The sequence below is a fragment of the Novipirellula artificiosorum genome, assembly GCF_007860135.1.
In the GTDB taxonomy this organism is placed as follows: Bacteria; Planctomycetota; Planctomycetia; order Pirellulales; family Pirellulaceae; genus Novipirellula_A; species Novipirellula_A artificiosorum.
On record NZ_SJPV01000012.1, the window covers coordinates 238,035 to 287,128 of the forward strand.

The 49,094-nt window shown below is 53.1% G+C and carries 38 protein-coding genes and 1 pseudogene; 15 read left to right on the top strand and 24 right to left on the bottom strand.

Annotation, left to right across the window (positions count from 1 at the left end):
- The coding region (locus Poly41_RS34400; RefSeq protein WP_197231652.1) for a hypothetical protein at nt 1-293 on the bottom strand (293 nt) is incomplete at its 3' end.
- Nucleotides 294-377: 84 nt separating this feature from the next.
- On the opposite strand from Poly41_RS34400, the gene Poly41_RS26425 reads away from it, so the two are divergent.
- Entirely contained in the window at nt 378-944 is a 567-nt protein-coding gene (locus Poly41_RS26425) for a hypothetical protein (protein WP_146530362.1), read from the top strand.
- A gap of 175 nt (nt 945-1,119) precedes the next feature.
- On the opposite strand, the gene Poly41_RS26430 is transcribed toward Poly41_RS26425, so the two are convergent.
- Both Poly41_RS26430 and Poly41_RS26435 read right to left on the bottom strand, forming a co-directional pair.
- On the bottom strand, nt 1,120-2,442 hold the full coding sequence (locus tag Poly41_RS26430; RefSeq protein WP_146530363.1) for a hypothetical protein: 1,323 nt from the start codon (nt 2,440-2,442) through the stop codon (nt 1,120-1,122).
- A 405-nt stretch (nt 2,443-2,847) separates the two neighbouring features.
- A complete protein-coding gene (locus Poly41_RS26435) occupies nt 2,848-3,024 on the bottom strand; it encodes a hypothetical protein (RefSeq protein WP_456237826.1) in 177 nt (58 codons plus the stop codon).
- Between the two features lie 442 nt (nt 3,025-3,466).
- Here Poly41_RS26435 and Poly41_RS26440 point away from each other — a divergent pair, with 442 nt between their 5' ends.
- On the top strand, nt 3,467-4,888 hold the full coding sequence (locus Poly41_RS26440) for a hypothetical protein (RefSeq protein ID WP_197231653.1): 1,422 nt from the start codon (nt 3,467-3,469) through the stop codon (nt 4,886-4,888).
- A 147-nt stretch (nt 4,889-5,035) separates the two neighbouring features.
- Here Poly41_RS26440 and Poly41_RS26445 read toward each other — a convergent pair whose 3' ends face one another.
- The 5 genes from Poly41_RS26445 to Poly41_RS26465 all read right to left on the bottom strand — a co-directional run bounded on the left by Poly41_RS26445 (nt 5,036) and on the right by Poly41_RS26465 (nt 10,394).
- Nucleotides 5,036-7,204 (bottom strand): polysaccharide lyase family 8 super-sandwich domain-containing protein, encoded by a 2,169-nt coding sequence (locus Poly41_RS26445; RefSeq protein WP_146530418.1) that lies wholly within the window; start codon nt 7,202-7,204, stop codon nt 5,036-5,038.
- Between the two features lie 624 nt (nt 7,205-7,828).
- Nucleotides 7,829-8,275 (bottom strand): calcium-binding protein, encoded by a 447-nt coding sequence (locus Poly41_RS26450; RefSeq protein WP_146530366.1) that lies wholly within the window; start codon nt 8,273-8,275, stop codon nt 7,829-7,831.
- A gap of 92 nt (nt 8,276-8,367) precedes the next feature.
- On the bottom strand, nt 8,368-9,069 hold the full coding sequence (locus Poly41_RS26455) for a calcium-binding protein (RefSeq protein ID WP_146530367.1): 702 nt from the start codon (nt 9,067-9,069) through the stop codon (nt 8,368-8,370).
- A gap of 40 nt (nt 9,070-9,109) precedes the next feature.
- Entirely contained in the window at nt 9,110-9,553 is a 444-nt protein-coding gene (locus Poly41_RS26460; protein WP_146530368.1) for a GNAT family protein, read from the bottom strand.
- Between the two features lie 70 nt (nt 9,554-9,623).
- Nucleotides 9,624-10,394 (bottom strand): acyl carrier protein, encoded by a 771-nt coding sequence (locus tag Poly41_RS26465; protein WP_146530369.1) that lies wholly within the window; start codon nt 10,392-10,394, stop codon nt 9,624-9,626.
- A gap of 262 nt (nt 10,395-10,656) precedes the next feature.
- Here Poly41_RS26465 and Poly41_RS26470 point away from each other — a divergent pair, with 262 nt between their 5' ends.
- The 4 genes and pseudogenes from Poly41_RS26470 to Poly41_RS26485 form a co-directional block, all read left to right on the top strand.
- The gene (locus tag Poly41_RS26470) at nt 10,657-12,927 is read left to right on the top strand and encodes a S46 family peptidase (RefSeq protein WP_146530370.1); all 2,271 of its coding nucleotides are present in this window, start codon (nt 10,657-10,659) and stop codon (nt 12,925-12,927) included.
- Between the two features lie 557 nt (nt 12,928-13,484).
- A complete protein-coding gene (locus tag Poly41_RS26475; RefSeq protein WP_146530371.1) occupies nt 13,485-14,762 on the top strand; it encodes an outer membrane protein assembly factor BamB family protein in 1,278 nt (425 codons plus the stop codon).
- 49 nt (nt 14,763-14,811) lie between these two features.
- A complete protein-coding gene (locus tag Poly41_RS26480) occupies nt 14,812-15,561 on the top strand; it encodes a sulfatase-like hydrolase/transferase (RefSeq protein WP_231615958.1) in 750 nt (249 codons plus the stop codon).
- A 42-nt stretch (nt 15,562-15,603) separates the two neighbouring features.
- Nucleotides 15,604-15,714 (top strand): annotated as a pseudogene (locus Poly41_RS26485) (transposase); the annotation flags it as partial.
- Nucleotides 15,715-15,813: 99 nt separating this feature from the next.
- Here Poly41_RS26485 and Poly41_RS26490 read toward each other — a convergent pair.
- Nucleotides 15,814-16,218: an NIPSNAP family protein gene (locus tag Poly41_RS26490; RefSeq protein ID WP_146530372.1), complete on the bottom strand. Its 405-nt coding sequence runs from the start codon at nt 16,216-16,218 to the stop codon at nt 15,814-15,816.
- A gap of 524 nt (nt 16,219-16,742) precedes the next feature.
- Here Poly41_RS26490 and Poly41_RS26495 point away from each other — a divergent pair.
- Nucleotides 16,743-18,116 (top strand): tetratricopeptide repeat protein, encoded by a 1,374-nt coding sequence (locus Poly41_RS26495; protein WP_146530373.1) that lies wholly within the window; start codon nt 16,743-16,745, stop codon nt 18,114-18,116.
- A 524-nt stretch (nt 18,117-18,640) separates the two neighbouring features.
- Here the strand turns inward: Poly41_RS26495 and Poly41_RS26500 are convergent.
- The 7 genes from Poly41_RS26500 to Poly41_RS26530 form a co-directional block, all read right to left on the bottom strand.
- The gene (locus tag Poly41_RS26500) at nt 18,641-20,296 is read right to left on the bottom strand and encodes a LamG-like jellyroll fold domain-containing protein (RefSeq protein WP_146530374.1); all 1,656 of its coding nucleotides are present in this window, start codon (nt 20,294-20,296) and stop codon (nt 18,641-18,643) included.
- Entirely contained in the window at nt 20,293-20,823 is a 531-nt protein-coding gene (locus Poly41_RS26505; protein WP_146530375.1) for a sigma-70 family RNA polymerase sigma factor, read from the bottom strand. Before Poly41_RS26505 ends, Poly41_RS26500 begins: the two co-directional genes overlap by 4 nt.
- A 132-nt stretch (nt 20,824-20,955) precedes the next feature.
- A complete protein-coding gene (locus Poly41_RS26510; protein WP_146530376.1) occupies nt 20,956-21,363 on the bottom strand; it encodes a hypothetical protein in 408 nt (135 codons plus the stop codon).
- Between the two features lie 91 nt (nt 21,364-21,454).
- On the bottom strand, nt 21,455-21,871 hold the full coding sequence (locus Poly41_RS26515) for a sulfatase-like hydrolase/transferase (protein ID WP_146530377.1): 417 nt from the start codon (nt 21,869-21,871) through the stop codon (nt 21,455-21,457).
- Nucleotides 21,872-21,923: 52 nt separating this feature from the next.
- On the bottom strand, nt 21,924-22,361 hold the full coding sequence (locus tag Poly41_RS26520; protein ID WP_146530378.1) for a sulfatase-like hydrolase/transferase: 438 nt from the start codon (nt 22,359-22,361) through the stop codon (nt 21,924-21,926).
- A 159-nt stretch (nt 22,362-22,520) separates the two neighbouring features.
- Nucleotides 22,521-23,765 carry a glycoside hydrolase family 71/99-like protein gene (locus Poly41_RS26525; protein ID WP_146530379.1) on the bottom strand — a complete coding sequence of 415 codons (1,245 nt, stop codon included), beginning with the start codon at nt 23,763-23,765 and terminating at the stop codon, nt 22,521-22,523.
- Nucleotides 23,766-23,815: 50 nt separating this feature from the next.
- Nucleotides 23,816-25,339, bottom strand: coding sequence for a sulfatase (locus Poly41_RS26530; RefSeq protein ID WP_146530420.1), 1,524 nt, complete (start codon nt 25,337-25,339; stop codon nt 23,816-23,818).
- A gap of 348 nt (nt 25,340-25,687) precedes the next feature.
- On the opposite strand from Poly41_RS26530, the gene Poly41_RS26540 reads away from it, so the two are divergent.
- Entirely contained in the window at nt 25,688-26,272 is a 585-nt protein-coding gene (locus Poly41_RS26540) for a tetratricopeptide repeat protein (RefSeq protein ID WP_231615965.1), read from the top strand.
- Between the two features lie 132 nt (nt 26,273-26,404).
- Here the strand turns inward: Poly41_RS26540 and Poly41_RS26545 are convergent, their stop codons facing one another.
- From Poly41_RS26545 to Poly41_RS26560, 4 genes are all read right to left on the bottom strand, one after another.
- On the bottom strand, nt 26,405-27,604 hold the full coding sequence (locus tag Poly41_RS26545; protein WP_146530381.1) for an alpha/beta hydrolase: 1,200 nt from the start codon (nt 27,602-27,604) through the stop codon (nt 26,405-26,407).
- 4 nt (nt 27,605-27,608) lie between these two features.
- A complete protein-coding gene (locus Poly41_RS26550; protein ID WP_146530382.1) occupies nt 27,609-28,049 on the bottom strand; it encodes a hypothetical protein in 441 nt (146 codons plus the stop codon).
- Complete coding sequence (locus Poly41_RS26555; RefSeq protein ID WP_197231655.1) at nt 28,046-29,002, bottom strand: right-handed parallel beta-helix repeat-containing protein; 957 nt, start codon at nt 29,000-29,002, stop codon at nt 28,046-28,048. Before Poly41_RS26555 ends, Poly41_RS26550 begins: the two co-directional genes overlap by 4 nt.
- A gap of 72 nt (nt 29,003-29,074) precedes the next feature.
- The gene (locus Poly41_RS26560; protein ID WP_146530384.1) at nt 29,075-30,145 is read right to left on the bottom strand and encodes a hypothetical protein; all 1,071 of its coding nucleotides are present in this window, start codon (nt 30,143-30,145) and stop codon (nt 29,075-29,077) included.
- Between the two features lie 389 nt (nt 30,146-30,534).
- On the opposite strand from Poly41_RS26560, the gene Poly41_RS26565 reads away from it, so the two are divergent.
- The 6 genes from Poly41_RS26565 to Poly41_RS26590 all read left to right on the top strand — a co-directional run bounded on the left by Poly41_RS26565 (nt 30,535) and on the right by Poly41_RS26590 (nt 40,987).
- Nucleotides 30,535-30,834, top strand: coding sequence for a hypothetical protein (locus Poly41_RS26565; RefSeq protein WP_146530385.1), 300 nt, complete (start codon nt 30,535-30,537; stop codon nt 30,832-30,834).
- A gap of 226 nt (nt 30,835-31,060) precedes the next feature.
- Entirely contained in the window at nt 31,061-33,382 is a 2,322-nt protein-coding gene (locus tag Poly41_RS26570) for a hypothetical protein (RefSeq protein ID WP_146530386.1), read from the top strand.
- 44 nt (nt 33,383-33,426) lie between these two features.
- Entirely contained in the window at nt 33,427-36,201 is a 2,775-nt protein-coding gene (locus Poly41_RS26575) for an outer membrane protein assembly factor BamB family protein (protein ID WP_146530387.1), read from the top strand.
- 65 nt (nt 36,202-36,266) lie between these two features.
- Nucleotides 36,267-37,808, top strand: a complete 1,542-nt coding sequence (locus Poly41_RS26580) for a sulfatase family protein (protein WP_146530388.1) — start codon at nt 36,267-36,269, stop codon at nt 37,806-37,808.
- Between the two features lie 46 nt (nt 37,809-37,854).
- Nucleotides 37,855-40,401 (top strand): outer membrane protein assembly factor BamB family protein, encoded by a 2,547-nt coding sequence (locus Poly41_RS26585; RefSeq protein WP_197231656.1) that lies wholly within the window; start codon nt 37,855-37,857, stop codon nt 40,399-40,401.
- A 31-nt stretch (nt 40,402-40,432) separates the two neighbouring features.
- Nucleotides 40,433-40,987: an NUDIX hydrolase gene (locus Poly41_RS26590; RefSeq protein WP_146530390.1), complete on the top strand. Its 555-nt coding sequence runs from the start codon at nt 40,433-40,435 to the stop codon at nt 40,985-40,987.
- Nucleotides 40,988-41,098: 111 nt separating this feature from the next.
- Here the strand turns inward: Poly41_RS26590 and Poly41_RS26595 are convergent, their stop codons facing one another.
- From Poly41_RS26595 to Poly41_RS26610, 4 genes are all read right to left on the bottom strand, one after another.
- Complete coding sequence (locus Poly41_RS26595) at nt 41,099-42,175, bottom strand: radical SAM protein (protein ID WP_146530391.1); 1,077 nt, start codon at nt 42,173-42,175, stop codon at nt 41,099-41,101.
- 379 nt (nt 42,176-42,554) lie between these two features.
- A complete protein-coding gene (locus tag Poly41_RS26600; RefSeq protein ID WP_146530392.1) occupies nt 42,555-42,917 on the bottom strand; it encodes a sulfatase/phosphatase domain-containing protein in 363 nt (120 codons plus the stop codon).
- The gene (locus tag Poly41_RS34405) at nt 42,883-45,180 is read right to left on the bottom strand and encodes a nucleoside hydrolase-like domain-containing protein (protein WP_197231657.1); all 2,298 of its coding nucleotides are present in this window, start codon (nt 45,178-45,180) and stop codon (nt 42,883-42,885) included. The genes Poly41_RS26600 and Poly41_RS34405 overlap by 35 nt, the downstream gene beginning before the upstream one ends.
- A 483-nt stretch (nt 45,181-45,663) precedes the next feature.
- Nucleotides 45,664-47,622, bottom strand: a complete 1,959-nt coding sequence (locus tag Poly41_RS26610; RefSeq protein ID WP_146530393.1) for a sulfatase — start codon at nt 47,620-47,622, stop codon at nt 45,664-45,666.
- 813 nt (nt 47,623-48,435) lie between these two features.
- On the opposite strand from Poly41_RS26610, the gene Poly41_RS26615 reads away from it, so the two are divergent.
- A complete protein-coding gene (locus Poly41_RS26615) occupies nt 48,436-48,774 on the top strand; it encodes an endonuclease domain-containing protein (protein WP_146530394.1) in 339 nt (112 codons plus the stop codon).
- The last annotated feature ends 320 nt before the right edge of the window (nt 48,775-49,094 follow it).

Below are 49,094 nucleotides of genomic sequence, written 5' to 3' on the forward strand. Positions count from 1 at the left end.
TAGACTTGGCGTTCTTCTGGGTTCTTGGCGATCATTTCTAACACTCCTACGGCTTCGGTGAACACGGCACCTGGCAACCGGCGGGCCAGTTGCTCGGCGGTTTGGTTTGCCGCCTCACGGAAAAAATACAACCACTGCTCGATCGGATCGATGATAGGCTTATTATCGCCTGGAATCACGTACTTGCAAAACGACAACAACGGTCTTATGACCATCGACTGCGCCATTACATCCACGATACGGGAGACCTGCTTACAGCCAAGAAACTGGGCGTTCCCCGTTCGACCATTCATGGCTGGCGCCACCATAACTGTGGACCAGTCGTTTCACACGTCCAGCCTTCGGAAACCGATGGCCAAACATCCGAAATCGCCAGCTTGAAACGACAAAACGAAGTTCTACGAGCTTGGTTGCGAGTGGCATTGATCCTGTTCAAACTAACCGCGTTTTCGTTTGAGCGACAAAGACTGCCTGATGGAATGAACAAGTCGCGGCTTCTGCGTGCAATTGATCGATCCAGCAAAGCGATTCCACTGACACGAATTCTCCAAACCATCGGGCTTTCGTCATCCCGTTATCATGCATGGCGAAATCGGATGCCTTGCGAGCTGACCGATTATTCATCGTGTCCCAAAAGCCACCCGACACAAACCTCTTCAACGGAAATCGCAACCAGCCGAAATATGGCAACGTCGGACGACTACCGAGACGTTCCAACAAGTACACTGTCTCGATTGGCCCAACGATTGGGCAAGGTCTATGCATCAACCAGCGTTTGGTACCGGCTCATGCGCCAGTACAATTGGCGTCGTCCACGAAAACATGTGCATCCGCCAAAGCCGAAGATTGGAATCCGCGCTGTGTCGCCGAAAGAACTCTGGCACATGGATGCGACTTTGATTCGATTGCTTGACGGAAGTAAGATCTACCTACAATCCGACTGACGGTCAAGTCGAGCACGGCTGCCCGCAGTTTTCCCGAGATCCGCCCTCCGCGCCGAGAACTCGAACAAAAAGTCCATAATGTTTTGACAAACAGCAGGGTTCGGGGAGGGTCAAACTGCCTCGGTCAATATGACCAATGAGGCAGTCGTGTAAGCGGATTACCGACATCGAGCGACTACTTCGTAACGGCAACACCGGGTGTTCGGGAATGCGCGTGCTGCGGGAAGTCGAAGGTCAACACGAGCGATTCAGTTCCCGTGTTCTCGATTTCCACACCGCCACTGGCAAGTGCGGCCTGAGTGATGAATCCGATCTCGGAATAGATCTCGCCGAGAACCATATCCTGGTGATATCGCACTGCGAGCTTTCCAACACGGCCGCTTCCGCCATTCGTGTGGAACAGCGCGGGACTCTCCGGGCAGAAAGTCGTCCTGCCGCCAGGCTCCAAGGTGAGACGGAGAATTGAGCACTTCTGGTCGCCGAGGAAATCACCGTAGACGATCCACTTTGCGTCTACGCCGTCGCCTGCGAATTCTTCGGCGGTGATTGCCGGACGCGAATTCTTCAGGACGAATTCCGGGTCCTGATTCGCTTCGAAGTCGAACTTTTCAACCAGGTAATCCCAGTCTTCGTGCCGGTCCTTCGGATAGTCCTCTTCCCTGCAGGCGTAGAACGCATCCGCTGCTCCGATACGCCCGTCAAGCGTGAGGTCCTCGGCCAGGAAGTGTTCATCCATCGTGACATGCAGCTCGTGCGTGCAAAGGTCCGTCGGCGAATGCAGCACACCATTCGGCATCACAAAGCCGTTATCGAGTTGCATCATTACGTGCGGCGACAAATGCCGAACCCCGTTATACTCGCCCTGGCCGAAACGCTTCATGCAGGCAAGAAACTGGTCCTTCGTCACGAACGGGTACAACCCCATTGCCGTGGTGTGATAATGCGACGGACTGACTCCGGGATTGTCGAAAGAATTGATGTCATAGACTTCCCACTTTGACCAGTGTAGATGGTGTGGAATCGGATTCAGATTATCGAACTTCTTTGACACAATCGGCCAAGTCGGCTCGCCGAACAGCGATTTCGAAAAGGCCGTCATCTTCTCACCCATGACAACTTCCGGATTGGCGACGATCAAATCCTGCAGCGAGATGACTTGCCCATTCGGAGTGAGGACGTGCGATTCACCTTCGCGAAACGGTGCCTTCTTCGTGCGTGTATCAACGACACCCGTCACGATAGGAACCGTGCAGCACATCCAGACTTCATCGAGCCCCGTACCGTTCATGTAGTCCGGATAGTACGATTGCTCATCAAGGCGAAGGCGTTTCCCTGGCGTACAAAATGTTCTGCCGGCGTAACGGTGCAATAGTTGCAACACCCCGTCGTGACTGTTAAGGCAGTCATCAAGGATCGAAGCCGATCCTCCGCCGGTTCCGTCGATTACATCTTGTTTTGGGTACTCGTGCAGTTTGTCCGCGAGAATTGACGAAGCCATGAGTGATGCACCTCAATGAGTCTGAAGAAGTATGTCGGTTCCAAGGAACGTTCTGGAGTGATAATTGGAATTTCCAATTTGCTGCAACACAACGAGGCGGGCTAAGGACCGAATTCTCCGAGGTGCTGGCAGAGCGTGAAGTGTATAATAAAGAGGAGCCGGAGGGAATGGACCTGGAGTCTCTCAAGCTCGCAAAGGACTACCTCACCGAGGGAAGTGGGTGGGCAACGTTCGCCATCGTGCGATTAAAAGTTCGGCAAGTCCAGGGACAATCGGCGTTGCAGAGTATTGGTACGCTGAGCGTCGTGTACGGGGAGACTGAGTTCAGGGGAGAGCAAAGGAAAGCCTTTCTCGAAGGAACCCCTGAATCACGAGCAAACCGGATGCCTCCTACTCATTCATTCCCTAATCCCGCAGCACAATGGTGGCGATCAACAGCAGCCCGTTTTCACTGCGGCAAAGCAGCGGTGGCTTGGTAGGGATCGGCTGTGTCGGCCAAGCCTGCTCGCCGACCAAATCGGATTGAGGAACCGGTCGCTCTTCGATAGGCCAAAGTGGTTCACCCGTGACGCGGTCGAACACATACAGCAACGCCCGTAGCCGTTTCGAGAGCGATTACCTTACGAGTTGCAATCGGCGTCCTGGCCGTGGGCCGCGCTGAACCAGAAGCAACTTACGGCAATCAGGGAGATTTTGCAGGATGCATTCATGTGAAGCAAGAAAAAAGGAGTGAGTTAGGGGCCCGTCGATTCACATCTGCCGATTCCCAGTGGACTCAGTTCGCTCCACAGTTGAAGTCGCTCAGCCGACTGTCGAGGGGGAATAGGTGGCGCGAGCTACTTGAGTATGACACTGGAAGCAAATGAAAGGGAGGCGGTGTCACTGGGTCCGCTCTCCATTGGGACTGAAATACCGGTTGGATTACTCCGGCCCTGTCCCTTGGAATCCAAGAAAAAACGTTGTTTTGCGGATCGTCCCCCAGTTCTTTAACTATGCTAGGCTGCTCCCCCTGATGGAATGCCACATGATAGCTGACTCTGACATCGAACCAGAAACAGCTTCGTCGTCCGCAGCAACGCCGACGATGGAGGACCTTTACAATCGTGGACGCCTGCTTCCGCTGTATCTTTGTCCGTTCGAGACATTTCTTCGCGCCGATAGCCACGCCGACTACCCGATGGCATTTGTCGTTGTGATGCGTTTCACCGGCCAGCTTAAGAAACAAGAATTTCTAACGGCATTGAAAGGATCAATGGACCGACATCGGATCCTCCAATGCGTTGTGGGCAAAGGCAAAAAGGATCGATTGAGTTGGATTCACAAAAAGGACTTGGAGGTAGAAGTCGTTTGGCTTCGCGATGGCGAGACCATTCAATGCCGGCCTGAATTTGATGATTCCAAAGAGGCAGGTGTGCGAGTGTGGGTTGATCAAGGCGAGGAACAAGTGGAAGTCACCTTCTACTTCAACCACGTTTCGGTTGACGGTGTCGGCGCGCACATCTTCATCGGCGATCTATTCGCGATCTACGCTAACGAAGTTAACGGCCCTGGAACGGCACAACTTGGGGAACTTGATCCATCCCTGTTGAAGAATCGCGGTTACCGTCAACGCTACGCGAACTTGGAAAACACTCATTCCCGGACTGCTTGGGGATCAATCAAGTACGGAATCAAAACCGCATTGTTGGCGCGCAGCCAACCCTTGGGGATCCCGAAGCCAGACGATTCAGCTCCGCAGTCGTCGATTCCATACTTGCGGGTGTTCGAAGAGACCTTGTCTTGCGACGAGCATAAGAAGCTGCGTGATGTTGCGATTCAGTTTGGTGCCACGGTAAACGACATTCTGTCGGCGGAATCATTTAAGCTATTTTGCGACTGGAACCTCCAAAGCAAGCCACGCAGTCACAAACGTGCGTTTCGAATTGTGTTGCCGACCAATCTCCGGGGTCGGGGGGATGATTTGATGCCAGCGGTGAATATGACGAGCTACACGTTCCTGATCCGTAAACCGGATCAGTGCAATGATCGGATAACGCTGCTCAAAAGCGTGCGTGAAGAAACGGCCAAAATCAAGAACAAGGCACTCGGGACCGAGTTCATCGAAGCGGTCAGTCGTGCCGCGAGCACGCGTTGGGTGCTTCCCTTAGCGACCAAGTTGCGTGCCAGATTGGGAACGATCGTTTTGACGAACGTCGGTGACCCGACGCGGCGCTACACTTGTCGAATTCCACGCAAGAAGGGTGCCTTGATCGCTGGCAACTTGGAGTTGGATGCCTGTTACGGTTGCCCACCTCTACGAAAGCACACTCGCGCCACCATCGCCATTACGACTTACAAACGCAAACTTACCGTCAGCCTCCGCTGCGATCCGTCGCTGTACAAACAAGAGCACGCGGAGAAGATGTTGCGAATGTTCATGGATGGACTGCGCAGCTGGATCGAGTAGTTTCACACGGCCGTGGCTGTTCAGCCGTCGCCTGTGATTTCGGCATTACGTCCGTCGCGCGAACAGGCTCCTAATCGCGAATTCGTCTGCGTGGCTTGAAATTGTGACTCGGGCAATTTCGTTGCAAAAGGCATCAGTGTACGCGAATCAACGATCACTGGCATGCAATTCGATGGTCACGCTTTTGCCGGCATTAACTCCCAGAGGCAGGTCGATTTCGAGAACCGTTGAGTTGTCGTCTGGTGAAGCCGAGCATCCTTCGTCAGAAACACCATAGATGCCGGGGATTTCAACATTGATCTTGGGGAGTTTCCGCAAGGGATCAGCCACGGTCACGTTCGAAATGCGATCGCCCTGATAGGTAAGTAAAATGATCCCAGGGCTATCTATTTTGACGTCCTGGTCCGATGCGAACTCTAACTTGCCGGCACTGTAGAACACAAATTGGCAAATTCCAAGTTTCGTGTTCCTTACGGCTTGGATAGCCTTGCTGTTTGCCAGGATTTCGATGCCACGATTGTCTGTGCTGCTAGTGGCAAGTTCTTCATCGCTGATACTCGGTACTACAATGTAAGCGTACGATTCGCTGCTTGGTCGCCGTCCATGATCGAAATAGAGCTTGAAGACATCCTTTTGAACGAGTTCATCGGAGACGAACGTCTGGTCCGTGATATCCGACCAGCGGCCTTCTTCCGTCTGATTGGAAATTCGCAAAGTCGTCGGTTTCGGAAGCAAGTAACCGATACGGTCGTGATGCACCCACTTCACCGCATCCAGTTTGCGATCACCTGCCGGCAGGACCGATTGTTCTCCAGCACACATCACAGCAACATCGCCACGAAGCAACGCTTGATTGATCGTGGTGACAACCAGAAGCTCGGAATCAGAGCGAATTCCTGCCCCCAGGCAAACGTAGTCATCTTCGAAGAAAAACCATGCTTTCCTAGCGGCCACTTTGTCATGGGGGCTGATGAAATCGAAGCCAACGGCTCCGTAAAATCCATCGGTTGCGGCGCCGACAAAATCGGTCAGACCGGCTTTCTGGATTATATTGGGAGGATGCAGCTTCGGTTTCTGCAGAATCGTTGTGCCCGAAATCTTCTGCCAGTCGTAAACGGGCCAGATGTTGTGGTACTCGTCGCCATTGAGCATCACATAGTTGGTACCATCGGCGCGATGATGAGTCGGTTTGCCAGGTCCGTTGTACGGTATCTCCATGTTTCTGTTACGCGTGGAGAACATCCGCACGGTGGTATAGAAATCCGGTCGCTGAACTACGAAGTGTTCCGTCTGCCAAAAAAACTTACTGAACGATTTTGTCGGTTTCGCTTGCCCCCTTCTTAGCTGAATGATCTCTTCCAGTTCATCCTTGCGATAGTCTGTGCTGAGCAGCAAACGTTCGATCTCAGGGATCCCTTGCGGTTCAAATGTAGCCTCGTGCGTGATGCTTCGATTTTTCACGCTCACGTCGGTGTAGACGCCATAGACCAACTGCTTGTAAACGCCGTCTAAGTAGTAATTCACTAAGTGGTCAATCTTCTGCTTGGAAAAAGCGTACTTCGTACCGGCCACGTAATAGGACCACTCGCCGAAGACGTTGGCATACTTTCCATAACCATACGAAGTTGTGTTGTTCACCCGGTCTGTGCGGTGATGAAAACTGTAGTCATGTTGCATGCCTCGTTCGCCCGTGCTGAATTTTACTTCGCCCTCGATAATCCGAATGATCTCTTCAAAGTTTTCGTTGTCGCGAAGGAACAACGCGTTCTTGGCAACGATCCCTGCGATCACGATGCGATCACCACTGGGGCGGGCACCTGACGCTCCCATATGGGCTCTGTTGATCATCGGTTGGCATCGAGTGACCAGATCTTCTGGCAAGTCGTCTCCGATTAACAGCATCAGATTAACCAGGTTCGACGGCGTCGTGATTTGGTTGTCGTGCCAATTGTCGCCCACATAGTCTTTCTCTACCCAGTGCCTGACGCCTCTGGTGATCTCTTCCTTCAGCTTTTCGCTGTGGAAATGTACTGATGCTTTGTTGTGGTAGGCTTTCGCAAGATGCACTAGGTTGTATGTGTGGTGCCGGTGAGGGAAGCCGCCAACTCTTGTTAAGTCGGCATAGTCAATGCCCTGAAAGCTACCGTCCTCCTGCATCATCGCGACGATGTCTTCCACCTGCCTGTCATCGATACGACTCTTCAGCAGTTCCGCAACGACACGTTCTTTGATGACTGAAAAAACATCAGAACTTGCATGCTGTCCCCAGCAAACGGCCGCTAAGCCCACGATTGAGAATAACAGGATCGATGGCATCTTTATCAAGATTTGGCTCCGTAATCGGGTTTCATGATAGATTGACGACGGCGTTGCGTTCATGTCCTCTCACACAAACAAACGTAGCAGAGAATGCAATGACTCAGCATCGTCACACTGCCTTACTCTAAAGGATAACATGAGGTACATGTCGTCTTTCGATCCTACGACGGATTTTTCGTTGGAGTGGTAGGCATTAGCCGATTGCGTGCTGGACCCTTGTTGAATCGGCTAAAGCCTACGACTCCAATGTGCGCAGTCTGTTTTTTACTCAATCGGTGTAAGCTGGCGGTACCTGGTACAAGTGAGTGGTGTACGCCGAGGATTGAGTTTTTCGGGACGTTCGAAAAACAACTTTGGTATCTGAGAAGTGGCGTTCGCTTTCAGCTAGCGATATCGGTAACGCAAGCTGGAAACTCGCGCCACTTCTACTTCTTCTTCTTCTTACGTTCCTCGCGGCCTGAGTGCACCAAACAACCTCTCCCCCTTCGGGGGGGCGAAGCGAGGGGGAGGGTTCACGGTTTGGGCTTTCGTTGTTCTTGACCCGTATTCGTCCGTTGGCAATCCAACACGCTCGAGATTCCGCCCTGACGTTTCTTGAATTCGTATTTCAATCCAAGCTGACTATGGACGTGTGGACATGAAGGGTGTGGAAATGATCGACGTAAAGGCCTGCGGTGTCCAGAAAAGCACTTCGACGTCGAATTGAGGATTGAAGTCGTCATAGTACACGTCGCGTTGAATCGGAATCAGGTTCCGTGACCACGAGGACACCATCCCTGGGTTGGCGAAGATGTCGGCGCCGGATTGCCCGGCGATGACCCATTCGTATTCGCCGGTTCCAGCTTTTAAGTAGTCATTTTCAGTGCCGCCATAGAGATAGTCGGAACCGCTGCCACCAAACAGGTCGTCGTCACCGCTGCGACCGGCGATAAAGTCGTCGCCTTTGCCGCCATGCAGTTCGTCGTCTGACCAGCCACCCAAGAACCGCTCCGAATCTCTCAGGGAAACAATTTCAGCGTTCTTGGCGTTCCTTCGCCGGTATCCTGCTGGATGCTCATGTCGGCCCATCGGCGTTACAGCGGTGTGAACTGAGCCAGAATGGTCGAGGCGAAACGAAAACATTCCGGTATGCATTTGTCGATTCTTCAATGAATGCGCAATCACTTGCGGTTCAGGTTGATGATTTCATCGTTCCAGCTTTGATAGTCGGCAATCATGTCTTCCGAAGACGTGGTAGAGATCGGTGAACCTCCGAAGCGGGAAAACCGGGTTAGCTGTCGAATGATCCTGTGATATTGGATGAAGTCATCGTTGCCGCTGTCGCCGTATAAGACGTCCCGCTCGCCATCATATCCTCCGTTTAGACGATCGTTTCCGCCGCGACCGCGGAGGACATCGAGTCCAGCGTTTCCTTGAAGAATGTCATTTTGACTTCCGCCGTTGAGAGTATCGTCTCCGCCTCCGCCACTTAACATGAGTGTCATTGGCAGGCTTGGATCCGTCAGCACAATGTCGTCACCGCCAAGACAGGCGATGCCGATCGCATTCACGTCCTCTCCGTCAATTTCAAACGTCTCATGCGTGCTCGCCAACATCTCGAGCAGATTCCAATCAAGCGTGTTGGGGACTTCGTCAAAAATGCTCGGATTGAACATGAAGATTTCGATGTCGATGTCACCGTTGGCATCTTCGTTGATCCGAACCAGGTCGTGTGACTCATCCAAAGTCACCATCGCGATGGGGCCAAGTTCGTTCTCAAACTCGGTAACGTCAAGATCAAACGCCTGGGCAGCACTTTGAATTACGAATCCGGAAAGGAAAAGGACGGCGATGGTCAGACGGGATTGAATTGTGGGTAACATTTCTTGGCTTTCTTGGCAGTAGTGTTGTTTGACTACCTCGCTAAGCGATGAAGAATGGTTTGGCGGTAATGCTGGCTTCAGTCGTAATGCAATCGATGTTGAGTTCTTCTGCTCGACGAATAAGCTCCTCGAGTAGCATCGAAGCGATGCCAAGTCTAGCGGTCATGCTACGGAAGCCAAAAATAGGCGTTCGCTTCTCCTGAACGTCGTGAAAGTCCGACCATGGAATCGGTAGGGGCGGATGACCGGCGCGAAACGGTAAAAGCACTGACATCAGCAAGCCACGCTCCGAGACGCCCAGAGTAAGGCACGAATTGAAATCCACTCCTCCGATCTTTCCAGATTGACAATAGAAAAACTTGCACTCTATTCTTGCATCGTGTCGGTATCTTTCAGCGAGACGCGACCAACCGCTCAAAAACGCGATCAGCAAAGATATGCCGCACCACATCAGTGGAAACAGGACAATGAAAAGCAGAATCATGATTGCGGGAATCAAGTTGTCGTGCCGGCTGGAGGAACTCGTTGATCAATCTCTCTGACGAAACGGAGTATCAATTCATTCCCAAATCATAGACGAAGTTGGCGGTGGGCGTGACCGCTTCTTTCTTGACGCCAAGTTGCTCGACGATGATCACTTGCAGCACATTCCAAATGTCGGTCGCGTTCCACGAGTTGTGTTGCTCAGAGATCTTTGCGTAATTGAGAGCAACGATTTGGGTGACGGGTCTTCGGTAGTCAGTGTAGGTTTTGGCAGGAAATAGCTGGAAGGGTTTTGTAACGGCTGCGAGAACCAAACCCACAAAAACAATCGTCAATAATCCGAGGAAAGCACCAAGGCCCGATGCATTGTCGGCGGCGAATGTGGCGTAACAGAACCAGGCCGCCGTTGCGGTAAGCAGAATCGATGTCAGCGTCATCCAATACGGCCTTTGGAGTGGCGGCATTCTAAGATCCAATTCGTGCCCAAGTCTCGCCCACAATCGCTGGCGTCCTCTCAGCGGCAACGTGTCGGCGATTCTCCACGATGGGCGAATGCTTTGTGCATCAGTGACGTGGGGAATCAAATGCCGACGCAGCAAATGGAAGGTCGCTGCTGTCACGCAAACGCTGTGATCGCGAGTGATGTCTTTCGTCAAATCGAGAACGATTGCGTAAAGGTCACCAACGGTTCGTACATTAACCGCTCGGTCCTCAGGGATCGTAATCTCAAATGACTCCTCGACTTCCATCACGATTTCAACTGCATCAAGACCCATCTTTGTCTTCCAATCCACATGCTCGCGTCGGTCGCGATTGCGTCGACGCACTATTTGGCTGCTCATCGCTCTACTGCCACCGCCAGTATACGCCGGGCGCTCCAGGTTAGCTGAGATCAACGGATGTCGGTTGCTTGAAGCCGGTTTTCTCGGTCTCGACTGGTCGGCCGAGCCTTTTGACCGGCCGTGGCATCAGCACGGCGATCATTTGCGAGCTTTCGATCCAACAATCGATGGCGATGACGGCGTCGCACCATCAGTTATCATACGACAGTCGTTTTTCTCACAGTCAATCTATTTCCTCCCAGCTCTCAAAACAGCTTGCATCATGTCTCGCACATTAAAAAGCTTCGCCAAACACGACCAATCGACCGCCCCGAACGGACAACGGCAAGTGCAGCGAACGCACAGCGAATCCGCTCTCAAATTCGTCCACAAACGTTGTCGCCGCAATGGGGTTCTGACGCTCTTGGCGGTGTGCCTGCTGTGCAACATCACTCTCGGCGAAGAAGGCATGTATCCGATGAGCGAGCTGCAGCGACTCGACTTGAAAGGGCGCGGTATCGAATTAACGGCCGCGGAACTGTTCAATCCAAATTCGATTAGCTTGGTGGACGGCGTTTGCCGCGTGAACGGCTGCACCGGCTCGTTTGTATCGCCTGAGGGCTTGATTATCACCAATCATCATTGCGCCTACGGTGCGATCCAGAAGGCGAGCACCGCCGAACATGACTACTTAGAAGACGGTTTTCGAGCGGACTCGCGAGACGAAGAAATCCCGGCACCCGACTACACGGTCCGCGTAACCGAAGACTACCGCGATGTGTCCGGCGAGGTGTTGCGCGTGGTGACGGCCAACATGGACTTCTTGCAGCGCACGCAGGCCATCGAAAAACGCTGCAAGGAATTGGAAGCGGCAGCCGAGGCCGAAGAGCCGAAGCTACGAGCCGAGGTGGCGGAGATGTTCGTCGGCAAGACGTACGTGCTCTTTCTATACACGTATCTGAAGGACATTCGACTTGTCTTCGCGCCGCCACAATCGATTGGCAACTTCGGCGGCGAAGACGACAACTGGATGTGGCCCCGACACACGGGCGACTTTTCGTTTATGCGAGCTTATACGGCGCCCGACGGCAGCAGTGCGACGTACTCGCTGGAAAATGTACCTTATCGCCCCAAGCGATCGATTCAAGTCTCGGCCGAAGGCGTGGAGGAAAACGACGCCGTGTTCCTGCTCGGCTACCCGGGTCGTACCGCGCGGCACAAGACGGCTGCGTTTCTGAACTACGAACAGAATACGCGACTGCCGACCATCGTTGAACTTTACAACTGGCAGATTGATGTGATGACCGAAGCCGGCAGACAGGACCGTGGTGTCGAAATTCAACACGCATCGCGTATTCGCTCCCTAGCCAACACGGAAAAACGTTCTCGCGGGCAGCTGCAAGGCCTTTTGCGGGCCGACATCGCGGCCACACGGGCAGCCGAGGAAACGAAGCTGCAAACGTACATCGAGCAGGACGCTCAGCGAAAACAGACGTATGGACATCTACTGAGCGAGATCGCGTCGGTTTACGATGAAATCGAACAAGCAGCGACACGAGAGATTCTGCTCAGCCAACTCCGCTCGGGCAGCCGGATGGGTGCGGTCGCTTACTTTCTTTTCGACGCAGCAGTCGAGCGAACCAAGCCGGACCTGGAACGCGAAAGCGAGTACATGGATCGCAATTGGCAGCAATCGACGCAGACCTTGCTGACTTCGCTGCAAGATATCCATCAACCGACCGAAGCAATCATCTTGGCTGGCCTGCTCGAACGACTGAAGGCCATCAACGCGAATCAACAAATCCCGGCGTTAGCGGAATCGTTGGCCGACCAAACGGACCTGTTGGCGCTGGCCACTCGCCTGACCCAGCAGAGTCGTTTGAATGATCGCCAGTTCGTGCAATCGTTGCTCGATTCGACGCCAGAACAGCTGCAGCAAACCGACGATCCCATGTTAAGCTTTATCGTCAAACTCCATCCGCTGTTCGACGAGATTCGACGCCAGGATAAAGTTCGAGAGGGCAAGCTAAGCGAACTCTACGGTTCGCTCGTCGATGTCAAACAACAGTACTTGTCGGCCGATTTTGTGCCCGATGCCAACGCGACGCTCCGCTTTACCTGCGGCTACGTCCGTCGCTACTCGCCCGAAGACGCGGTCGTCAAATTGCCAATCACGACGCTGAGCGGCGTGATCCACAAGACAACTGGTGTTTCGCCATTCATCACACCCGAAGCCGTGTTGACCAAATACGCCCAACAGGACTTTGGGCCGTTCAAGAACGAACAGCTCGGCGATGTACCCGTCGCAATCCTGTACAACACCGACACCACCGGCGGCAATTCGGGCAGCCCGATTTTTAACGCTAGAGGAGAATTGGTGGGGGTCAATTTCGATCGCTGCTTTGAGGCGACCATTAATGATTTTGCTTGGGACGAAAGCTATAGTCGTTCGATCGGCGTCGACATCCGTTATGTGCTGTGGATTACCGGCATCGCTTACGGAGCCAACCACTTGCTGGAAGAAATGAATGTCCCCGTAGCGGTAGCCAACTAGTGGGCCGTCAATGTAATAATTGCGAGTTGGGACGTAGTGGACTTCGCCAGAAGTCCTTAAGAACATTTGAGTTACTGATTTCTGGCGAAATCCACTACCCTAAACTTTCATGCTGACGGTCCACTAGAGTTGCCCCGCTTGTTTTTGAAATCAAGGACGTTCAAACAGCCATAATCAAACAACTCGGTGGCGAGCGTTCGCCGGCAAAGGCTCTGCCAGATTTCCCAAAACAGAGAAGCCGCCGCAATGGAGTTGTGCACAGGGAAGCGGCCTTTCACGATTGTCCAGCTTGACGCGACCGGGTAACTTGGAACGCAGAATCTCGTTCTCCGCCTTCAGCTAGCGAATTTGCTGGGCCAGTTCGCGTGCGCGTCAGCGACGCAAGCAGTGACAGAAGTGGGTGGACAACGTTCGCCATCTTGCGATCAAATGCCTTGCAAATCCAGGGATAATTAGAGTGGCAAAGTAGCAAAGCTCTTTTTGTACCCCGCTCAAGCGTCGAGCGTACGCACGCTGTAAGAATTCCCCGACACAACATTCGATTAGGCTACCATTTCATGCTCCGCACTCTCCTCGCGATGTTGCTGACCGTCACGATTTCTTCCGTACTGGTCGCCGAAGACTGGCGAGGTTGGCGTGGTCCAACCATGGACAATCACACGCCGGAATCAGCCAATAAGGCGATTCCACTCACTTGGTCCGAGTCCAGCAACGTCCTGTGGCGCAGTCCGGTGCCTGGGAGGTGCCATGCGAGCCCCATCGTTGTTCACAAGAGTATCTTCGTGCTCACACATGAACCCGCCACAAAGACAATCTCGTTGTTGCGATACAACCTTGACGATGGCAAGCAGCTCGGTCGTGTGATTCTTCACGAGGGTGTCGAAACACCCGAGTATATGCATAAGAAGAATACGTCTGCTCCGGGAACACCCTCGAGTGACGGCAATGCGGTCTTCGTTGCTGTTCAGGTTAATGACTCGGTACAGGCCAGCGCGGTTTCACTCGACGGAAAAATCCTGTGGCAGGAAACCGTTGCTCCGTATCGCAAGAGCAGCAATTTTTGGTTTGGCTACGGTGCGTCGCCTCTGTTACTTAAAGACTCCCTGGTGGTCGCTGTCGATATGGACAATGACCAGAGTGGGCTGTACGCGTTGGCAAAAGATAGCGGTAAACAAGCTTGGAAGACCCCGCGTCCAAAGGCCGCCAGTTACTCGTCACCGATTCTGGCAACGGTTGACGGTCGACCCCAGATTCTGATCAGTGGCGGTTCCGAAGTTTCGGCCTACGACCCGACCAATGGGAAACCACTTTGGACGGTTCCGGCCACCAGCGATGTCACTTGTGGGACGATCGTCTGGAAGGACTCCATGGTGTTTGCCAGTGGTGGCTTTCCCGACGCAGGCACCTTTGGAATCAAGGTGTCTCACAACAGCGCAGAGGTCGTTTGGCAGAACATGGTCAAGTGCTACGAACAGTCGATGCTTGTCGTCGGTGACTACGTGTATGGAATTGCGAACAACGGTATCGGCTATTGCTGGCGAGCATCGGATGGAGAGCAAATGTGGCGAAAGCGTATCAACGGGCCCCACAGTGCTTCGCCATTGCTGGTTGGTGACCGCATCTACGCGTCTAACGAACGCGGCGAGACATTGGTCTTTCGAGCGACACCCGATGGCTTCAAGGAACTGGCGAACAATCGTCTGGGCGACAATTCGTTCGCGTCACCCATCTACGCCGATGGCAAATTGCTCCTCCGGCACGCGTCCACGGACTCGGGAGAACGAAAAGAGTTCCTTTATGCAGTCAGTAAGACCGCAGACAAAACTCCAAAATGAACGGCGAAGCCTGCTTCACAGTAATCGAGATGGCCCCACGGAAAAGCGAATGATGATGATGACCAATCCTAAATCCTATTTCTTCATTGCAACGGTAGCTGCGCTGAGTGTCTTCTCGGTTGCGTACGGTCAGGAATCAAGAACTGAAGAAAAAACGCCGAACGTCGTTTTGATCATGGCGGATGATCTCGGCTGGAAGGACCTTCATTGCTACGGCAACGACAAACTTGATACGCCCAGTATTGATCGGCTCGCAGAGCAGGGTTTGCTGTTTACGGATGCCTATTCGGCAGCGCCTGTTTGCACGCCGACACGAGCGGCGCTAATGACGGGAGAATCACCGACTTACGCTGCGATGATCGAGGGAATGGATGAATCGATCGGGAAGCTATTGAAGGCAATTGAAGAACAGGGCTTGAATGATAATACGCTGGTAATCTTCACCTCGGATAACGGACCGTTTGCGGCCAATGTCAAGCCGTTGCGGGCGGAGAAGTGCTACCTGTATGAAGGCGGAATCCGAGTTCCCATGATCGTTCGATGGCCCGGTCGTGTGATGCCTTCGACCAGAACCTCAACGCCCGTGATCATCATGGACATTCATGCAACGATTCTTGAAGTCGCAAACCTAAAGACTGACCCCTCCAACACTCCGGATGGGGTCTCTTTGTTGCCGATGCTCAAGGACGAATCGAAATTGGAACGTGAGTCGATCTATTTCCACTATCCCAATTACGCATTTCATAAAGGGAATCGACTGGGAAGCGCGGTTCGATCCGGTGACTTTAAGCTGATTTAGTTCTATGACGACGACTCGATCGAACTCTACAATCTAAAAGAGGACATCAGCGAAGCGACGCTCGGTCGCTGGCAAAGCCAGTACGGCGGCATGAAGAGCGAAGAAGCCAAACGATTGAAATTGCTCGAGGAAGAGAACAATCGGCTACAACAACACCGACACCAAGGGCACCAACATTCTGAAACCTCATGACAGGAAATCCACCCATTCGTTGGACGGAGACTTCAGCTCGACAGGTTGGCCACCGGATTGCTATTTGCTTGGTGTCACCGTGTAGACGATCTCGACTTTTTCGATAAGTCCCTTTTGCTTCAGTTCTGGGTTAAGGACCTTCTTCCATTGGTCGCTTTGATAGAAAGCAGCCCGTTCTTCCGGCATGTTGGCCTTACTCGAAAACTGACGGCTCCATACAAACAGGTTCTCGTCTTCCAAAGTTCGGTAGGCACTGAGGATCTTGATACCGGCCTTTTCCTGCGGCTCGACCAGTTTGTCGTGAAAGAAACGCACCCATTCGTCCATCTTTCCCTCCGCCACTTTGTAAACACGTACTTCAACGATGGGGTCTTCATGGTGGTCCGCCAGAAGTCGGGAAGAGTTGCCAAATATAAGCGTGATGCCTAGAACAAGGAGTGAGACTTTTCGAGTGATAGGTGACATGCTGTGTGTCCTTGGTGGTTAATCCGAGTTCGTATGTTCCGGACGGTGTAGGGTAAACGTATTCAGCCGAGCATTAGACACAACGAAAAGTGGTCTTTCAAGTATTATTTATGGACGTATCTCAGCCGTCGGATTCTCGGTACTCGGCGAGATCCAAACTTGCCGTGATCCCAGGTGAATAAACACGATGAAGTAAAGATCAACTTACCGTTAATCTGCTCCGGTGGAGAGCCAAGTTCTCCGTTTGTGTTAGCCGACAATTTTGTCACGAAACCGAACGCAACGGGTTAACATAAAGCTGTGAACCGAGAGATAGAATTATGACGGTTGAGTTCTGACCGCTTCGCCCGACCGAAAACCCTGTTTCGTCCGCAATCTCATGCAGCCCAACAACTTTCGGTCATCCACGAAACAAAGAACCTGCTTCAACTGAGTTGTGTACAGGGATCGGAGAGTTCAGAATTGGCTTGCACGGACGAATCACGTCGTTCGGAGTTTGCACTGCCTTTATTTAGGAGTCACCGATGTCCCGAAAGAAGCTACCTAAGCGACGTCTTAAACGGAGGGAACGTCCACCGGATCCGCAGACTGAGTTGGAGCGTGCGTTTGGCTTGCATTGCCGAGGTAAGATCGCGGAGGCCGAACTGATTTACTCGCGTCTGTTCGAGTTGGGACGGCCGAGTGCGATCCTCGCTCACCTGCGTGGTCGAACCGCTGTGGAATTGGGAAATCTGGACTTCGCCCTTGAACTGCTCACTCTGGCGACGCGATTGGATTCAGCTTCCGACGAGGCATTCAACGACCTGGGAAATGTCTTGCAGGAACTCGGTCGTCCGGACGAGGCGTGCGCGGCGTACCGCAGAGCGGTTGAGATCAATCCCCATAGCGACATGGCCTGCAAAAACCTGGGCCTTGTCTTGAAGGAATTGGGACGCAGCGAGGAAGCTCGAGAGGTTTTTCAGCAAGCGATTCGGTCGCAACCGAACGACGCAAAGACTTACTTCCATTTGGGCCTGTTGTTCAGAGACCAAGGTGACTTGAAGCAGGCGGCGGCGATGTTCGAAGATGCGATCCGCTTGCGCCCGGAAATGCCAGATGCTCACCAAGCCCTGTGCGCGGTACTGCGACAGGATGGGCGGGACATGGACCTCGAACAAGCTTTCCAACATTGGATTCAATGCGACCCGGACAACCCGGTTGCAGCTCACATGGCTGCTGCGATGAAAGGTATGCAGGTTCCATCGCGAGCCTCCGACGGTTACGTCCAATCCGTGTTTGACGAGTTCGCCGCGACGTTTGACCAACATCTTGCCGAGTTAGAGTACCATTTGCCGGAAAGGATCGGTGAACTTCTATCGAGGGTCTATCAAGACCGGTCACAAAACTTGACAGTCCTGGACGCTGGCTGCGGCACTGGATTGTGCGGTGTCATCCTACGTCCTTGGGCTCGGTGTTTGGATGGTGTGGATCTTTCTTCCCGGATGATCGAACAGGCCAAGGAGAAGCTGATTTATGACCATTTGGTCAAAGCTGAATTGGGCGAGTTCTTGGCCGAACGGTTGTCCCAGTACGACCTGATCATCGCGGCGGATACACTCAACTATTTCGGTGACTTATTGCCCGTGTTGCTGGCAGCTCATGCAGCTCTTAAGACGGACGGACGCTTGCTGTTCTCGCTGGAATCGCATCCCGCGGCCGGAGAACCGTTCCGGCTGAACCCGAATGGAAGGTACTCGCACAGCCCCGGCCATGTGCTCAAGTTGCTGCAGGCCAGCGGTTACGAACTAGAAGCCAGCAATGAAGTTATCCTGCGACAAGAAGCTCATGCACCCGTACTCGGTCTGTTGATTCTGGTGCGTCGTTCGAGCAATTCGGCATTGACTGTTGAAATGCGATGAAGCAACTTCACCCTATCGATTGGGAGTTGAGTAGAACGTCTCGTTCTCAGCGACCTTCGTATCTCGCACAATTGGAGAAATGATTGTGCTCATATTGGTTTCCACTTTGCAGAACGCTCGCCATGCGCGGGCGTGGCAGTTTGATTTTCCATTTGTAAACGACTCATGCCGTCCTCCGGTGAAGTACGCCCAACATGAACGATGGATAGGATACCAAAGGGTTGCCAATCCGATCACCGGGCTTGATGAACGCTGCACAAAATGACGAGCATTTAGCGAGCGGCTAGATCGACTACCATGTCTGCGATTGAGCGATCAGAGTTTGTCGCCGTTCCGTTGAGAACGGTTGCGGGAAGATTGCCGACGAAATTGCCGACGCCAGGTTCGTTTCACTTCGAATCGAGCACCAGGCCTTCGGACTTGCCTTCCCAGATGCCGAGTCGTGCCTTCACGGATCGTGAAGCTGACAGATTCTTCGCCACGAGTCTCTTAAGCATGGTTGGGTTCTCGAGGTGTCGTTGTCATCAGTTCGGAATTCCTAGTTCATACAAGTTTGAAATCTCATCACCGGACAGTGGCTCTTTGTAGATCAAGAACTCATCCACACGTCCGTTCAGATTTCTAACCGGAAACGGCACGCCCTCGATTGGCATGCCCCAGTTACCGATCGCACACGGGCCGAATGTCACCTTGCGATTACCGAGATGATGTTCGCTGACCTCGCGACTGACTGCTTTGCCATCGAAGTACTGGACCGCTTCGCCGGTCGTCGCATCGAACGTTACCGCGACATGATGCCAGCGTCTTCCATCGGTGTTGACAACTTGCGGAGAAGAGTAAACCTGGTCTTGGCGATAGGGATCGAATTGCTGTCCGTTCGGGGGCGGGAAACGCATGTAGCTTACCGAGAACATCAGACGTCCCGACTTCTCGATTTGCCAGTGGGGTTCTCCATCTTCGTATCCATCGGACAGCAGCAATGCATTGTATTTGCGATCCAGTCCATCGACTCGAATCCACGCCGCCATCGTTAAACCTTCATACTGATCTTTCCCCAAATTGATGCGGACACGGTCGCCGGGGCTCTTAAACTCCAACGCAGGTTTGCTCGGCCAACGTCCGTCGACCCAACGAGCGCCGACTGCCGATCCATGGCTATAAGGTAGTTTTGGAATCGCAAAGTTGTTAACAAGTCGATCCCACTTCTCGTCTTCCCATCGCCAGAACTGATAGCAGCCAAGGATGCGTTCATCGGAACGCACCGTGTTCATCGCCGCACGCCATTGTTTTGTCTTTCGTTGATAGTACTCTTCCTTGCGTCGTTCAAACTCCTCCACGCTTGGAAAGTCCGCTGCTTTGGAGATGCCCATAACGACACCGCGGTCGGTGGCCTTTTTGAGACTATTGCCTTCACGGATGATTTGCATTTGGGAGCCCGGGACATGAGCTTCGACTTCGCCATCAAAAACATGCAGCGATGACTCGGCCCCATCGACCTCGACAGCGAACTCGGTCCCAAGGTCCACGACTTTCATGCCCGGCAGGGTCAGGCGGAAACCGATCGCAAGTGGAGGCACATGCATCGTGACTTTGCCTTGTGCACACTCTGCTTCCCAGGAGCTAATCAGCTTCACCTCTGCTGCTTCGTCGATCAGCATGGTCGCACCACTGAAGAAGTCGATTTGCACCGCTCCCGATAGCAGCTTGAATTGTCCCGGTTGCAATGAGTCACCTTCGTGATACTGCACATCTCCCGCAAACTTCGCATCCACAACACGCGACAGCACCGCGCAGCCTGATTCGACGACTTCGTCCGAGTCACTGGAGGCAACTTGTGACGTGGCAATTTGTTGTTCCGCATCACTTTTGCGGTCGCGTCCGATTTCGTAGCCGATTGTGAGGAACAAACCTGCGGCGATGGCCGCGATGAGTCCAAACGAACCGAGTGCACGCACGCTCTTTGCTTTCGTCGGTGCTCGCAGTGAATCCGCACCAACAGGCGTTCCGATCACGACTTCGCTCATCAATCGCAAGTCTGCATCCAAACCGCACAGGTCCACAAATTCACTACGTCGATCTGCGGAGCTTTCCAGCACAGCTTGGAGTTCCTCGGATTCGATTGCACAGAGCGAACCGTCGAGCCAGTTCGAGACAAGATCCATGAATCGTAAGTCGTTCATGACAACCCCGCATCTGCAAGCGTTTGTTTCACACACACCAATAGTTTTTGCCGAAGTCGATGCACTGACTTATAGATCGCCTGTTCGGGGCGAGAATTCTGTTGAGCGTACCCGCGAATGGTGACGCCCGGCTGATGCACGGCGAGGATCAATTCGCGCCGAGCCTGGTCGAGCTTTTGCAAGCAGCCTTCGAGAGCTTGCTGTCGATCTGCGTCGCCAGCGACAATGTTGCCTGTTGCATCGGCTAACTGTTCGGCGAGTTTGTCCGAGAATACCAAGGGGCTGCGGGCAAGTGAACGTCGGTACTTCAGCGATTCAAATCGAGCAATCGTCATCAGCCAACCGCCAAAACGATTGATGTCGTCAAGTTCGTCGAACTTCTTCCATGCAATCAAACTGGTTTGTTGAACGACTTCCTCAACATCGTGCCAAGTCGGTACGAGTCGTCGCACGTAGGCCTTCACGGCTGACTCTTCCTCAATCAGCAGACGCACAAAGGTTTCGTAGTTGGATGGCTTTCCGCTCATTCCTGGTGCTTTAGTGTTCGATTGGAGAACGCAATGGCCGAGTAGGCTTTGTGCTCGCCGTGCCCGAAGCCACCGCCGGCGAGCAGCAACGGTAACTTGCGATTGAAATGAGAGCTCGCGTCGTCGGTCGAGTCAATTCATCTTTCCATTTCCTGCACTCTTGATCACCGCCACGGCGTTGGCCCCTGCGGCATTCCACTGGCGATCAACTTGACAATCAAAGAACCGGGTGACGTTAGTGTCGTACCCGAATTCGCTGATAGCGCCCTCAACGCTCGCCTTGTGTTCGGTGGGTTTCGGCTCACTTTCGTTCATGGGGCAATTGTTGCAGTTGAAGTGAACCAGTTGGTTTTTCCAACCTCGTTTAGCAAGGATGGACAAAGCCAGCGGAGTGGCGGCGATGTCATATTCATCGACTCGGTTGCCATCGGCAGTGTATCCGATAACGTCATCAGCGTCGACGATTGGGACCGGTCCGTTGGTTTCATCTCGGTCTTGTGGGAGATCCTTCATCTTGTTCATCATTTTCATGGAGTTCATTCAACCTTTCGTTTGTATGTTTCATTTTTCGGCCAAAGCCCCAGAGCCGTGGTTTCGATGATTGGCTAACCGCCATCGCTGAGGATCACTGTCATCGGTACCAGGTCACTGCGACGCCGTCATTGTCGGTGACGCCCAGTGTGACCACATAGGCGTTGACGCCGTCCTTGGTGAGATCACACAGCTCCACAAAGGTTGGATACATGTCAATCAGGCTTGCGGTTGTGTCGGTAGAGGCGCCTTTGGCAATGCCAGGGCCTGCCCAAACGAAAGGGACCTGTGATCCTCGCTCCCACATGACGTGTTTCGCCCAATGCCCCTTTTCGCCGAGGTGGTAACCATGGTCACTCCAGAGGACGACACTCGTGTTGTCTGCATACGGGCTGTTGCTGAGCGCCGTGAGCACGCGGCCGATCTGAGCATCAGCGTACGTGATGGCTGCCAGGTATCCAAGGATATATTCTTTCAAGGTCCGATCATTTGGGCTGATCGCCTGTAAATTGGCCATCCACCGCTTGTAGACATTGGTCTCCTTCCTCCGTTCTCGATCAGCGACATCATCAAGATCGGGTAAGCGCTTCAGGGATCGTGACCGCGTCTTCGTCTAGGATCATATCCGAGACGCAGGAGATTACCGGGAACCCCTTGAATTGCTTCTCATTGTAGTACTCCTGTCTTCCGTCGTTCATAAACACGGTGAATCCGTTTCGTGGCGACAACTGCCCGGTCTGCAAACAAACTCGCGATGGCGAACACTGCGGCGATGCGTAGGCATTGCGGAACTTCATGCCTTCGCGAGCGAGTCGCTCCACGTTGGGCATCTGCAGTACCGGCATCTGTGAGTTCTGCATGTCGTCATCCATGGGAACCGGAGACCCGTTCCACGCCCAATCGTCGATAAAAAACATGACGATGTTGTGCTTTTTTTGAGCGAGGAGCTTGCCAGGAGCGAACACGAGAGCTGCGATCACGACAAGAAGGAGTTTGTGGTTCAACATGTTTGTGTGTCTTTTTGCTGCCTGTTTTCGAGTTAGTATGTGCATTGGCGGAAGTCTTTCTGCGAAATGAGCCGACGGCGCTAGCCGCGGGTTCCGTGGTGAAAGTGTCGTGGCATCCTTCATGTGCAAAATATACTACATCTTGGGAATCGAACGCCATTATTCACTTTCCAGTTCGCCACGGAGCAGCTTTCCAGCTTTGCCGACCAACTTCAGGTAATAATCGCTGGGCAAACCTTCGTAGGTTAAGAATGAGACACCCTCACCCACGGGCGGGTCGTTGGTGCATTTGAAGATCGCTGTTCCTTCGTCGACTTCATCGAACATCGCGACATACAACATGTCGCTGCCAGCCCGCTTTGCTGCAGCGATTTGCGACCACAGGAACTGACCTTTCAACCTCGGGATCGCGTCAAGTTTATCGCCTTTCAAGTTGTGCCAACTAAAGCCAGGGAAGACGACTGGCATGTAATCGAGTCGCTGAGCAGCGCACCACCGGATGTCCGGTTGCCAGAATTTGTCAGCATGGCGCGCGACTCCCTTCAGGTCACGATACCGACCCGGAGTCCATGGACTGATCACATCGGCGAGCTTCAGGACACCATGCAGTTCAGGATCCACCATTGCATCTCGCTCCTGCTCTCGCCATCCGGTTGGCACTCCCAGCATGACTGAACAGCCATCGTTTTTCAGAAACTCAATCAGCTCTCGACATTCTGCCAACGAGTAGCTTCTTGGCTTGATGCCATCGTTGAAACCGACACCCCACACGGCAACGACTGGTTTGCCAGCGTGTCGCTGATAGGCAGCGTCTTTTGTGATCTGCTTCTCACGGCGAAGTGCCGTCCAATCGTCGCTGACAGTCTTTGTTCCGCCAGCGGGCAGTCCGGTCAAGTCGTACATCACTGCATAAGAGCGTCCGGCCTTCTGGGCACCTTCACGGACGTGACTCAGTACGTTGTCCTTGTGACGTTTGCCGGGATCGCTTCTCAATCCATTTGCAAATCGCTGCAGGAAAGCACCATCGATTCCATAATCTCGCATCCATTGGAAATGTCTCACAACGGTTTTGCGATTGCCGCTACTGAACACCTCCGCCGTACTGCCATCGGCATGCTTGAATCCCGTTTTGAATCGCTCATCTTCGTCAAGCTCTGAAACGTCCGGCCAAAGGTCGACCGAAACGTTCCCTGGCCCAAAGGCATTCCGCCGAGTTTTGCACCAGTGTGTCCAGCCCAGTTCCGCCCCGTCGCCTTCGCAGTTGAACCAGCCTTGATAGCCCACCATCACGCTGCCAGTAAGCGTGCTGCGATCGACGACGATGCTTGGCTGTGCGGCATGCGTCGACGACACGAAAGCAGTTAACGTGATCGCCAATCCGGCGAGACGGCACAGTTTTTTCACCGTAATCTCTGGTTGTAAGTGTAAGGTTTTATCTTGGCTTGAATGCTCTGTCATTGGGAAGTGTAGGGACGGTATTTCGGCTGCGGCGTATAGTTTCCTTTGCCCTTTTCCCAGCGGAAGGTGTCACCTTCAATCACAAGATCTTTTCGCAAATTGAGTTTCTCTTCCGGCGCGGCAAAGGTCTTCGGAGCAGACCTGCTAAGATTGGCCTTCACGTCGGCATACTTATCGTCTGCATACTGATCATCCGACACGAGGTTATTCCACTCATTGGGATCTTCGCGAAGGCTGTAAAGTTCTTCGCCGTCCTCCCCATAACGGATGTAACGCCAGTCACGATTGATGATGGCGTATTCGCCTGGGGTCATGTAGGGCAAATAGACATTGCGATCGGTTGCTGCCGAAGGATTGCTCAGAGCCTGCGCGAGCGACTCGCCCTCGAGTGGCTGATGAGGCGTCGGCAGATCACACATCTCAGAGAGCGTTGGGTAGATGTCGATCAAACTGACCGTGACATCCGTCTTGACGCCTTCGGTGATTCCTGGACCAGCCCAAATGAAAGGCACATTCGATGTGCGTTCCCAGAGCGTGTGCTTGCCCCATTGGCCTTTCTCGCCATGGTGATATCCGTGGTCACTCCACAACACCACAATGGTATTGTCGGCGTAAGGACTCGATTCCAACGCGTCAAGCACGCGGCCCAGCATTGCATCGGCGTAACTGATGCAGGCAAGGTACCCGTGGATCGCATCAGCCATCGCACCCATTTTGACGAGCTTCTCGTGATGGAAAAGCTTCCGGGCCTCTGTCCGCTTGCGCGTCTTGGGCGGTAGGTCTTCCAAATCGTTTTCCTTCATCGGAGGCATCTCGATCTTCGCTGGATCGTACAGATCGAAGTACTTCTGTGGACAATAGTTGGGGTAGTGGGGCGAGTAAAGACCGCAGGCGAGAAAGAACGGTTTGTCGTGTTTCTGTTTCAGTTGTTTGACCGCCCAATTGACTCGAATCGTGTCGGCCATCTCTTCTTCTTTGTCATTCGGGATTCCAGCCCATTCAAGAAAGAGTCCCGCTTTGAACGTCTGGCCTTGGTTGTAAACACTTGCGGGAAATGGTTGAGGGACAGGCGTTTCGCTACTCCAGGACTCCAACGGCCAACCGCTCTCACGCTGGAATTGGTTGCGGAGGAAAAACTCGGTCCAGCCTCGCTGGTCGATCGCACCCTCGGGATGATGAAACAACTTCCCCGCACCAAACGTCGCGTAGCCACCTTTTGCGAAGCTCATTTGAAGAGCTTCGATTTCGGGGTGTCCCACGAAGTAGTTCGGAGTCTCATAGCAACCGGTCGTCGAAGCGTACTGACCAGAAAAGATCGCAGCGCGACTGGGGGCGCAAAACACGCCTGCGGTATGGGCGTTCGTAAAGTTGACGCCGCGTGCCGCCAATCGATCGATGTTCGGTGTGATGGCGTGCGGCGTCGTTTCCAGACACCCGATCCAGTCGTTCATATCGTCAACCGCCAGGAACAGCACGTTGGGCTGCGATTCGGCGGCGGCGAGCGTTGTGAAGCTCAGCATAAGGAGCGGAACTAGGCTGAACAAAGTTTTCTTAATGTGGCTATTCATGAGATTTGGCTTCTTGAGCAAGCGTGGGGGACAACGCGAGTGGGACAACGCTGCCGTTCATACAAAAGCTCTCTCCCGCAACGACTCCGATTAGACAAGAAAATCGCAAAAACAACGAACCCAGCTTGTTTCGGTCGAGTTTGGTGAATAAGTCGATTCGAGGGACCGAAGTAAGTTCCTGGGGATTTTTGAGCACGTATGTCAGACAATGGCTTACGCGCACAGTCGAGGTGTGATCCATCGTGATTTGAAGCCATCGAATACCGTCAGTCCATCAAACTCGATCCAACGAACGTCAACCTGTACAATAAACTCGGCAATACCTTGAGGAACGAAGGGAAACTGACCGAGGCGATAGCCGTCTACAACCAAGCCATTGAGCGGGATCCACAAAACATCGACGCCCATCGCAGGCTCTGCGCCGCGTTGCAAGTTCAGGGTCCGATGGCAGAAACGCTCGACGCTGCTCGCAAGCTCGTTGAGCTTAACCCCGGAAATGCTGACGCCTACAACGTGTTGGCATGGTTGCTTGTAACCGTCCCCATCGAGAACGGTGAATATCAAGACATCGATTCCGCCGTTTCCCTCGCTCAAAACGCGTGTAAACTGGCTCCCAATAACGCGGGCTTTTGGAATACGCTGGGTGTCGCCCACTATCGAGCGGAGCAATGGCAAGAGGTCATTGCCGCGATGGAAGAGTCGATGGAACTCGGTGTGGACCATCCCACCAACTGGTTGTTTCTCGCAATGGCCCATCAGCGACAGGGCAATCGAGACGAAGCCCAACATTGGTATCGAAAGTCGATTGCTTGGCGTGGTAGGAAAAAGCTCGATGCGAAGCTACAAAGTTTTTACACCGAAGCCGCAACGGTGGTCGAGCCGTAACCGTGTATCGGTCCAAGAGTCGAACTTTTGGACGTTCCCTTCCAGGGCCTTCACCCGGCGAAGCCTTTCCCGTTGTCCTGTGCGTTTGCGCGGGTCACCGCCGGGACCACTTTGGACGCTGCGACCTGGCTGCTATTTCCGTTTCGAATAGAGCACTTTCATTCCTGCCCTACGTTCGTCCTGCAAGATCTCATAGATCGCGCGCCCGTCGCGTCTCAAATGGAACGTCCGGCTTTCATCGTTTGAAGTAACCTCAATCGTCGCGGTCTCCGTGCTGTAAGCAGCCGGAATCCTCCTCCTTTGCCTATTGATGATCTCTGCTCGCCCCTCCTCAGAGAGCACCAGGCTTTCGAACTTACCTTCCCAGATGCCAAGTAATGCCTGCTCGTCAACCGAGTCGGCAGGGAAGTATCCATCCAGCATGTCGTCCAGGTCTCTTTCGAACTGAGCGTATTCATCGAAAGCGAGGTCGAATTGCTCTTGATAGAAACGTGATATAGCAAGAACACTCTTTTTGAACGCATCGGGGTTATTCGGGCTCATGAAGTTGTGGTTCATTTCCGAGAAAATAATGGCCTGACCGCTGCCGCCCTCTGCTTCGATTTGCTCGCGGAATCTGAGGCTCTGCGAGGGGTGAGTCAGGATGTCGAGGCCACCATGCAGCAGCAGAGTGGCAGGCGGCGGACGGCGTAAATGGTGAAATGCCGACGCTTCAAACGCCTCGTCGTCACTGGCAAGGCCATATCGCCGGCGAGCTTCTTCGTCCGGAAACAGCGACTCCTCACTATTCGTGAAATCGTAGATTCCCCAGCATCCCAGATAGCTTCTGCATTGCGGCGTCTGCTGGGCCATCATCGCGGAAAGCGGCGCACCTGCCGATCCGCCGCTGAAGCCGAACCGCGAGAGATCGGCGTTGAACGCCTCGGCTCGTTGCCGAAACCAGGCGACGGAATCTTGCAGATCACTCATCGCCAACGGATAGGTTCCGCCTTGCTCCTTGCATCGGTAAGCCAAACCAACGAAGACGATACCCAAGCGGTCGCAGAGGATCCTCGCTTCCTGCCCAACAGTTGCGGGCGGCACTTCGGTGGATGTTCCACCATTCCATCCCCCACCGTGAACATGAAAGACGACAGGATAGGGGCCTTGGCCCGATGTTGGTTGGTGAACAACGATCGGAATCCCCATGCCGTTAACCACTTTCGCGACAGCAACCGTTTCTTCGCTAGCGTGGCCCGTCAATGCACAGGTCACCGCGATGAAGTAACCCGCGAGTGCGGTGAGTGCGAACCGGCTCCGTGCAATCATGTCTACCTCAGTTTGATGTCCCATTGGCTTATTGGTTTGGCAATTCGGCGACCGTTTGCACGTCGTGCTCGTTCTTCAACGCCCGAATTAATTCCTCGTTCCACTGCCGCGCATTTGGCCAATCAATACCTTGGGATTGAGCCTCCGAACAGGTTGCTAAAATATTTTTCAGCCAACGCGAATTCCTCCAAGTGTGAAAATGCAGAGGGTTCACATAGCCGTGACGCCCAATGAACTCAGAGGTTGTCATCAGGCAGCGTCGGAGCGTATCCCCATTTGACCGGGTTTCTCGAAGCCAACCGATCCAATGTTCACTCTCATCTAATTCAGGATCCCGTCCCATCATTTCAACAAAGGCTAACCGGACAACCGCACGTGCTTCCTCTTCCGGATACGCAGCATCGCGATATCCAAGTGGATCCACGGGAGACCGGTTGTTTCGCAAAACCCGATCCAGGCTGTTCTTCATGGGCACAAAATCTTCCTGCAAATGACTGCTCCCGATGGTCCGTTCCGGTAATCAAAAACCTTATTCTCCGCGTCCATCGCGTGAAAACGGAATGGATCAATCAGCGCGATGCCTCCCAGCATTTCTCGCGAAATCGCAACGACCACATTCCCTCTGACCTGCGTCCCCGGCGCGCCTTGCACCATGATGCCTTCATCAGTTGCGTCGTAAATCAGATTATTCAAGATGGACGTATCACGACTGGCGGTCGAAATACCATCGGCCATTCCATGCGGCTTCTCGCCTTGGGAGCGACCGTTTCCGCGGAAGTCCACACCTGAGGAAAAGACGAGATTGTCTGCAACGACAATTCCCTGCCCGCCTTCCTGGATATGGATCGCCGCCCATCCCCCGGCGCATCGACTTCCGATGACAATGCAGTTGAGGACTTGCTGGCCCACGGCCCCTTCGCCTCCGAAAGAAAGCATGGGTTCCTGCGCTGCAAGTCCTTCCGGGGGGTGGAAGCCCGGTCGATTCCCGTCCAGGACCAGTTTCGACAAAGTTGCGCCGGCGATCCCGCTGGCATCAATCAGTGTTCCGTGACCCCCATCCACATGCGTGATTCTTGCATAGTTCGAGGCCGTCTTCACTCCAACTGTTTCAATCCGCTGACCCGCCACGCGAAACTTCAAAGCTTCCTGCAACTCAACCACCTGCCCGGGGCGCAAGGAAATGTCCTTGCCCGCATCTAAATCCGCCTGCAGCGATTTCCCTTCCAGCAGCCCGTTTCCGCAACAGACACCAGGTGAAACCAGGAGAAGAAAGAGCAACCACCAGGCTTCGCCCTTCCCTCGGGTTTTCCACTGAAGACCCTCATTTACAGCAGCTTGCATAAGACGATTCACTGAAAAATATGTTTTGAAAATGTAATCCCTACTTAATTGCATGCACATAGCCATCGCCAGCCAGGACATACACTTTGTCTCGATAGATGACTCTATCGATGCCGCTGTCATCATCAGCTTTCACCGCAACCACAAACAACATCACCGGTTCGCTGGCGAAGTCGTCGAGCCCGTCGGTTCACTACGGCCCGTGCCTTCGGGGCACCAACCATCGACCCATTTCGTCATCGTGACAAAATTGCCGTCTGGGTCGCGCGTGGCCAAGGTGTAGGCCATGCCAGCATCGGATGCGTCGAGCCCTGGCTTATCGTACATTTCTTGCGCCTTCCTGAATCGCTTTTCAACAAAATTCCAGGCATCGCAGTCGATCGTGTTCATCCATGCGACGGCGGCCCAGTTATTCGCTTTCTTCGATCCGAAATTCGTGTTCCCACCCTGGAGCGACGTGTAGAAGTAGCCGATGCTATCGTCAAGAGCCAAGCAGTCTCGGAGAGTGTGCCCGCATCCGCCACCCAGGGAGCCACGAATCGGGTGAGTCGACACATTGTTGACTCCAGAATGGGACACCAGAACAACGTTCTGCAACTTCTCGGGGGCTTCCTTCTTCACCTGTTCGAGAGCGCGGTATGCGAGCTCATGCGGTCCCGCCTGGAGCCAGTAGAATTTCTTTCCGTTCCCAGTGCTCTTGATCACCACCACGGCGTTGGCCACGGCAGCATTCCACTGGCTATCAACTTGGCAATCAAAGAACTGGGTGACGGTGGTGTCGTACCCAAATTCAGTGACAGCGCCCTCAACGCTCGCCTTGTGTTCGGTGGGTTTCGGCTCACTTCCGTTCATGGGGCAACTGTTGTAGCTGAAGTGAACCAGTTGATTCTTCCAACCTCGTTTGGCAAAGATGGCCAACGCCAGAGGAGTAGCGGCGATGTCATCTTCATCGACTCTGTTGCCGTCGGCTGTGTATCCGATAACGTCATCAGCGTCGACGATTGGGACAGGTCCGTTGGTTTCATCTCGGTCTTGATTGGAATTCCTGGGGTCGTATTGAGCAGTCCAATCGATCGTACATTGTTGCGCAGAACATAGGGAACTGCTCAAGAGCGGCACCATTGCTGCCATCACAACCATTGGCCATGCGAGCGACGTCTTCAGAAATCTGCGTCGGTCTTTCCAGAGATCCTTCATCTTGTTCATCATTTTCATGGAATTCATTCAACCTTTTCGTTTGCTATATTTCGAGCTGCGGTGATTAGCTGGACGGCGTCAACTAACGAACATCACGCTGGGAAAACACGTCGTTTTCTTGCCGCTCACTAAGTTGGTGCTGTCCAGTTTTGCAGCATCTCTGCAACTTGGGGGGGATTTGAATGTTCCGTACAAAGGAAGTTGCGACAGGCGCAATCCAGGTCATTCGGAGTCCAGAAACACTCTCCCGTAGCGACTCCAATTGGACAAGGAAATCGCAAAAAGATCGAACTCCGCTTGATTCGGCCGAATTATGCGAAAAAGATAGGTTTCCATGTCCAACTTTCGATTCATCGGGAGAGACAACAGGAGACAACTCACCTTCGCACACCTAAACCTTGCGCGGAGCTAACTCGATGCAGCGTCGTCAATTCATTGCAGCAGCCGTGGGTGCTGTTACCGCCGTTTCGCAAACATCGGCATTCTGTATGAACGACACTACATGCAAACGAATTTCACTCGGACTTGACGGACACTCCATGCGATCCATGCGGTGGAAAAAATGGAAAGCCACTGAGTTGATTGAGTTCGCTGCAGAGCAACGACTCGATGCCGCACTCTTCAACGGCCTGCACTGTTTTGAGAGTCTCGAAGAAGCCAACAAACTTCTCACCCGCCAATACGCGAACGGCTTCGAACTGCCAACCTTGAGTTAATAGATCGCCGGAGAGCGGCAACTAAGAATATGCAAAAAGTTCCAATGGAGAGCAACCTGGGCGACAACTTCACTCCCTAAAAGGAATTACAAATGCCTCAAAAAAGAATCTCTTCAAGAAGAAGAGACTCACTCCTCTGATTGCTTAAGAAAGCGACAAACCCATTCAGACTTGAATATTGTAACGGCCATTTTAGACGAGAAAACACGAAAAAGATATCAGATTTATGCCATGCTTACTTCGCGGACTAGTCCTGCTGCTTGTTGTGTCCTTGCCAAGAATCCTCTCGGCTTCGGTCGAATATGATGGGGAGATTCCGCAGTTAAAGTTTGCGGCCCAGGAGATCGAACAAGCACTGGTTGAGACGCAGCGGAAAGATCTGATGGTTACCTTGACCGTCAAGTCCGACAGCACTTCGCCGGAAGCATTTGAGATTCGAGTGGCTGAACCGAACCGTATCGAAGTGATCGGTTCGGATACGACAGGAACGATGTATGGCGGAATTGAAGTGGCCGAATTCTTGAAACTGGGTTTGCCGATTGCCAGCGTAGATCGCAAGCCATTCGTGGCGAAGCGCGGGATCAAGTTCAATATCCCGCTCGATGCACGCAGCCCTTCCTATGACGATTCGGGAGATGCGGCACAAGAGAATATTGCGAACATGTGGGATTTTGAAGGCTTCTGGAAGCCCTACATCGACTCTCTGGCACGCTATCGGTACAACACGCTTAGCCTATGGACCAGTCATCCGTATCCGCACATGGTGAAGCTTCCTGAGTATCCAGACTGTGCCGAGGAGGATGTCTACAAGGCGAAGGATGGGGTTCTCGACCACGAGTCAAAGGGCCGGTATTTCACGAAAATTTTCATGATGAAGGATCATCAGTGGCACGACGGCTGCCTCGATACAAATGGAGATGGGAAAGCCTCTCCCGAAGACGGGACCATCGAATTGGTTAGAAAGATGACCATTGACGAGAAAATTGCTCACTGGAGGAAAGTCTTCAAACATGCCGGTGATCGTGGGATTCAAGTTACCCTATTCCACTGGAACGTCCACATGCATGGTGCCAAGGGCAAGTACGGTATTGAGGCTGACCAGACGAACCCGAATACCATTAAGTACCTTCGCACGGCGGTCAAAGAACTCGTCTTAAATTATCCGTCGATCACGGCCATCGGCGTTGCTGCTGGCGAGTGTGATGATGAAACTTTGAAAGGCGATGACTCCACCGAGGCCTACATCTACAAGACCTACGGGCTCGGTGTGATGGACGCGATAAAAGAACAGCCGGACCGCAAGATCCGCTTTATTTGGCGCAACCACAGCACCGAGATGAAGGATGTCGAGGAACAGTTCACGTCCAAATATCAAGGTGGTCCGGTCGACGTTAGCGTGAAGTATGTCGTGGGACGCATTCATTCCTCAAGAAGACCGCAGGAGTGGGAAAAGCGTGCCCTCAAAGCCGGCTGGCTCGGACAAGGTTACCAGATCTGGTTGAATATTCGCAATGATGACTTGTTCATGCATCGCTGGGGCAACCCGGACTATGTTCGTGAGTTCATCCGGAACATGCCGCTCGAACACAGCCCCGGTTTCATGATGGGTTCAGACGGGTATGTCTGGGGTAAGGTCTTCTACTCCACCGTACCGCAGTTACAGGATCAGTTGGAGCTCGACAAGCATTGGTACAACTTCCGAATGTGGGGCGAGATGGCCTACAACAACGAACTGGGCGATGACTATTGGGCGGCTACCCTGAAGCACCGTTTCGGATTGGATTCACAACGTGCCAAGCTGCTTCATGATACGTGGCAGACGATCTCCGAAGTTGTCCCGCAGCTCAACCGAGCGGTGTATGAAGGGACGGACTTTGCGCTGGCCCCGGAAGGGTGCATAGCGGGGGACAATACGAGTACCGGTTTTCTGACGATCCCCAGTTACTACTACGGTGAAGGGCAACGGGTGCTGAAACGTCTGCCGCAGAAGCTGAGGAATCCGCCGCCTGCCGGGGAGAAACCATGCATCTCCATACCGGATTGGGGCAAGGCATACATGAACGGCAAACAAAACGATTTCGGCGATGACCTGCTGACGCCTATTCAGGTGGCCGACAATCTTGATCGCTGGGCCGATGAGGTTGACAAGACGCTCCCGAAACTAGTGTCCGAAGCAGGCGAAAATGTTGAACTGCGTGACCTTCTGTGGGACATCGAAAGCATGGCGCTGCTCGGTCGGTACTATGCCGACAAACAGCGTTGCGCAGCCAAATACTGGGTCTTCCGAGAATCGAATTTCGACAACCAATACAAACAGCTGCACGAAGAATCGATTGCCCATATCAAAGAAGCCGAGTCTCACTGGGAAGCCTATGCCGCAGTCTTAGACAAGCATTACCAACCGCAGTTGTTGGCACGAACCCACTATCTGGATTGGAACAGCACGCTGAACAATGGGAAAGGTTCCCAGCGAGATGGTCGACCAGCTGGTGTTAGAAAGGAAACGCAGGACGTTATCAGTAAAAAGTACGTCAAGAAAAAACAGTGATAAAGCAAATAAACAAACAACGTTACACCGCGAAGCACTGTTGCATGAACATCGCTCACGGGTGGCACATGGGTGTTACAAAAAGCCAATTTAAGAAGATAAGTATGTGCGTAACAACACAAAACCTATTCTACCAACTCGTTCGCAGTACATTCCTGACATTGCTGCTATTCCTGCAATTGAATGGATTTGCATTCGCCGGAGACAATCTGCTGGACGGTGTTGTCTTGAACCATAGCAGTGGGGATGATGAAATCGACCGGATACGCCAAGAAATAAAGACGCATCCCACGGACGAAAGCAACTACGTCTATCGTGGAACCATGGCAAGGTTATGGGCAGCGGCCCTGGGGCATCAAGGCGCTGTCACCGGAGGAAGGTTCAGCCCGGTAAACCTTCAGACAGAACGTATTGCATCCATTCCGAACGAAAAGGAGCGTAAGAAGTTAATCGCCAGGTACGGAAATATGATTGATGAAGGCTATCGCGTTCTTGAATCAATCCAAGAGGAGATAGGAATCAATTCCTCAAAGAAACTGACTCCATTCATGTCGGATCCAAAGAGCGTAAAGCCGCCCGTTAAAACCGAAACACCATGGTCGCAATATCAAGGAACATTGACGCATGTAGGCAATAATGGAACCGAGGGGCCTGTCTATGGTCGAATCGCTTGGGATTTCCCTGTTGGTCTCGCGTGGGAATCAAAACCTGTTGTCGAAGGAGATAAAGTTTACCTAACGTCTCCGGGGGTGCGAAACATGCTATTTACCCTCGATATAAACACCGGGAAAGTTGTCGATTCTGCGAAGAAGACACCGTTGCCGGGCAGTGTATACAGTAATCCGGCCACTGCTTCATCGCCAATCCTACTCAAGGATCATATACTGCTTCGTGAACTTGGCAGTCGAGGTAACGCTGGACCCGCCAAAGAAGTTGTCTATATCAACAAAACAACGGGGCAAGTGGACAAAGAAGTCCATGCCGGGCATGTTGATTATCGAGTTGGGTATGCCCCTCTTGCTGCCAATGAAAAGTATATGGTTTATCCCTTTGCTATCCATGAACTCGAACAAACTCCGCCTGACGTACAAGCATTCAGTCATATCATTTGTAAGGATACTAAAACAGGAGAGCTGATTAGGGATATCCACGTTGGCCAAACTTTTGCGGAGCCGCTACTCCAAGACAATATGGTTTATATCGGAGTCAATGACGGATATGTCTATCGCTTTGATGCATCTGAAGCGGACCAGCCGAGTAGTCGGTCTGTCATGGCCAGGGACCAGGAAGTGACCTGGAGGTTCAAAGCAGGTGGGGCGGTGAACCGAAAGATGGCCGTGGATGCAAAACAAGTCTACTTCGGCGCAAATGATGGATCCGTATACAGCCTCAACAAAATAACTGGGAAGCTCATCTGGAAATATACGGTTGAAAAGCCCGTTCCCGAGGCATTTCGCCATTTCTCCACTCCACGGGTAACGGGCAATTATGTGTTTATCGGTTCAGCCGACAAAAATCTGTATTGTCTAGATGCTTCCAGCGGCAAAGTTGTATTTGAGCATGCATCCAGCGACTGGATTCGTGCCTGCCCGGTGGCAACGGACACCCATGTCTATTTTGCCTCCATGAACGGCGAGATTTATAATGTCGATTACAGTGGGAGGCAGCCAAAAGAAGTGTGGAAAAAACGTATTGGAGAGCATTGGATTTATGCAGATCTTGCACTGTCAGACAACAAACTACTATTAAACGATTCCGATCTTTATAGCTACTGTGTCGACACCGATAAGGGTGATGTCCTGTGGCGATTCAGTGTACTCAAATCATTTTATCAAGAAGATGGTTACAGGGTATACACCGATCGGGTAGCCGGCGGTACGTACTACCAGTCCAAAGCGATTGCGGTCGATGGGCAGATATTCATTGGAACCCCTTCACGGTTTATCTATTCCCTCGATGCTGAGACCGGCGAAGAAATTTGGAAATATGAAATAGGAGCCGCGATATCGGGAGCACCCGTTTACGACGACAACAAAATTTATGTCGGTCAGCAGGGTGGTGAAGATGATTTTTATTGTTTGGATGCCAAAACAGGCAAGCTGATCTGGAAACAGAATGTTGGCTGGGTGTGGGGATCCGCAGCAGCCGGTGACGGATTGGTATTCATTCCGGGTATAGATGGTTATGTCAATTGTCTGGACGGCAATAGTGGCAACATCATCTGGCGTTATCGTACGGATAAATCAGTATGCAGCGAGCCCATGGTGATGGGGGATTACGTGTATTTCGGAGGCTGGGATACATTCCTGTATAAGTTTGAAAAGCGAACCGGAAAGCTGGCTTGGAAATACGCAGGCGGTGGTTCCGATTCAGGTGTAACCATAGGATTCGACGGCAAACTCATTTTACCCGGTGCTGGCATGACTTGCATCGACGATGAAACGACCGAATTGCTCTGGAGACCTGTTTTGGAAGGTAGCAGCAATGGTACCCCAGCATACCACGATGGGCAGGTATTTGTTTCGATGTGGTCAGGCGAAATGGTGGCATTGGATGCGAAAACCGGAAACAGGAATTGGTCTCTGGCCGGGGCGTCAGGAATTACGGCTCCTGTTGTTGGAAGCAACGGTTACGTCTACTCCGGAGCACGCGGCAACCCGTTTTTTAGTGCCTATCATGAAAAAGGGAATGAAAATGGATCAACCGACTGTTTGTTCCGAGTCAGGATGGCAAACGGACTTGAAGAATCCACACCTGCGCTCTATCGGGGCAGAGCCTATGTGCTTAGTGGTGGAGGATATTTCTATGCCATCGAATAGCCGAAGCGAAAGCTGCTCGCTTGAAACGAGTTGTAAAGAAGAACGCTTGAATAGAAATAAATACTATGAAACTAAGCAAGTTTTCCACGCTAACGCTGTTATTCGTTCTTCCTGTCATGCTGGTATCGAGTTGTGCTAGGGGAGAAGCAGCTCGACCCAATATCTTGTTGATCACAGCGGATGATATGAGTTACAGCAGTCCGGGTTTTGCGGGAGGCGTAGCTCCCGGGGTAAGCCCGAACATCGACCGCCTGGCAAGTGAAGGTTTTTCTTTTGAGAGGGCTTTCGCGACCGTTGCGGTTTGTCAACCTTCGCGTCAGTCCATGCTTTCCGGACGATATCCCCACAACTACGGTTCGGCCGGTTTCTTTCCGATGAAAGAGGGAATCCCTGCCCTGCCCTCCCTTCTGGGAGCTTCCGGTTACTTTACCGGGAATATACACAAGACGGGGCATATGCAGCCGGAGGAATCGTTCAGCTGGGCATTCGAAGCCCAGAGATCAGGATCCAGGAATAACGGAAGGGATCCAAAATCGCTAGCAGGTGCATTGCGTAAAGTCATTGAACTCGCCGGGGATCAGGAAAAGCCTTTTTTCATGGTCGTCAATTCAGGTGATCCGCATCGCCCCTTTTACGGAGACCCCAAAGGTTCACGCCCAAATGAAGTGAAACCTTCTAGGATTTATGGATCGGAAGAGGTAAGCATACCACCCTCCCTGTCTGATCTTCCTGGCATACGGACTGACCTTGCAAGATATGCCTCTTCCGTGCGGCGGCTTGATGACGCTGTGGGGGAATGCCTGAAGGTTCTTGAGGAGAAGCAGAAGGCTTCTTCAACCCTGGTAATTTTTACCTCTGATCACGGAATGCCATTGCCTTTCGGCAAATTCGACGCCTACATGGAAAGTAATCACACGCCCCTGATATTCCGTTGGCCAGAACGTATTCCGACCCCGGCTGTGGACAGTGACCATCTGGTCTCCCTAGTAGACCTTACCCCTACCGTGCTGGAATTGGCGGGTCTGCCTGTCCCCGCTAACCTGGACGGAAAATCTCTGGTCCCTATCCTTGAGAGTCACCCTCCTGAAACCTGGCGCAAGGCCATTGTCTTTTTGAGAAATCAGGACATCAATTACGGTTTGGGTAGAAAATATAGAGACAATCCCGATCTAATTAGGACCCTCGAGGCACAAGGTTGGCAACCCCGCCCTGATCATCACACGCGTGGCACCTATTCCCGCGATAAGGAGATAAGATGTTACTACAGCGGACAGTATGGGTACATCTACAATAAGTGCTACCAGGAAAACGGATTGGAGACAGGTCCACTCGGGGTGATCGTTCCCTATCCCGATGCATCCATGAATGCCATGAAAATGGCCTCAGCGGAAAGTGTGTCCATGAAAGAGCGGTATGAGCTCTATTTACTTCGGGCACCTGAAGAGCTGTATGACTGGTCTTCCGATCCAGGAAGCTGGCATAATCTTGCCGGGAATCCAGAGTATTCACGTTTATTGATTGCTGCAAGGAAGGGGCTCCTTGAATGGATGAAATCATCGAATGACCCCCTGGCCGAAGTTTACGAGAACTTTGTGGACTCTCAATAGGCTTACACGTTCAATCACAAATATGGATCTCGCGATAACACCAGCCATGAAAAATCTTCTGAAATCAATTCTTGCACAGGCATGCATCGCCCTGATCTCTGCCTACGGTGCGGGTGTCAAATATGAACTTACGGTACACGGAGCTGAACTCACGATACACGGAGCAGATGGAACGGGAACCTATCCTCAGGGAAAAGAAGTACCCTTGATTCTGAATAATACCCCCGAAGGCAGGGAGTTCATGACGTGGAGTGGTGGTGGTGGATATGTGCGTGATGTCTATTCCTCGAAAACGAGTGTTCTGATTCCCGCAAGAGATTTATGCATCAAAGCTATCTATCGCGATGAGGAAAGTTGCGGCATTTCCGACCTTGACCAGATCCGGCAAGAAGTGCGGTCCTCCGCAACGACCGAATCCAATGTCCGCTCCCGTCATGCAGCCCTTCGCCGTTGGTGGCGTCTATTATGGAGACAGGGATATGATATGCGCGTTTTCGACACAAGCTCCTGGACACTGCTGTCGAGTGGGGAAAGTACCCCGCAAATGATCCAGGCAATCGATCGGGGTTTTGCGATCCTGGAACACCTGTTCGCAAACCCGGTTCTTATCGCTGAGGTGACAGGTGCTGCAGATGTAGTTGACCAGGATGCTCAAAGCGAAAGCGGGCTGAGGCGTACCAACTGGCCCTTCTACCATGGTGTGGATGGGGCCCAAACTGGGTATTCACCTGATATAGGCCCTTCAAATGGAAAGCTAGCGTGGCGTTTCCCCAAACTAAACCAGGTTCCCCCGTCGCCGCCCATACTCCGTGACGGCAGGGTAACCATTTCGACGCTTAACTACTGTTTCGACGAGTTGACTGGAGAAAGGATTGATGCCAAACGAACCCAAATCGATGCCAGTTCATCCGGAGAACAGAAGGTGAAGGCCAAGAACTATGGCGACAGAATTGCTCTGTTCGAAGATGGGAAAATCCTCTGGGAACAGAATCTCGGGACAGAACTCAGGGGGGAGCCCACAGTCTATTCCGAAAGGCTATATGCAGGCAACAGCAAGGGTGAACTATTTGCTCTCGATAGAAGAGACGGAAATGTACTGTGGTCGTACGAGACGGATGAGAAAACAGAAGCGGCATACCAGTATTACTCCGCCCCTGCTGAATCCGGAGATCGGCTTTACGTCGGTGGAGCCGGGTCAATGGTGTATTGCCTCGATGCTGTTAAAGGTCGTCTTCTTTGGAAGCATAAGGTAAGCGATTGGATACGTTCAAAACCGCTGGTACTAGGGGATTTGGTTTATGTTGCCACATTAGACGGATATCTATATGGTTTGCGTGACGGTGGTAGCCAGGCCAAAGAAATAAGAAAAGTGAAAGTGAACGAACATGGATTCACCACGGACCTGGCGGGAAGTGATAAGGGAATATTGGCCGCCGGAAAAGATATGATCCTGTATTCCGTCTTTCCCGACACCTTTTTCCTGAACTGGAAACATGGGATCGTTGATGGTGCCTGGGTCGATGGCAATTTCTATCGGATCAAATTGGAGGGAGGACCACCATCGCTGACAGTCGCCGACGGGATTGTTTACTGTGGGGGAAAGGATCAATTTGTTCACGCGTTGAATGCAGAAACCGGAAGGGAGATCTGGAGGTTTGAGACCGGTGGCAAACTTGGAGCAGCCGTAACCGTGGTAGAAAACATGGTGGTTTTTGGCGTTTACGGTGGGAAGGGGGTGTATTACGCCCTCGATAAAGACACAGGCAACCAAATATGGAAGACGGAGGAATACGGCAATGTCTGGGTAGGAGCACAGTATAACGCAGGGAAGTTGTTTTTCGGGAATATGCACGGAATGATGTACGGGGCCGATGCAGCAAGCGGAAAAATGATCTGGTCATTCGACACAGCAAAAGATACCGGGAAAGAGAACTGGCGGAATATGAACAAGAGGGGGCATGGCTGGCCTCCGGGAATTTATCCCGTTCCTGTTGCGGATGCCAACAAGGTCTATACCGGTTCCTGGTCGGGCTATTACTTCGCCTTTGACCAGGAAACAGGGGAAATGGTATGGCGGACCCAGACGAACAATGGCAATCTGAACGGAGGACTCCCCGACTCTGCGGCTCCTGTTCTCTGGGGCAATCATGTCTACGTACAAAAGACAGGCAACATTCTCGCTGCACTGAATCGTGAAACCGGAACGATAGAATGGGAATGGACGGCTCCCAAAGGATATGGTCAGAATGGCACGGTCGCAGCCCATGATAATAAGATATTCGGCACCTACTTTGATGGCGGTCGCGCGTTCCCGATTAATGCTACGGTCATTGCTTTCGACGACGTGGCGCAAGGATCAGCCGAACTATGGCGTTATAGAGGCGGGGGCGGACTGACAGCCCCGGTCATCACCGATGGCAAACTCATTAATGTATCCTCAGCCGATCCCTTTATGGTCTGCCTTGACCCAGACGACGGCTCCGTAATCTGGCGGATATTCACGGGTGGCGTGATGCTGGAAGGTGTCCCAGCCATTTACGGAAACAAGGTGTATGCTCATTTCGATACCGATTGGATCTATGCAATCGAGTAGTTGTATGACGATTCACTGTTGGGAGTGAACTATGAATGGTTTTGTGAAAATACTTAGATTTGTTACGTTGTCTCTACTGATATTCTCTTGTGAAGTTGTTGCGCAAGATTCAATAAGTCCCAATCGCAACTATTTTAAACTATATGTTCTCAATGAGAAAAACGAAGTTCTTCTTGTAGAATATAGGAGTGTTTGGGAACCCATCGGAGGTGGATACAATAGCAGTTTGAACATGGAAGATTATGTGAGGAAACTTGCTATGACGGCAAATGTCAAGGCGACGGAAATACGTTTGCGCGGACTTTTTAGTGTCTTCTATAACAAGAGCGATCAACCTATCGTTTATCATTACTATACAGTTCGATATACGTCAGGAGAGATCAAAACTCCCGAAGATTGCACGGGAGTGAAATGGGTCAACCTCGATGAGGCTGGAAAGATAATGGGGTATGAAGAAATGGTAGAGATATACGCGAAAGTTCTTGAGAATCGCAATTTGTGGGGTGGGACTTATCGAATCACTAAAGACAATGCAAAGGAGACGCGTGAGGTTGAAAAACTCGTGGATTTTTTCAAACTCAATTAGCTGGGCAGCGCCAATTTGGAGCGGAAACGTTGCAAATACAAGCACGACAAGCAAACGCGTTCAGTCCGTTCAGGTTGTGGTCGAACGCTTGGTCTTGGCTTCGAGTGTGTCTCACGCTGGCGGCTGGTACATACAGAGCGGATCTTCGGCCAGTGGATCGCCGGTCGCCGCGTAGGCGCGTCCGCGTGAGCCACCACACAAGTCCTTCAAGTCACAGGCACCACAGCGGCCGCCGAAGGCCGATGTGTCGCGCAGACTGGTGAACAGTTCCGAGTCTCGATAGATGGTGAGCGGGTCGCTCTCGCGGACCGATCCTGCACTGAGCGGCAAAAAGCCAGAGGGCATGATGTCGCCTCGGTAGGAAATGAACATGATGCCGTTGCCATCTCGCATCCCCGCGCCGGGCACACGTGGCGGACCGGCGCCGCCCTGCCGCTTCGCAAGCACGCGGCGGTACTGGGGCGCTTCCGTGGTCGCGATCATAAAGTTCGACTTTTGACCCATCTCGATCAGCCACTGGAACAATTCCTCGGCCTGTTCGGGCTCGATTTGTCGGAGCAACTCACCGCGCCCCGTGGTCACCAAGAAAAACAGGCTCCAGCGTTTGGGTTTCATTTGGCCGACGCGCTCGTGAATCGCGGGCATGTCGCTGAGCGTATCCGCCGTGACCAGCGTGTTGACCTGCATGGGGATCTTCGCCTCGGCGATATGCTCGGCTGCCTCCAGCGTCCGATCGAAGCAGCCAGGAATACCACGTAGATCGTCGTGGCGTGTTGCGTCGGAGCCGTCGAGACTGAGCGACATGGCGCCCACGCCGTGCTCCTTCAGCTGAAACACGGCCTCGCGGGTCAGCTTCGGTGTCACGCTCGGCGCCACGTCAACGTGAAGCTTCAAAGACTTCGCATAGTCCATGATTTCGAAGAAATCGGGACGCTCCAGCGGATCGCCTCCGGTCAGCACCACCACCGGCATCGGCTTGGCCTCAGCCAGGGCACGCAGCACGGTGAAGGCTTCGTCCTTGGTAAGCTCGTCCGGAAGGCGCTCTTTGATTGCCTCTGCCCGGCAGTGCTTGCAGGCAAGCCCGCAAGCCCGCGTCAGCTCCCAATACACACGGCGCGGACTCTTGGTGTATCGGTAGCCCGGCTCGGGTGCAAAGGCAGCGTGGGGGTGTTGATGCGGATGAGGCATGAGCTCTTCCAATAGGGTTTTCAATGAATAGTCCACGCGGCTGATAGCGACTTAAATACTGCGTGGTGTCTGATTCTTCTAGAGATCAGACACACATTCTAGCCGCCGGGCCAGATTTTTGCACTGCGGTGGGGAACGCTGCCCCATGCGAAAATCCCGCTGGCGAGGCACAGAGCTTGGTATCAATCTCCCATTCTCCCCGGCTCTCCAAATACGTCGTCTGGATTTTTTCGGAAACATACGTGCCAGCGATCAGGCCGACCGAGCGTTGGCAAACTTGGAAAGGTGGCACTGAAACTATCCGCCCCGACCGAACCGTGGATCGTGCGCAATGCAACCTGGAATGCTGCAGTCTTCATGGAGTCAATTTCCTTTTCTCTCATTGCGGATGCCATTGATCGAGTGCTTGGCTCATGGCGTCGACCTTATCCGGCAATGACTGCACCAAGTTAGTTTGCTCGCCGATGTCGTTACTCAAGTCGTACAGTTCGTAAGCGTGCTTGCCTTCCTCTCCGCCGTACCAGAGTCGGATGAGCTTGTAATCGCCTTCACGAATAAACGAGCCGCCGACTGTGCCTGCAAGAGTCTGGGATCGGGGAAAATGGCAGAACATGCGATCCCGATCCAGAGCCATGCCGTCGGCTAGGACAGGCAGGAGGCTGATACCATCGATGGCCGCGTACTGTGATTTGTCGATGCCTGCAATCTTAGTCAGTGTGGGGAAGATGTCGATCGCATGCACCGGTTGGTTGCAGGCTGGCAGCCTGCACGACTCCCGAGCGACGTAGCAACTCGTTGTGAATGCGGCGGGAATGGTTGCGGAATTTCTGCTCGTTCTCTTTCTCGATTTCGGCCGTGTTGACTCCATCTGGCCGAATGTCGTCCAAGCTGACACCATAGGTTCCCAGCAATGTCCAATAGGTTGCTGAATCGGAATGGTCGACACCATCGTAGGCGAACTTGCCGTCCACGAAGATCGTGCCCAGCCTGCTGGTGCGGAACTGATCGTAATACTCGCGGCCCTTTGGGGCTCCGCTAACGATACCGTGTTGGCCGATAGCGCCGCATTCGTAGAAGCGGATTTTGTCGTCGGCTGCCACGCGTTTTAAATAGCTGCAAGCGGCCGAGTCTTCGCGGCAATTGGCGACGTTTTCGGGGTGTTCTTTCGATCCCTGATGGAGTGGCGAGTTCGTCCAGTGGGCGATGAAGCGAACACGCTTAAGAATGTCTTGTTTGCTGGTCGCCAAACAATGATGCACCAGAATCGCGGGCTCGGTTAGCGAACCCCAGCACAATACATTCAAGACATCATCATCCGCGATCGTCTCGGCTGTCGCGAGCAAGTCTGCGACGGTGTCATAGCGATCCAAAGAAGCGTAGGTGCGTTCGCTGTTGAAACGCTCGGCCGACTCTTTGATGCAAGACTGCTTGAATGAGATCGCCTTGGGAAATCCACCGATCTCTTTGTTCAGCGCCAACACTTCGGCTTCGTAAGCGTTACCAAAGTAGTTGCTGGCCCAGACGGCTTGGTCCGGCGACTCGCGATGCTCGTTGCGGTGAGTGCTGGCGACAACGATTCCCAGTGTTTCAAATTCGTTAGCCATCAACAGGTAACCCGCCATCGCAGATATGTCATCGGGATCATTGACGCTGCCTTCTTTCTCATCGCCACCTAAACGCTTGTCACTCATGTCGCTGATGATCCAGACTTTCGGCTTCCTGATCTTAGGCTTCCGGCCTGAAGCATTTTTGTCATCACGGGCTGGCATCACGTGCGTTAAGTCGGCTGGCAGCGTATTCGACGACGCTTCAACAATCTCGACTCTGCCGCCTTCCTCACTAACGAACAAATCCCCAAGTTTTTTGAGTCCATCAATGTAAACCGTCGCGTCGCCCTCGGCGCGAAAACGCACCTTGTTTACCGAGATGTTTTTGGCCTGTAGAGTCGCATTCTCTTTCACATTCGCTTCGCCGAGGTTGTTCTCCGGTTGCCAAGTCATCGGACGTCCGAAGTGAACACGGTTGGCAATCAGCTTCGCATCGCCCGACAGCTCGAGCGTTGTGCAGCCGAAGGTCATGTCTTGTGGCTTGTCGATGCCTTCAACGCGAACCGTTCCGGCACTTTGCATCCACTCACAGATATGGGTACGGCCCTTGATCGTTGCGTCGGTTTCTTCGCCAGAAAAGTACATGGCGTACATCGAAATGCCGACAGGTTCGCCGTTGTTCCGCTTTAATGTCAAGTTACCCATCACAAGCGGCGTTGCGAGATCGTTCGTCAGCGTGATTTCGCCTTTCAAGTTGTGCGGAAACAGCGATACGATCGTGTCTCGCGACGCGGTCAACGTGACTTCGGCGGGCGGTTGCCAGCCACCAATGCGGCGGAGGAAAAGAAACCAACGCTGGACGCGTGTGTCGGTCATGTTCAATCGCCAATTGACGCCGGGAAGCAAATTGTCCCGATTGTACTGGGCTGTGATCGAATCACCCGGCACCAAATTCAACTTCGTGCTGCCGCCTTTGTCACAGTAAACACCCAAGCCAATCGGGAAGTCCGAATCGGTCAACGTCACGTCTGCTTCACCCGACAAGATGATGGCATCGGGTCGCGGACCGGCTTTCAATCGCGTGCCTCGAAGGACGCCTTTGCCTTTTTCCCAGTGGAAACTGATGCCGTAGGAATACGATACTGTCGTGTCGGTCGCTTCCCAAAGACCTTGGTAAAGACGAAAGACTGTGTGGATCGCCGTACCACCTTTGTTTACGAAACCGCCGATCTCGCATTTGTTTGTTACCAGCGTGCCGCCTTCCCACTTGACACTGTGATGGCGTGAATAGTCACCGACGATTTCGAACGTGCAATTCTCCAGCGTGAGCTTGGCGTTTGCAGGAAGGATCAAACTGCCGTCGAGTCGGATGTGTTTGTCGCGTACGACTTCCTCCCCACTGACCGTCCAGTCGCCTTGGCGTGAGTCGATGTCACGCGCGGCAGCGGGGGAGACCATCAAGGTCGTGCAGGCTGCTAGCCTGCACAAAAAAAGAATGATGATTGCAGGTTGGCAGCCTGCCCTAGGGTTTTTCGGCATGTTATTGCTTGGTTGAATGAGAAGAAAGCTTTTTTTGCGGGCTAGCAGCCTATTCAGCTCCAAGGCCAAATTTCAGGCTGGCGCCTGAGCTACGGATGGGGCGCAAACCGAGTTCTTGAGCACCATTGTGACGCCAAAACGTGGCTTTGCTAGTGGATATCGCGCCTACGGGAAGTAAGACTCTACACACCCGGAATCCACTCGATGCGTCGCCCGTCTGTTGCCCTGACACGAACAAATATGCAGCATTTTGGCATTCTTTCGCCGTGCCCAAGACGACATCAAATAGACGTGCGATGCATTATCTAATCGACACTTTCGGCGTCTTCGGGGCACTGTTCGGTTAGGCCAGCACTTCCCGCTTTGCCATCGCTGCTGAGCGTTTGCAACGTCTCGCCTCGATTACTGGAATTCCCAGCGTTTGACCGACTTCTTCGTGTTCGCATCAAGGTAGTCGATGGATTGGATCTCCACCGGCCCCTTTTCGAGAGGAAGATACAGACGAACGATTTGTGTCGTTTTCTCAATCGGCAAATCGATCCGCAGCTCCTGCCACTCCGATCCAGCAGGAAGATCGAATTCCACCGTCTGCCCCTGAGCAGGAAAATTCTCCTGAGCCGCCAACTTCCACTGCACCATCCCTGCACCTCCCGTCTGACTCCGAGCCCGAAGGTGCAGAGTCAACGGGATCCCCGTTTTGATTTGAGCCGTGCCGAGGAAAGGGTTCCGTTTACCCGGCTCCATCGTCACGACCAAGGCTCCGTTCTTGACCTCGACCGAACACATTTTCGGCACGAGACCGGCATCATGGGACCGAGCCGCCATGGCCACCTGCGGCCTATACGCCGGATTGGGTTTAGGCACCAAGGCACCTGTGTCTGCGATGAACTCGTCGATCAACGCGTCAAGTGCCTTCACCCTGTCCGGCATGGTCTCGGCCAGGTTGTTCGTCTCGCTGATATCCTTCGTCAGGTTGTAAAGCTCGCGCACCTCGGGGTAATCTCGATGCGGTTCGAAGCGTCGGATCAGTTTCCATTCACCTTTCCGCACCGACACCGCTGGGATGATGTGAGGAAACCAAGTGAAGTAGGCCTCACGATTGAGACGGCCGGTCCGCTCGAGAACCGGTAGAAACGACAGTCCGTCAACAATGTGATTGGCTGGCAACTCGACGTTCAGCGCATCGAGCACGGTGGGATAGAGGTCAATGGCTCCGACAACGGTGTTATCGGTCGTGCCCGGTTTGATCTTGCCCGGCCAACGCACCATCAACGGCACACGTTGACCACCCTCGTAGATGCGCGCCTTGCCTTCGCGCAAGGGTGCATTGTTAGTGGGGCCTTCACCTCCGGCCCACTTTCGCCACTCCCGAATCGCGGCCATCTTCGGGTGATTCACACCTAGGTTGGCGATCTTGCGGTCGTCCTCACGATTGCTGTGCACATTGCCGCCATTGTCCGAATAGAATACGAACAGCGTGTTCTCGGTCAGTCCCAATTCGTCCAGCTTGGCCATCACGCGGCCAAGGCTTTCATCCACACTCTTGAGCATCGACGCCATGATCGGATTCCGCTGCTCACCCCGCGGATCGGTCTTTTTTGCGAATGCGGCCGTGTATTCTTCCTTGTGCCCCCAAGGTCCGTGCACGCCATACTGCCAGAGGTTCAGGAAGAACGGCTCGTCCCGATGTACTTCGATGAACTTCAACGCCTCATCGGTCAGGCGATCCGTGATGTATTCCCCATCGGGTCCATCGGTGATGTTGCCCACGTGATGCTGACCGGTCGGGCGTCCTTCGGTTACGACCCCATAGGGTGAAAAATAGCTCGGCGGCCCTGGATCGGGCGCGCATCCCCAAGTCGTTTCGAAACCGTTCTGATCCGGTCGATTCGCCGGCATCAGACCGAGGTGCCATTTACCAAAGTGCCCCGTTCGATAGTCTGCGTCTCGCAACACCTCCGCCAAGGTCACGATCGCCGGATCAATGAAGTTCTTGCTGTTTGCGAAGATGAACTGCGCGGCTGGTGAAGCCTTCTCGGGATAGGGCGAAGCGTTTGGTGCCGCGGGCGGTTGATGGCCACTGGCGGACGTAATGCCATGACGCGCTGAGTGCTGCCCCGAGAGAATTGAGCACCGCGTTGGCGAGCACAGCGGCACGGCGTAGGCATCCGTGAATCGCATCGACTGCGTCGCCAATCGTTCCATGTTCGGGGTCTCGTAGTACTGCGACCCATAAGCGGAGCTATCCATCCAGCCCATGTCATCAACGACAAAGAGCACGACGTTGGGCTGGTCCTTAGCCGCGGCGGGAACCCCCCCAACGAACAGCAACGCGGTCACGGCGGTCCAAGTCAATTTCATTGCAGGTCTCATTGTCGTAAAAGCAGGGTGGGCATCTTCCACCCATTCGTTGCCGATCTTGTTCGGTGGGCGGAGTTCACCCTACCCTTAACCGATTCTATAATCCAGTGGTTGCGGCGTGGGGTCAAAAAGCTCGAACCAATACTTTGGCAGATGAAAACCGAAGCCGCGTCATCAACGGCGGCACGATTTTGGGGTTGAGATCGAGGGCAACTGGATCGGCGATGTCGAAAAAGCCTTGCAACACGATGACGCTGCGCAGCGGAAATCCAACCGGTTCGTCCGAGATCGGTGGATGCCTATTGCTTGAAAGTCCGTTTTTGCCGGTGTCTAATGTTCGGCTGAGATATTTGACCGGACACCGTTGATTGCCAATGAGTTTATAAGACCGCATCCAATTCAGAATTCTACCACGCGGCCTCGTTTTCCGTTGGTACTGGAGTTACACCAGAAGAAGTCAGCGCATGCATGATCCCGATATCATCGTGAAGGCCATCGCCGCGCACGCATAGTGGAAGTTTCGACTTCGCGAGGCCATCAAGACCAAGAAGAGCGAATGGACCGTCAAGCAAGTCCAAACGGACAACCCGTGTGAATTTGGCATTTGGCTCCAAACGCTGCCACCGGAAGACCGCAAGTCCCAGCTCTGATGCCGGTTGCACAAACAACCGCCTGCGGAACTCTATTCACGGCCTCGCGGGTAGGGTCACCCCAGCCAACCCCTCCCAGAGGACGTCGATTGTATTACTGAGCGATCGCGGGTTGCCAGCAATGGGAATTGAGCCCAGCGAGGGGGAGGGCTGAACACAATGCGTGTCTACCCACACACGAACCAAACATGACCAAACGAAACCCATCGAAGACGCCCGCGAACTTCGCAAGCGGCAAACGGAATCTAAGGTTTCGTTCTGGAGTGTGCCGCATGCGAAACAAGTACGCGGTTTGAAAGTGCGTCGCCAACATCCCGAGCCTCCCTACATCCTCGACTTCGCCTGCCATGTCAAAAAGTTCGCCGTTGAAATCGACGGTGTGTACCACGACGACCAACAACGAGAAAGGTATGTGATCAAAAGAGGATGCGACATCATCCGTTTTACGAACGAAGAAGTGCTCGGCGAGGTTGAATCGGCGAGGTTGAATCGGCGAGGTTGAATCGGCGGCAATCGTCATCGCCAAACATTCTGGATTGAAATACGAATTCAAGAAACGTCAGGGCGGAATCTCGAGCGTGTTAGATTGCCAACGGATTCATACGGATCAAGAACAGCGAAAGCCCAAACCGTGAACCCTCCCCCTCGCTTCGCTCGACCCCTCCCGAGCGGGCTCGTTGTACCACATAAGTTATACGCTTGAAAAATTTTTTGCACCTGGCCCAAAAGCGTTCCATGCGTTGGACAGGTCGTAGGATCTCTGGATTCCAACCCAAAGCGTTTGCGTCCCAGGATCGTTCTTTGGTCGATCGATGAAGCCGC

Bases quoted from the DNA above. Each gene is read 5' to 3' on its own strand.
- Poly41_RS26430 (WP_146530363.1), bottom strand. From the start codon at position 2,442: ATGGCTTCGTCAATTCTCGCGGACAAACTGCACGAGTACCCAAAACAA.
- Poly41_RS26440 (WP_197231653.1), top strand. From the start codon at position 3,467: ATGATAGCTGACTCTGACATCGAACCAGAAACAGCTTCGTCGTCCGCA.
- Poly41_RS26445 (WP_146530418.1), bottom strand. From the start codon at position 7,204: ATGCCATCGATCCTGTTATTCTCAATCGTGGGCTTAGCGGCCGTTTGC.
- Poly41_RS26450 (WP_146530366.1), bottom strand. From the start codon at position 8,275: ATGGGCCGACATGAGCATCCAGCAGGATACCGGCGAAGGAACGCCAAG.
- Poly41_RS26455 (WP_146530367.1), bottom strand. From the start codon at position 9,069: ATGTTACCCACAATTCAATCCCGTCTGACCATCGCCGTCCTTTTCCTT.
- Poly41_RS26460 (WP_146530368.1), bottom strand. From the start codon at position 9,553: ATGATTCTGCTTTTCATTGTCCTGTTTCCACTGATGTGGTGCGGCATA.
- Poly41_RS26465 (WP_146530369.1), bottom strand. From the start codon at position 10,394: ATGAGCAGCCAAATAGTGCGTCGACGCAATCGCGACCGACGCGAGCAT.
- Poly41_RS26470 (WP_146530370.1), top strand. From the start codon at position 10,657: ATGTCTCGCACATTAAAAAGCTTCGCCAAACACGACCAATCGACCGCC.
- Poly41_RS26475 (WP_146530371.1), top strand. From the start codon at position 13,485: ATGCTCCGCACTCTCCTCGCGATGTTGCTGACCGTCACGATTTCTTCC.
- Poly41_RS26480 (WP_231615958.1), top strand. From the start codon at position 14,812: ATGATGATGATGACCAATCCTAAATCCTATTTCTTCATTGCAACGGTA.
- Poly41_RS26490 (WP_146530372.1), bottom strand. From the start codon at position 16,218: ATGTCACCTATCACTCGAAAAGTCTCACTCCTTGTTCTAGGCATCACG.
- Poly41_RS26495 (WP_146530373.1), top strand. From the start codon at position 16,743: ATGTCCCGAAAGAAGCTACCTAAGCGACGTCTTAAACGGAGGGAACGT.
- Poly41_RS26500 (WP_146530374.1), bottom strand. From the start codon at position 20,296: ATGAACGACTTACGATTCATGGATCTTGTCTCGAACTGGCTCGACGGT.
- Poly41_RS26505 (WP_146530375.1), bottom strand. From the start codon at position 20,823: ATGAGCGGAAAGCCATCCAACTACGAAACCTTTGTGCGTCTGCTGATT.
- Poly41_RS26510 (WP_146530376.1), bottom strand. From the start codon at position 21,363: ATGAACTCCATGAAAATGATGAACAAGATGAAGGATCTCCCACAAGAC.
- Poly41_RS26515 (WP_146530377.1), bottom strand. From the start codon at position 21,871: ATGGCCAATTTACAGGCGATCAGCCCAAATGATCGGACCTTGAAAGAA.
- Poly41_RS26520 (WP_146530378.1), bottom strand. From the start codon at position 22,361: ATGTTGAACCACAAACTCCTTCTTGTCGTGATCGCAGCTCTCGTGTTC.
- Poly41_RS26530 (WP_146530420.1), bottom strand. From the start codon at position 25,339: ATGCTGAGCTTCACAACGCTCGCCGCCGCCGAATCGCAGCCCAACGTG.
- Poly41_RS26545 (WP_146530381.1), bottom strand. From the start codon at position 27,604: ATGGGACATCAAACTGAGGTAGACATGATTGCACGGAGCCGGTTCGCA.
- Poly41_RS26550 (WP_146530382.1), bottom strand. From the start codon at position 28,049: ATGAAGAACAGCCTGGATCGGGTTTTGCGAAACAACCGGTCTCCCGTG.
- Poly41_RS26555 (WP_197231655.1), bottom strand. From the start codon at position 29,002: ATGTCCTGGCTGGCGATGGCTATGTGCATGCAATTAAGTAGGGATTAC.
- Poly41_RS26560 (WP_146530384.1), bottom strand. From the start codon at position 30,145: ATGAATTCCATGAAAATGATGAACAAGATGAAGGATCTCTGGAAAGAC.
- Poly41_RS26565 (WP_146530385.1), top strand. From the start codon at position 30,535: ATGCAGCGTCGTCAATTCATTGCAGCAGCCGTGGGTGCTGTTACCGCC.
- Poly41_RS26570 (WP_146530386.1), top strand. From the start codon at position 31,061: ATGCCATGCTTACTTCGCGGACTAGTCCTGCTGCTTGTTGTGTCCTTG.
- Poly41_RS26575 (WP_146530387.1), top strand. From the start codon at position 33,427: ATGAACATCGCTCACGGGTGGCACATGGGTGTTACAAAAAGCCAATTT.
- Poly41_RS26580 (WP_146530388.1), top strand. From the start codon at position 36,267: ATGAAACTAAGCAAGTTTTCCACGCTAACGCTGTTATTCGTTCTTCCT.
- Poly41_RS26585 (WP_197231656.1), top strand. From the start codon at position 37,855: ATGAAAAATCTTCTGAAATCAATTCTTGCACAGGCATGCATCGCCCTG.
- Poly41_RS26590 (WP_146530390.1), top strand. From the start codon at position 40,433: ATGAATGGTTTTGTGAAAATACTTAGATTTGTTACGTTGTCTCTACTG.
- Poly41_RS26595 (WP_146530391.1), bottom strand. From the start codon at position 42,175: ATGCCTCATCCGCATCAACACCCCCACGCTGCCTTTGCACCCGAGCCG.
- Poly41_RS34405 (WP_197231657.1), bottom strand. From the start codon at position 45,180: ATGGTCTCCCCCGCTGCCGCGCGTGACATCGACTCACGCCAAGGCGAC.
- Poly41_RS26610 (WP_146530393.1), bottom strand. From the start codon at position 47,622: ATGAAATTGACTTGGACCGCCGTGACCGCGTTGCTGTTCGTTGGGGGG.